Genomic DNA, 57,671 nt, shown 5'->3' on the forward strand with positions numbered 1-57,671 from the left:
GGTTGCCGACCATTTTTTCTTGTAAAGCGAGTAACTGCCACTTTTGATCACTTCCTGGGCGGCTGAATAAGCTTCGCGGAAGTACCTTATGGAGGCTGCCCGCCATGAATCCTCGGCAAAACCAATTACACGTACGCCTGTTTTGGCTCCCAGTCCTGTTAGTCGACCGGGCACAGTTTCGTTGTATTTGGCAACACTACCGGCGTACAGCATGGCTTCCGATTTGAATGCCAGGGCAACAAATTTATTTGAATAGCCTATTTCGGGGCTGGTTGGCTGCAACAGCTCTATGGCCTGATTAAAGTCTGCCAGCACCTGATTCCATGTCTCTTCCTCAGAAGCACGTGGTACTTCCGATTCCTCCTGTTCAGCAGGATAGCGAATAACTTTCGTTACCAGTGGCACACCTCCAAAACGCCGGGCCATAGCAGAATACACCATAGCACGTATAAAATAGGCTTCACCCAGATAATGATTGTACGTAATCTCGGGAAACTCACTTTGATATTGCGGCAGTGTTTCGATCAGGTAGTTGGCATCGCGCAGCAAAGTATAGGCGTTTGCCCAGTAAGGTGTTCTTTCACCGGTAAAAGCTGAGGATATTCCATCGCGGTTCACAGCCTCGCCGGTGCCTTCAATGCCCATTGCCCCCAGCCATGAGTTGAATTCGATGCCCCACTGGGCCATGTATTTAAAATCCTCAAATGGCATCCTGCTGTACATCCGGGCCATGTATACTTTCATACCGGATTCACTCGTCAACAGCGTTTCGTCTCCAACCACATTTGGCGGTGGAATATCCAGCTCTGCACAACCGAAGAAAGTAAATAAGCCGATCAGGAATAATGTATATATCCTTTTCATATTATCATTCAATTAATATCTCGAAAATGATGAACAGAAATGTTCAAAACTGGGCCGAAAATCCAACTGTATAAGTTTTATTGAGCGGATATAACCTTCCTAAATCATCGTCAGGATGTTCCGGATCAACAAACTTCACTCCCGTCAGGGTGAACACATTATAGGCATTGGCAAACAGGCGCAAGTTCATCGACGACAGGGCCCTGATTTTTTTCGGTATTGTATACCCCAGTTCAATGCTCTTGAGACGGAGATATGCGGTACTCACCCGGTTAAATTCCGAGGATTCAATGGGGTATCTTCCGGTAAAACCATAGTAGCCACTCACCCACTCTGTTTCAGGATTGTAAGGATCTGCCAGCGGATCTACCGGATGCCAGCGGTCCAGATATTGCTCCAGGGTACCGCCGCCATTGGTGCCCCAAATGGAGTACAAAGGTTCTCTGTACTGCATGGATCCCATTGCCGTTCCCTGGAAGAGAAAGCTCAGATCAATATTCTTGTACGAAGCGTCATAGCCCAGGCTGAAGTTCATCCATGGCGTTTGATCATAGGCAAATGGGTGCTCATCCAGGCCGCTTATTTCTCCATCCCCGTTCCAGTCCAGGTATTTATAGTCCCCGGGCAGTATGTCCCGCTCTTTGTAGATAGGGTATGACCAGATGTCTTCCCAGTTTTCATAACGACCTGCGCTTTCGTAACCGAACTGCACCCCCTGATAGCGGTTGTTCAGATTGTCGTTGCGCCAGCGGTCATAGGAGTTTCCATAGGGTCCGTTTTGCGCTGCATCTAAGTGCTTTCTACGGGTAATGGTACCAATGGCTGTTACCCTGTATGAAAGTTCGCCGATTGTGTTACGGTGTGAGAGTTCGAGGTCGATACCAAATTGACGGTCGCTGTTCAGGTTTTCTCTCGGCGCGCCAGTACCCACTACGGTAGGAACCTCTCCCGTTCTGTTGGCAAACAGCCCTTCGCGGCGCCGGTCAAAGTAGTCGATGGCAAAGCCAAACAACCCGTTCCAACCTTCAAAATCTGCACCGATGTTGAACGTATGGGCCGTCCACCACGTAATCCGTTCGTTGGGAACTATGAGCGATACCCCATTCACAAACTCACCACCGAACATGTAACCGGGAGCGTACTGGTTGTAATAGCCATTTTCTGCATTGCCGCTTGTTGCGGGATAGAGGTAGCCTGGGTACCAGTCGTAGTTCAGCGCACCATCATCTGCCATTACACCATAGCTGGCACGCAGTTTCAGCTGATCGACAAACGACAGGGCCGAAGCTGAGTTAAAGAATGGTTCTTCTGATAAACGCCAACCGATTGATCCCGATGGGAAGAAACCCCACTGGTTGTTCTGAACAAATTTAGAGGATCCGTCATAGCGAAACTGAAATTCGGCAATATAACGATCGGCAAAGGTATAATTTGCTCTTCCAAACACTGCGGAGTTAGCAACCTCATAGAGATCGTCTATGCCTGGCTGCATACCGCTTACCTGGTTTTCATTTACGCCTCCCACAAGATAATCCATGGCAAAAGCAAGGTCCCGCTGCGCATAGAAGTTGTCACCCCTCCTGTTTTGGCTTTCCCAGCCCAGGAGGCCGGTTACGTTATGATTCCTGCCAAAAAGGTGGTTATAATTAAGTAAAAACTGCCCCAGCACCTGCTGCCTGGCAAACAATTCGCGTCGTAACTGGCTCGGTGAGCTTGAGTTGTACAATTTCGAATCGTACGAATCAGTCAATGAATTATACGCGTACTGGTAGTACTCTCTGCGGAAAATATTATTATCGTCGTTACGGTAATCGTAGCTGATCAGGGCTTTTGCAGATAAGCCATCCAGTAAATTCGATACACTGCTGAAATCGAAATTAAGGGCTGCTGAAGACTGGAAGTACTTTTGCCTGTATTTCCGGTAACCCGATACATCAGCGGTCATCTTTGCTACCGTATTTTCTTCCAGATCCAGGCCTTCGTAATTCAGCATAGTATTTTCAGGATCGGCATAGGCGGGGAATAATACACCCTGCCTCCAGTAGTTTCTGATAATATCAACTGAGCTTGAGTACGGGGTATTGCGCTGGTCAACAACACCGCTCAGGTTGAGGTTAAAAGATAATCCCCGCGTGAGCTCTGTGGTTATGTTGCTACGCAGGTTAATTTTGTTGTAGTTCAAATCACCTGATTTGAAGATGCCCTCTTGGAAAAGATAACCACCCCCTATATAATACTGCGTTTTGTCGTTCCCTCCGGTAATGCTCAGATCGTGTTGTGTTTGTGGAGAATAGTCGGCTATCAGCAATGAGTTCCAGTCTGTAGCGCGGCGCTCACCGCTTCGGAACGCTTCAAAATCTTCTTCCTGGTAGATGATGCTCCCCCCGTTGATGTTGTTCATGGATCTTTCATTGTAGAGCGTCATGGTTTGGAAGGGATCGGCAAGCCTCGGCATTCCCGTAGGTCTCTGCAGGGTGTAGGAGCCGGTATAAGAAACTATCGTTTTTCCTTTTGTACCTGTTTTTGTAGTTACAAGCACTACACCGTTAGCAGCGCGTACTCCATAAATTGCTGCCGAAGCATCTTTCAACACGGAGACTTCTTCGATATCATACGGATTCAAACGCTGAAAATCAGCCATCGAACGCGGAATACCGTCGATTACGACTAACGGTGCACCTAACCCACGTATATCCATGTTGTTATTGAATGTTCCCGGCTCAGCACTTCTTTGCCATACGCGCACACCTGCAACCCTGCCTGTAAGCATGTTTTGCGGGTTTTCGTTTTTGGTCTGAAGCAATTCACTGCCTCTAATGTTGGCCACAGCACCCGTTATTGTAACTTTCTCCTGTGTACCATACCCCACCACAACAACTTCTTTAAGCTGTTCATCATCCGGAGCCAGGACAACATCAATCGCTGATCTCGAATCAACAGCAACCTCCTGTGTTAAATAGCCTATAAATGAATAAATCAGCACAACATCCCCGCCAGGGACCTTTAACGTATACTTTCCGTCGTAGTCTGTTGTGGTTCCCTGGCTTGTGCCTTTGATTATTATGTTTACACCGGGTAAGGCAGATCCGTCATCAGAGGATGTTACCCTACCCGATACCGTAAATTCCTGGCGCTGTGTGGCAGCGCTGCCGGATTGATCTTCAGAAGCATAAACGGCGGCAAAAAAAACGCACTGAATAAGCATTCCATAGATGGAATACTTGGTCAGCTTTTTTAAAAATTGCTTGTATCTATTTTGCATATGCTAAATAATAATTTGAACCACTGTTATTACATCAAGGCTTATTGAATGGGCTTCCAGAACAACATTTGCCGCTGGTTTCATGTGTGCTACCGCTTCCCGGCGAATCAATCCTTCTTCGATCAATTCGCCGGAGCAGCAGCAGGGCTATGTTATTACCAAAGCTATTTGTTAAACTTGCACGAATACCCTTTCAGGAACCCGCAGGAAGTAGGTCCGGGTGACGGACAGAACTATCCATTTTTCCCAGATCGATGTTTTAGCTCGCTAATGCTTTTCCATTTCATATCGTGCCAGCACAGCATATTGGGCGGCGTACGCAAAGCTGAACATTCCTTCTGTTCTGTTATTGCTGTTATCCCTGCTCCAGCCTACCAATAAATTGGTTGGAAGAAAACCATTGTACAGAAAGTTGTCGTAACCGTGATCAAGGTTTTGTTGGAAAGAACTGATATAGTCAGCAGCAGGCTCATATGCAGGATATACATCTACATAGCCGCGCATCAGTACACCATTAAACCAGTTTCTGAAGCCACTGATATCATAAGTATAATAGCCCGGTTTGGTCTCCCCTAGCTTTGCAAAATATTGAAAGCTGTCATCTGACAAAGTTTTGGCGTCTTCCAGGTATGTATTCTCCTGTGTTGCACGGTATAGATCTGCTCCGCCGGAAAGCATGGTACCGCTGTTATAAGTGATCGCCGGGCCTACACGATCCACACAAGTAGTGCCTTTACGGTAAACTGTGCCATCCACAGTATGCAACTCAGGGCTGCCGGGTGAACATCCACCCCTCATGTCATCGTATACGCCGTCGGAGCGCAGTAAGTGGCTCTTCTGCCATGCGTAAATTTTCCTGGCAAAATCCAGATAATAATCGCTCTTCTTCACCTGGGTTGCTATGCGGGTCTGTTTATCTGTAGCATCTATGTAGCGATAGGTTACCTCATCGCTTTTGTCTTTGTACAGCTCATGCAGCCACACCAGCGGACTCACCATCGGCCCGTTGCTGCATGCATGCTTGGTAACATATCCCGGTCCCCATGGAATGCCACCACGCTCTTCTCCACTGCCATCACGTGTGCAATCCCAGCCGTCAAGTACATATGCGGTCAGATATTCCGCTTTTTCCAGGTATTCGGCATTATCAGTCAGTTTATAGGATTCGAGTAATTCGCGTATAAGCCACATTTGATCATCATATACGTTTTCGATTCCCTCAACTTTGGCCGAACCTTTGGAACCACCGCGATTTACCCCATAGACCGACCATTCTTTGGTTTGGGTGTAAGACACGAGCCGGAAGGTTCCCAGGTAGTAATCCGCATTGTCGTACAACTTGTGCAGTAATTCCGAATACCTGTTGAAATGCTCATTGTAAAGAGCGGGGTCACCCTGCTCTTTCTGCACCTTGAGTGCGTGAAGAATAGCATTCACCGCTTCAATAGCACTGGTATACATCCATACACTGCCTTTCTCTTCGGAACGGACTTCGGTAAAAGGGTTGTAATACCTGGCCATAGCCATACCATCTCCTGTAAAATGGGAAGAGACGGCCTTGTCGGCAAGTTCCATTGCACGCAGCAGGTTTTGTTCTGAAAGATTTACCTCTTCCTGCGGAATATTAGGACCATTATCGGAGGCGCTATCTTTACAGGCAGATATTAACATGAGTAAAACAAAGCTCCAGGTAGTGATCATCGAAGTAATCCTGCGAAATTTTAACATTGTATAAATCATCTCTTTAGTTCAAATTGATCGTGTGGAAAACAAGCTTGTTTTCTCCTGTATTAGGTTCGCCATTGTAAACCCCAAAAGCAAGCGTTACATTTTTACCATCAAATTGTGATAAGTCGTACACGAACGAGGCATAACCTTCAGGGTTGCCCGCTCCTCCATCCCCATGTTTAAACTTCCAGGTGCCATCTTCGGCCTCGATAGCTTCCTGTGCCGTATTAGATGTTGGGGATACGTGGGTAACTGTACCGTCGTCCTCAATAACGGTGAGTTTGAAGTAGGTAAAGCTATCACCGAAATTGCGCGTGGTCAGCGTGAGCTGGTTGCTGCCTGCTCCTATGGCAAATTTTGAGTACAGGTAGGCTTCGGGCACCTTTGTATTCACCTCTGGTGTATTACGTGTTTTGATAAGGAAGCCTTCAGAAGGAAACACTTCAGGATCTTTCTTTAAAGGAACAAGAGACCACGATGATGCTACATGGTCCACCTCACGCCATGCACGATAAGCATCCACATATTCATCGCGGTTGCCACTTACCGGACTGATACCCGTAAAGGAATTTTTAGTATGAATCATGGTAGAGCGTACAGTTTCCTGGCTCAGTTTCCATCCTTCAACAACTTCGGTACCGGGCAGCCAGTCCCAGTTTTCTACCTTTCTGTCGGCAAAGCGGATAGCCCGGAGCACAAGTTGTTTCCAATAGTCGCCAGTAGACTGACGGTATATACCTATAGCAATAATAACCTCTTTGCCTACATATTCGCTCAGATCAAAATCAAAGTCGGCATAGTCACCAGAACCGTATGTTCTTGTCTCCCCTACTTTTACTGCAACAGGCTGGGCCGCAGAAAGGTCAATCACTTGTACACCAAAATATGCAGGGCTCGCCTCATCCGCATTATGGGTTCGTAACCTAAGCGACAGGATTTTGTTGTCTTCAGTGATTAACTTGCTTCCATATACGTATGAATCGAATACATCAAGATCTGCCGGATTATCACGCTGGTCTTCGTTGTTGCGGATTTGCAGGGTTGTACCTTCATTTTGTTCCTGCCATGCACCCTGGAAATCAAGCGTTGACATGTAATTGGTAGACCAGTCCCAATGTGGATAGGCATCTGCATTACGTCCACCCCGATATTCGTTGTAGTACCACTTGTCGGCATTTAAGAGATTATCAGCCGTTAAACCACGTAGCAGTTCTTCACTCCCCATGCTAATATTCAAAGTAGCGACACCATTAACAAAGTCTGCTTCACTTACCTCCTTGGTTATTGTTACATAATTGTCTTTGGTAAATGTTACATTATAGTTGGCACTCATCAGGTTATCTATGGTATAGGTACCGTCGCCCCCGCTTACAGCCGTACCGGCAACCCCCACACTAATTGTTACATCAGAGAGCGGAGCATTTCCATTTTTAGCATCTGTAATGGTACCCGTGATTTTCGCCGAAGCATTTACCAGTGTGGCGTTTGCTGTAGCCACTTTATTTGCATCAAATTCGTCGGCTGTAACAGTAACACTGGTTGTTAGCCATCCCGTTTTAGAGAATGTGAGGGCATGGGTTTTTAACGAAACGTTTTCAAGGGTATATCTTCCATCTTGCCCGCTGGTTACTGTAACATCTTCTTCATTAACCCCGGATAGGGTGACATTAACATCTGAAACGGCCTGACCGTTGGCATCTGAAACAATACCAGTTATTGTTCCTACACTAATGACCGGTGCATCTTCTTTTTCGCAGGAACTAAGAGATACAAAGAATGCTCCCAGCAAAGCAACATAACTAAAGATTCGTAAAATTTTACTCATTATTTTATGCTTTTTAAGTTGAAACGTGTTCAGGTTTGTGCGCTTGAGCTTTGATGGCTAAATGCCGAATATAGGCTAAAATAACGTTTGCGCTGGTTAAAATGAGGGTTAAAATTGGGTTAATAGAAAGAATAATTTATTAATCTTTAGCATTCAGAACATCTAACTCTGTTTGCCTTACCGAAAAAGGGAAAGGGTGCTGACAGACCACAAAGCAAACCCGTTTTACCAGCCGCAAATTTGTTCGCTGATGTCGAATCCAGGAATCGAAAAGAACAAATGGAGAAGGTCTAAGAAGTATTAGTTTTAGCCCATATTAGGATACCAGCAAGGGTCTGGCAGAAATCTGATTTTTTACCCCGGTAGTTGTGCGTTTGAGGAATGCCCTGCGCGTACTGTCAGGAACTGGCGAATAATATTTGCAACAGCAAAGCTTACCACCACGAAGCGGTGCGTATCAACCTGCTTGGGCACTAGATTGCAAGTTTGATCTTATCCAGTGGCTGCACCAGTTCACCTAAGACGGGATACCAGCGACCCCTAAGGGCGCCTGGCTGTTTTTAGTGGCTACCCTGTAACTGATAAAATTGGAAATTACAGCAGGAGATAGGCATTACAACAGCTGCTGCCGAAGTGCTGAAATCTGCAGGAATCATTGCGAGCTAGCCTCACAATGATTCCCCTCCCAATTACATCAATTATGCGATCAATGAAATAAAGAGAATGATGTGTAGCAGCATGTGCTACTGCCTGACTTAAGAAGGTTACAAGATGATCAGTTGGATGAGGGATGATTAACCTTTCTCTTATTCAATCCACACAAATTGGGTAAAGGCACCATTAGCCGCCACATCCCATACTTCCACTCTAACCCACTTCCTTGCCTGCAGATCAGAAGTAAAGACAAACTTTTGCTTACCAAAAGCCTGGGTGTGATCCAGATTGATCCTTTGCCGGAAAACCTGCTCTCCATCACCAGAAATAATCTCTGCATAGCTTAGCGGGAAGGTCCAGTCAACCTCCAGGACCACTTCAGCTTTTTTGTTCTTATTTAACTTTGTAGTTTCACCAGATTTTTTGCCGTTCACACTAAAAGCAGGCAAAAGTACTTCTCCTGTGGACACAAAAAATTTTCCATTTTCCATCGCATCCAATACCGGCTGCCATCCTTCTTCAAATTTAGGAAGTTCATTCAGCTGCAAGTAGTTGATGTTAAGGTTTGCATAGAGTTCATAATCTGGCTCGATCTTGAATAAATCTGCCTCAGCAATCACATACTTCTTCAGGCCCCAGTTGGCCATATCATCCATCACATCCAATACTCGTTTGCCTAACCTGTCTTGCGACAGATCTGCCGGCATGGCTTTCCAGGCGGCGCCTAAAAACCGGTCAGATTTAAAAAACACTTCCTCTCTGTATCCATCTGGAAATCCTGTTGATCCTTTGATTCTGGCATGAGCCGTCCAGGCTAATCCATTTTCTACTTCCAGCAGCTTTAACATTTCTTCCCTATTCCCTACCCGGTATACCTTTCCATACTCCGGGACTTCTTCAACGAAAGGCTCATCAGCATCTCTGGACATGACCCAGTAAACAGGTTTGGGAAACAGGTTCATCCAGTGGCCTCCAAAGTGGCTATTTGGTTCTTCACCCGGAAGCATCAGAAAATCACCCCCAGATAGCCTGGCACACTCCTCAAACATTTTTCTAAACTCCAAAAGCCTTCTCGGGCCCCGATCATGAGGATTGCCCGCCAGATGAAACTCTCCCAAATGCATAATATTTACTCCGGCTTTGCGCAATGCTTTTACATGACCTGGTATTTGCGGTAGGGGCTTATGCGTGAGTACGTCCATGACATGTTCTGTATGAAAGTGGCTTGCCATGGTATAGTACTCTGGCAGGGGCTTATAAGCATCCCCATGGGTAAACTGCTTTACCTCTTCAAGCACTTTGCCATCTTTTTTGGTACTTATTAAAATAAAGTAGTTTAGTCGTTGTCTGGTATTTGGAGGGGCATTGAACCATGGTACATGCCGCTGGTCTCCTAAAAGCTCATGCCTGATGCCAAGCCCAAATTCAGGAATCAACTGCCTATAGTTGCTGCCGTACCAGGTATATTTTAAGTTATAGGCATTATCAAGCGGATAAAAATACTGGTGGGGAGGTGGAAAAATAGCAATGCTACCTTTATCAGTTTCTCCCATGATGGTTCGGTATTTTACGGCTATATTTTGGCTTTCTGTGTTAACATCAACGCTAGAACTTTGCAGGTAATCCTCTGTGTCAGCCCAAAAGATCTCTTCCCAGCTCGTTTCGTTACCAATCAATCCGGCATCATAAATAATGGCTACAGAGTCTTTATTGGTGGCAACTACAGCAGCCATGTTCAATAAGGGACTCCCGTTGTACAAGGTTATTTCCAGAGATCCTGTAAAATGGCCAGCCTTGACTTCAGAAATAATAATGTTGGTTCTGGAGCCCTGGCTCCTTACGCTCGCCTTCCGTTTATCCAGGTCTACGGTATATGACTTGTAAGGCTTATAAGCTGTTTCATCAAAGAAGATGTTCCACCCCCCTCTCTTTTTAAGATCTCGCTCTCCTATGGTAAGTATGAATGCGGGGTCTAAACCTGCTGCAATTTCCTCAAATCCTTCTCCCTGGCTAAGCTGAATACTTTCAAAAAGTGGTTGTCCCTGTTCCAGGTTTATCAGCAGTTTTGCTTTCTCAGTTTGGCCGGCAGGCCAGCTAATGGTTAAGATGTTGTCGTTGAGTATAGCACTTACAGCACCCTTCTTATTAAATCCTTTGAACTCCACAGGAATTTGCGCCATTATGGAGACATGAAGCAACATCAGAAAGCAAATCAGTAAGGCACTCCTAATGAACTGAGCTGTTGAAATGGGTGCCAGATAACAAGGGGTAAAAAACACATTTTTCATATTGCGAAGTTGATGGGTATAGGATGATCTGCTGCCTTTCTAGAATCCATAATTTTTCATCTGAAAAAGCCTCTGATTAGATTCCGATGGCTAAACTGATGCTGTGTTTACTTACTGCCATCCGAACTATGGGAAGTGGTATACCATCATATAAACACTGAATGAATAGGATGTATCAATCTTACCTCCGTGGACCTCAGGAGATAAGAGTGTCTGTTAAGGGAATCTAAAAGCTTTACCGAACTTAAATATGAACCTATTGCTTCCCAAGAGTATGCGCTCTAACTCCTTCAAATGTTATTTTCACAGGTTTGATTTCTCCTTTACTGTTAAATTCCATTTTGTCTATGCATGTTACCCTGTGGTTGCCATCGGTTTCAGACAAGGGTCTCCTGTGGTAAACTATATACCAGAGATCTTTCACGGGATTATGTATCACAGAATGATGCCCAGCTCCGGTGGCGACAGTTTTATCCTGCTGCAGAATGGTATTTAAGCGTTTGAACGGGCCAAATGGTGAATCCGCTATAGCGTAGGCAACACGATAATCCGGTCCTGTCCAGCCCCCCTCCGACCACATAAAGTAGTACTTGCCATTGCGCTTAAACATGAAAGGCCCTTCAACATATCCTTCGGGCGTAACTTCCTTATAAAGGGAGCCATCCTCAAAGGGAACAATACCAGTGAAATCGTCATTGAGCTTAACAATGTTACAGTGCCCCCAGCCACCATAATACATGTAGTAGGTACCATCACTGTCCTTAAACACATACTGGTCAATTGGCTGTGCCCCATTTACTATTTCATTGATGAGTGGCTTACCCAGTAAATCCCTGAACGGTCCTTCCGGCTTATCTGAAATTGCCACGCCAATGCCCCCCACTTCACCTTCATGCACATCGTTTGCTGCAAAAAACAAATAATAAGTATCATCTTTATGAAGCACCCCTGGTGCCCACATAGCGCGCCTGGCCCATTTTACGGATGATGTATCAATGATCCTTTCATGTTTAGTCCAGTTCACCAGGTCCGGAGATGAAAAAGCATCCATGAACACCTGCTGATCAAAAGGAGCTGAATAGGTAGGATAGATCCAGTACCTATCACCATAGATGATACCTTCAGGATCAGCATACCAGCCGGGAAATACAGGATTTCCTGATTTTTCAGCCTCTGCTTCTTTTTGTTGTGCTGTACTGCTTTGCCAAAGCATCGCCAGCAACATAGCACAAATACAAACTTTATGCATGACAGGGGGGTGTTTAAAGTTATTGGTTAAACCGGTGTTTTCAGCAAAGGTAAAATGATGGCAGTAGATTACTCACCGGCACCAAAGCCACTGATTAGCTTACCGGAAGTGGAATAATTATTATCCCAACAGCTGGCGGCTCCTACTAGAGCGGCTTTCTCTCCCAGCCCTGTTAGTCTGATGCACTTTTTCACAACCTCCGCATCTAATTTCTTTTCCAGGCTGGAGACATATAAATCATATGCTCTGGCAATGTTGCCTCCCAAAACCACTATCTCCGGATCTTCCTCCATCAGAAGTGGCTGCAGAAATTCAGCCAGATTATCTCCGAACTCCTCGAAAACCTGCCTGACTACGCTATTCTTCTGTGCCAAATGCACTAAATCTTTCACTCCTTTTACCCAATCACCAGTCAACGCATGAAAGCGCTGGATGAACCATCGTGCAGATAGGTAATCTTCTGCAATTCCTGCTTTGAATGGTGATCGCCATAAATCTGCATCTTCTGCTTCACCATTCCGGAAACGGGCACTGCCGAGACCAGTTCCAAGTGTTAAACCAATTGCCCGGGTACATCCCCTTGCCGCACCACCATATACCTCACCTTGCATAAAGGACCTGGCATCGTTCATCATCCTGATGTTTTCTACCTCTTTTCGGAGCCCTTCTGCCAAAAGTTGTTTTACATTAAGTCCATAGAGGGCATCGTATTTATCCTGGTCTTTGATTAGCGAAATGCCCCTTTTATAGTCAAAGGGACCGGGCATGGCTATTCCAATTTTTCCGGAGAAGCGGGAATCCTTCCTGATTGCGGCCTGTATGGCTGCAATCCAGCTGGCAATGATTTCAGGAGAGCTGGCCTTTGAATCAACCCTTCTGCGCAACAGTGAATCTGCCAACAATAGGCGTGTTTCAAGATTTACCAGACCAACAGTAATATGTGATCCGCCAATATCAATACCAAGTACTATTTTATCTTTCATACCAACCTTAAGACTTAGATGCCCGCCCTTTCATTACCGCCTTTCTTTTTTTATCTCGTTAGAGAGTGAATAGGGGAAATCTTCCTCCCCGGTGCCTCTTTGCTTGTTGGGAGTGTCAGACATTTCGAAATGAATGGTAGCACCATTCATCAGGTCCGAATGACTTATCCAGTTTTTTGAATAAGGCTTGCCATTTAGTTTCATAGATTCGACATACCTGTTCCCGGAGCTGTTAGCGGGGGCTTCAATAACCACTTCTTTTCCGTTCTCCAGCTGTACTATAACTTTTTTGAAGAGTGGTGCACCCAATACATACTGATCGGTAGCGGGTGTTACCGGGTAAAAACCCATGGCAGAAAACACATACCAGGCAGAGGTCTGGCCGTTATCCTCATCACCCACATAACCGTCGGGGGTTGCCATGTACATGCGGTCCATGGTTTCGCGCACCCAATATTGAGCTTTCCAGGGTGCCCCTGCATAATTGTACAGATAGATCATATGCTGGATGGGTTGGTTGCCATGGGCGTATTGTCCCATATTGGCTATCTGCATTTCCCGGATCTCGTGTATTACACTGCCGTAATAGCTTTCATCGTACACTGGGGGGAGTGTAAAGACAGAGTCAAGTTTTGCTACAAAATTCTGCTTACCTCCCATGAGGTCAATAAGGCCCTGTACATCATGAAAAACAGACCAGGTGTAGTGCCAGCTATTACCTTCGGTAAACGCATCGCCCCATTTAAACGGGTTAAAGGGCGACTGGAAGGAACCATCCTTGTTTTTACCCCGCATCAGGCCTGTTTGTGGATCAAATAGGTTTTTGTAATTCAGCGCCCGCTTTTCATAAAGCTTTATTTCTTTTTTAGGTCTGTTCAGGGCTTTGGCCAACTGGTAAATGGCAAAATCGTCATAAGCATACTCCAGTGTACGGGCTGCATTTTCGTTAATACCTACATCGTATGGCACATAACCCAGCTTGTTGTAATAATCAACACCTGCGCGACCAACAGCCGTAATAGGGCCTGCATTGTTGGCACCTTGCAGCAGGGCTTCGTAAAGTGTATTGATATCGTAATCACGCATCCCCTTGATGTAGGCATCAGAAACCACTGAAGCAGAATTGTTCCCGATCATGATGTTGGCATAACCCGGACTGGACCATTCGGGCAGCCAGCCCCCCTCCCTGTAATCATTTGCCAGTCCCTGCTGCATTTCTTTGTTAATGGCTGGGTAAACCATGTTCAGGAAGGGATACAGTGCTCTGAATGTATCCCAAAAGCCTGTGCCTGCAAACATATAGCCAGGGTGTGTTTCTCCTGTATAGGGGCTGTAATGAACAATTTCTTCATTTGCGTTTACCTCATACATTTTATGCGGAAAGAAGAGGGTGCGGTACAGGCAGGAGTAAAAAGTACGGACCTGGTCTACTGTTCCGCCTTCTACCTTAATTCGCCCCAGGGTCTGGTTCCATCTTTCTCTTGCATTTTTACGGGTTTGCTCAAAACTATCGCCGGCCAATTCTCTTTTCAGGTTTAGCTCGGCCTGATCCAGGCTTATGAAAGATGAGGCTACTTTTAGATGCACCTGTTCTCCTTTTTCTGTTTTAAAGCCCACAACAGCACCGGAATGGTCGGCATTCATTTCCAGGGCATCCTTTACCAAGGTGCTGTCATGCCAGGTGTACGACAGGCTAAAGGGCTTATCGATGTAGATTACAAAGTAATTTTTGAAGTTCTTGGGATCACTGCGGGCATATTTGGTGGAATAGCCTACAATTTTGTTCTCTTCCGGGATTACCTTCACCCAGGAACCTTTGTCAAGTGCATCGATTACAATAAATGAGCTGTCGGATTTCGGGAAAGTAAAGCGAAACTGTGCAGCACGTTCTGTGGGGGTAATTTCTGTCGTAACATCATGATCTGCCAGGTACACACTGTAGTAGTGCGGTTTGGATACCTCTGCTTTGTGCGAGAACCAGCTGGCGCGCTGATCCTCGTGAAACCTAAGCCTGCCGGTTACAGGCATGAGGGCAAACTGTCCGTAATCATTCATCCAGGGCGAAGGCTGATGTGTTTGCTTGAACCCCCTTATTTTGTCAGCATCATAGGTATATGCCCAGCCATGCCCCATTTTACCGGTTTGTGGAGTCCAGAAGTTCATTCCCCAGGGTACTGCTATGGCAGGGTATGTATTACCATTAGATAAGCTGATCTTGGAATCTGTGCCCATCAGGGGGTTTACCCACTCAACCGGGTCCGTTACTTCTTTTACTACTACAGATTGTGCCTGCGCTCCTACGGATATAAACAGCAGGAGTGCCATTGCTAACTTTCTCATTTAATATATCTTTTTGCTTGATCAGACAGTCTCGTTTCTAATCTTTTATAGTCCTAAAGGATTAAATTCCAGGGAGGAGGGTGGAGCGTCGGCTTCGGCACTTCCCCAAGCCTTGTTTGGCATTTTACCCATCGTTAACTCCAGGGTGCCTCCATTCATTAAATCTTCATGCTCAAACCAGGGCTTATTCCAGCTTTTCCCATTTAGCGTAGCGCTTTGAATGTATTTATTTTCCGCTGAATTATGATGGGCAACTACCGTAAAGGTTTTACCATTATGCAGCTTAATGCTCATCTTATTGAAAAACGGGCTGCCAATATTATAAATAGGTATACCAGGCGTAACCGGGTTAAAGCCCATCATGGAGAACACAACAAAAGCACTCATACCGCCGCCATCCTCATCACCGGGAATACCGAACAGGTTATCGGGGTACCAGGTGTTGATCAGCATGCGGATGCGTTTCTGGGTTTTCCACGGTGCACCCACATAATTATAGAGATAGGGAATATGAAAAGTAGGTTCATTGCCCATAGAATACTGCCCCACCAGGGCTGTGGCATCCGGAAACTCGGCCCACAGCTGGTATTTGCTTCTCCCCAGGCTCTCGCGGAACAGGTTATCGAGCTTTGCTTCTGCCGCGGTTCTCCCTCCCATAAGCTCAAAAAGCCCCTTTAGATCGTGCTTTACATCCCAGTTATAGATGTAAGCATTGTTTTCTGTAAAATAGGCCCTGCCGCCCGGCCCCCCGGAGAATTTAGGGTCGAAAGGTTCTATCCAGTTGCCCTGTGCATCTTTAGGCCACATAAAACCTTTTTCTGCCCTGAACACATTTTTATAGTTCTGTGCTTTGCCCAGCAGCAGCTGTACATCTTTTTCCTTATTCAGGTAACGGCCCAGCTGCGCCAGGGCCCAGTCGCCGTAGCTGTGCTGCAATGTTACTGCCACTGCCTGTCGTCTTTCAAAATTGTGCACCTGGGGTACTGTTTCTTCTTCGCCTGGTCTAAGGGCAGGATAGTAACCCCGTTCATGGTAAAAGGTATCTAAACTGCACATGGGCCCGTAGCGCCAGGGAAGCAGGGTGCCCTGAAGGGCATTTTTCTTCAGTCCTTCATAGGCCGCAGGCAAATCATAATTCCGGACGCCCTTCATCCAGGCATCTGCTATCCAGACTGCGGCATGGTTGCCCGTCATGCAGGCATGCTCTCCCCAAAGTACAGCAAAAGAAGGCATCCAGCCCGATTGCTGGTACATCCGGATGTAAGAGGAAATTTTATCAGACTCCATTTCCGGATTCAGGATCATCTGGAGCGGCTCCAGGGAGAGATAGGTATCCCAGATCCAGTTGTCTACATAGAAAGGGCGATCTGCCTTGTGTACCTTGTGGTCGTATGCACTATAATACTGGCCCTGCTCGGTAATGTCAATCATTCGCTCATAGCTGCGGTACAACGCTGTGTAAAAGGTACGCTTTTGTGCTTCGGTCCCCCCTTCTACCTGTACCTGGTTAAGTACCCGATCCCAGCTTTGCCTGGCTTTTGCCAGCACCTCTGCTTTTCCCCAGCCAGGTATGGCTTCTTTTAAATTCTTTTTAGCCTGTTCCTTGCTGATAAAGGAGATGGCATAGCGGAAATCGAGCTCGGAATGGCTGGTGCTCACAGAAGCAAACTGCTTTTCGCCCTCTTTGCCCCCCTTTTTTACAAAATTAACCGGCTTGCTAAACTCCCCATAGAACCAGGCACGCATGCCGTTAAAATCCTCACGCCCGCTTATAGCATTATTTTCTTCCTGGCTAAGTTGCCCGCCATGGCGCAGCATCAATAACACCTGATTCTCCTTACCGTTGGGGTATTTGAAGTGGAAATATCCCCCTTTTCCTGCCGGGATAAATTCTATATTAATGTTGCTCTCCTCCAAAAACACCTGGTAGTGATGGGGAGCAGCTTTTTCAAAATCAAAACTATATTTTTGCTCAAATGCCTGTTGTGTAGGACTGCCGCTAAATGGCATGATACCAAACAATTCTCCCAGGCGGTGAGAGATAATTGTGAGCGGGAAAAAGCCCAGCTGATCATCCAGCTGATCCCTTTTGCTTGGATAAACCCGCACCATGCTATTTGGCAAATGTGCCGTTGGCCTGGTAGGTTCCAGTATGTGCCCAACACCGCCAATGGTAGGATCTACATATTCAAGATTAGAGGGACTATGCTGAGCATACAGCAACGTATGCATTCCCAACAGTGCTACAAGTACTTTGAATGATAATTTCATGAAATCATGTTCTTTGGCCGGGCAGATGAAATTCTTTAGCAAGAATAGTGAGACTGCCCTTAATACGGGCAGTCTCACATCAACCAACCAACCAACCGTTACAAAGAAAAACTCATATGAATAAAGCTTCTGTTCGTTACCGCACGTCATCCTTTATGTTAAAGGGCTGATTCTTAATCATAACCAGGATTCTGTGGCAACAAGCTTGGGTTACGCTGTATTTCAGTTTCAGGGATAGGGAAGAGTAAGTTCTTTTCCTGTATGGTCTGCCCCCATTTATTTGAATAGCCTAATACATCCACAAAATTGATCTCGCCCATGCCGTTCTCCGATGTTACAGGAAATTTCCTGGTTCTCTGAATATCATGCCATAAGCTAAATTCAAACACCAGCTCGCGGTACCTTTCTTCCCATACCTCTTCCACAAATTCATCCACAGACAAAGCCATCAGCTCACTTTCTATCTCGGCTATATCTTTTTTCCAGTAAGCCCTGCTCCTAACCCTGGCTAAATAACCAGCCGCTTCACTGGTTACACCCTGGCTGCGGGCAATGGCTTCTGCGGCAATCAGCAGCACATCGGAATAAGTATAAACGGCCAGATCTTTTCCCGAGCTTGCAGTTTCAAAAACAGCCTGATCATCATGCCAGATGTAGGGCGTTGGCGGAAAAGTTTTGATAGTGCCGTCCTCGGCCTCAAATGTGGTATGGTAGTACTGCTTATTCTGCACCCTTAAGTCTTCCTCGGGATTATACCCCCACAAGAACCCGTTTGCCGGCTGGTATGCTCCATTGGTGATAGAATAGGCTACATCTGAGGCTAAAGCCACCGGGTAGGTTATGGCAGGATAAGAGGTTTGGGCGATCCCTACAGCATATTCCAGGAAATAGATGTATTCATTGGCTGAGGCATCTGATTTCCTGATTTTGTTGTAAGCACTGTTTTCGGGTATAACATTCCCCTCGCTATCCACATCATGCTGTGTTAAGCTGTAATTGCCACTATTGATGACTATTCTGGCTGCATTGGCGGCATCCTCATAATGGTTTTCCTGCAGGGGATAACCGCTCATGGTCAGGTACACTTCTGACAGTAAAGTAGCAGCAGTCCCCCTGGAGACCCTGTTCTCATTGCTGGCCATTGAGGTTTCAGGAAGCCTGCCTTCTGCAGCAGCATACTGTAAGTCTTCCACGATAAGGTCATAAATCTCCTTGATCGTATTTCGCTCAACGTACAGGTTTTCCAGAGATTCGTATGGCTCTGTAATCAAGGGTACCTCTCCGAACATTCTAACCAGGTGGTAGTACGCAAATGCCCTGAAGAACCTTGCTTCGGCAGTGAGCTGCCCAGCCTCCTCTTCCGATAAGCCGGGGGTGGTAGGAATGTATTTGATTGCATTGTTAGCCCTGGATATACCACGGTACAAATCACCCCAGATACCTCCCAGATAATCCGACAGGTTGTTGGCACTGATGGTGAGCTGCTGTGCATTTTGCACATGAGGCTCCTGGCCTTTGTACTCATTATCGAAATAACCTGTCATGTAATTACCCAACATGGCCCTGGATCCCTGGTAGGTACCTGTTCCATACATTTGGGGGGCACCATTTCTGTACAGGGAGTTAACAGCGTTATAGGCATGAGATGGTTCGGAAAAAAACTGGCCGGATGACATCTCATCTTTTGGCTCTTCTTCCAGAAAATCCTCACAGGAAGTAGAAGCAAGCAGGCCTATGAATATGGCTATATATAGTTTTTTCATATTATTTAATTGCATGAATTAGAATTGCAGACTAGCGCCAAAAGTAAAGGTTCTGGGTCTTGGATACTGGAAGAAGAAGATGTTCTGGCCCCACTGGTTACCACCCCAGGAAGTTGCTTCAGGATCGTATCCTTTGAACTCATCGGAATGGATCAGGAAGGCATTTTGCACACTTCCGTATACCCTGAAGTTGCGGAAGTTTTTAAAGAGATTCTGGTTAAATGTGTAGCCAAGAGAAATCAGGCTGCCCCTGATATAGGAACCATCTGCTACCCAGTGGTCATCAATCTGGCTGTTCTGGCCTGAATAGGCCTGGTTCCGGATTTGCTGTACCATTGTATTCTGGTTCTGCTCTGTCCAGGCATCATGCAGGATAGAAGTGAGTCCGTTTGCAATACCAGATCTGTCTTCTACAGAATGGAAGAACTGTTGCAGAATATCAACGCCATATACAAACTGCAGGTTCACATTCAAATCGAAATTCTTATACCTGAAATTGTTGATAAAACTTCCCTGCCAGTCTGGCAAACCATTACCGATGATCGACAACTCTTGAGAGCGTTTTGCCTCACCTGGTACTGCACCTACCTGAGCTGCCTCTTCTTTTTCATCAGTTCCCCAGGTACCCAGCCTGCGGTATCCCCAGAATGAACTTAAAGGCTCTCCTACACGCAAAATGGTCTGGCTGCCGGAAACCCACCACGGCCCGGGGAAGATATCTTCGTCATTTTCTCCCAGAGACTCAATCCTGTTTTTATTGTAGCTGAAGTTTAAGTTGGTTTCCCAGCTAAAGTTATTTCCATTAATTGGGTAGCCTGTCAGTAATACTTCTATACCCTTATTCGATACGGAACCAATGTTATCCATTACGCCGGAGAAACCGGTTGATAAAGGCACAGGTCTTGAAAGCAGGAGGTCGGTAGTTAACCTGTGGTAGTAGTCGAAGCCTATGGTAACACTGCGTTTAAACAGCGACAGGTCAAAGCCTACATCAAACTGGTTTGTTTTTTCCCATTCCAGGTCAGGGTTTGGCAGCCTGTTGATGTAGCTTTCGGTTTCGCGGGTTCCGTTCAGCAAAACAGTTCCGGAAGATACTGTTCCCAAAGATCCGTAAGCAGCAATCTCAGTATTACCTGTAATGCCATAGCTAGACCTAAGCTTGAATTCGTCTATTTTGCTCAGACCACTCATGAAGGGTTCGTTGCTTACCACCCAGCCTACTCCTATAGAGGGAAAAACACCATACTTATTATTGGCACCGAAGCGGGAAGATCCGTCAATCCTGCCTGTTAGTGTAAGCAGGTATTTATCATTGTAGGTATAGCCGCCTCTTAAGAAATAGGAGTTCATGGTCCATTCGTCATAGTCAGATCCGGGTGCTCCTGGCTGACTGGCAGCTCCTATGCGGTTATAGCGGAAAAAGTTATCAGAGAATCCTTCTGCAGACATCCAGTTCGACTCATAAGTGCGCTGCTGCCAGCTCAAACCCAGTACAGAGTTTATCCTGTGTTTACCTATCTCATTGTTATAAGAAAGGTATGTTTCTTCCTGCCAGTAATTTACACGGGCATCTGCTACATAAGCATAACCTCTTGGTGATGATATATTGACCAGATCAGTGGGGCTGTAGTCCTGAAAGTTTCTGTCATGAAAGTCAAAACCGAACTGGGTTCTAAGATCCAGACCTGGCAGAAGATGAAATGTCAGATAAGTATTGCCAAACAACTGGGTGCGCTTTCTAAGCCTTTCCTGGGTTTCCAGCACGTGCACCGGGTTTGCCATTGGCTCTATATTATAGGCATCCGTAATCATCTGGCTGTTGCTCCAGGTTCCGTCGGGGAATCTCACAGGAAAAATTGGAGGCATTTCAAGCATGGTACGGCGTGGCACCTGGCCTCCACCACCTTCTTCCACTTCATTTTCATGTGTGTAGTTAACAAGCAGGTTAAGGCCCAACGACAACCATTTTTTCGGATTAGCATCATAGGCAATTTTACCATTTACCCTGTTCAGCCAGCTGTTAAGCATAATACCTTCCATTCTGGAGTAGTTCAGGAAAGCGCCTATGGAAGACTTTTCCCCGCCCTGCTGAATAGATAGCTGGTGGTTATAGGAGATGGCCGTACGGGTCACTTCATCCTGCCAGTCTGTATCATACAAAGGGTTGCCGTTTACATCAAACAAACGAGGATCGTCCTTTGTAAATACAGGAGGGTTACCATTATTAGGATATTTTGAGTAATTGGCAAAGCCGGTTTCCACTACCTGCAGGTATTCCTCGGAGTTCATGATGTCTATCTTTTTAGGCAGCACACCTGCACTGATAAATCCATCATATCCTATCGTGATGCCATCGGCATTGCCTCCTCTTTTTGTTGTAATTAAAATTACACCGTTTGCACCACGCGCACCATAAATTGCAGTAGAGGAAGCATCCTTCAGCACCTCCATGCTTTTAATATCATTGGGGTTTAGGAATTGAATATCTTCCATGGCCACGCCATCTACCACATAAAGCGGAGAAGAAGATGAATTGATAGTTCCCAACCCGCGAATCAGCACCCGCGGGCTGCTGGTAGGAGATCCTGAATTTAAAAATACGTTAACACCGGCTACCCTTCCCTTCAATCCTTCCAGTGCATTATTTACAGGAGCCTGTAACAGGTCTTCGGCATCCACCACGCCAACAGAACCGGTTAAATCAGATTTTTTCTGTGTACCATAACCAACCACTACCACTTCTTCCAGCGCCTCTGCATCTGTCTTCAGCTGAACATTTATCGTGGTCTGATCCCCTACTACCCTTTCAAGGGTTTGCATGCCCACAAAACTAAATACGAGCACAGATTCAGCAGAGGGTACTTCAAGGCTAAAGTTGCCATCTACATCAGTAACAGTACCATTACTGGTTCCTTTTATGATAATGTACACCCCTGGCAGGGGTTCTCCGGTTTCATCTGTTACACGGCCTTTTACCTGAAGAGCAGCTTCCGCTACCTCTTCCACCCTACTGTTTTCTGCGGCTACACCTGAAAAAGAGTAGGTAGCCGGCTTGTCAAAATCTGGCCCTGCATGTGCTAAGCCAGGAATCAAAGTCAAAGAGAGAAAGCCGATCCTCAATAACCAGCCTCTCTTTTTCTCATGCCTGCAATAGTGCAAGGGAGGAAAAAGTAATTGTACCTTCATAAAATTGGGGTTTGATGGTTTATAAAAATTATATAATCGCTATGCTAAATCGTTTTAGCAAAACAACAAATTATAGTAATTCAAAAGTTTCTATAGAGAGAACAGAACAAAACCAATTATGAGATATTTCAGGTTGTACTACAAGGCGACTCAAGCCAATAATATATACTTTTATGCAAAAGAAGATATATATAGTCTTAAAAAATGTTCAGAGGAAAATGAACAAAAAAAACGGAACGGTTTTTATACAGTTTTCACAGCCATGCTACTCCAGCAGTATATGGATATGGCAATACTAAACCGTTTTAGCAATTAGTTTCAAAATATACATATAAAGCTAATATTAACAAAAATTAGATACTGTTTTTTATTACTAACAGAGAAAAAAAGCCTCGGGCCTTGTTCTGTACCTCACAATCATGCTAAGGCAGGCTTCGGATGCTAGACTTCCTGTTCATTAAAACACATGGTAACACAACTGTCTGCGGATGCTCCACACCCTCGCTCTCATCCAGCTGATTCAAAATATTGCTAATCAACTGCCTGGCAATCTCTTCAATAGGCTGGCTCACGGCAGTCACTGACGGATTGTGTAACTGAAAAACATCGTGATCATCAAAAGTAATAACGCCAATCTGATCCGGCATAACCAAACCCTCTCTTCTAATAGCCTCCAGCCCCCTCACACCAAGGTAATTTGTGGCAAAAAACAGTGCATCTACAGTGTCTGTTGTTCTAATAAACTCTACTATTTTCTGAACAATCGTTTCTGTAGCATCATGGAACTTAACTTTTAGAATATTCGGCAACATCTCATGTTCCCTCAGCGCCTGTTCATAACCCTGAAGCCGATCCATCATCTGCGATTGGTCTGACTCCACAGTAACAAAAGCAATGTTTTTATATCCCTGCTCAATTAAGCTTTTAATTGCGTTATATGTACCCTTCTTATTCTCTACAACCACAGCAGGTACATTGATTTCGGGAAAATAGCGGTCGAACAAAACAACCGGCAGCTTGTCCAACAGCAGGGCTTTTATATCCTCTTCCACGCCACAGGGTGGCGTGATAATATAGCCATCCACATGCCTTTCCCGGAACATGCTTATGAGTTCCTGTGTTTTCTCCCTATCATTTTCAGTACTGCAGTATAAAATCTTGTAACCTTCACGATAGGCCTGTTCTTCTATATACCTGGCAATATTTGCAAAAAAAGGGTTTGATATATCCTCTACCATAAAGCCTAGAATCCTGGTTTTGCCAGTGCGGAGACTTTGAGCGAGCCGGTTAGGTTTATAATTCACCTCTTTCACCAGCTTTTCCACTTTCTCTTTCAGATGATCACTTATTCTTTTTTCCTTGGCTCTTCCATTGAGAATAAAGGATACGGTTGTAACTGATATGTTCAACTGCTTTGCAATATCACGAATTGATATTTTTTTCTTTTCTTCCTTCATTGTGTACTTAACCAGCCAGATCCTTTTACTTACCAATCCCTGATTGAAACAGACTTCAGATTTTACTCATAAATATCTACTTAGTTTTTATATATGATAAGGATATGATGAATTTAATTAAATAGTTTAATCATTATCCTGCATTTATGGACATCAGTTGCAGCCAAATGCGTGTTCTTATACTAAAAGCTGCGGCTTTTCCTGATAGGTTTTCCACAGTAATTCCCCAAAAAGGGTATTTGCCCAGGCAAACCAGGCACGGGTAAATTTTTTAGGATCATCCTTATGGAATGATTCGTGCATAAACCCGGTGCCTCCATGAGTATTTTTCAGCAGGTTTATACACGCCTTGATTTCCTGGTCATCATCGCTGGTCAGGGCTCTCATGGTAATGCTCATGGGCCACACCATATCATGGCCAACATGAGGCCCTCCAATGCCTTCAGCTGCGCTTCCTTTGAAAAAGAAAGGATTATTTTCAGACAGCACATACTTCCTGGTGTTTCTGTACACCGGATCTGCTGCCTCCACTGCTCCCAGGTAGGGAAGCGAGAGCAAACTAGGTACATTGGCATCATCCATCAGGTTGAAGCTACCGAAACCATCTACTTCATAGGCATAAATTTTTCCATGTTTGGGGTGGTCAATAATGGCGTGCTCCTTTAGTGCCTGCTCCACTTCCCGGGCCAAAGCACGAAGTTCCTGGGCAGTCTGCTGGTCTCCCGCAAGTTTTTCCATCATGCCGGCCGCCTGCCGCAGGCTTACTACCGCAAAAAAGTTTGAGGGTACCAGAAAGGAATACAGGGTGGCATCGTCGCTTGGCCGGAAGGAGGAACAGATCAATCCAACAGCCTTTACCGGGTAGCCGTAGCCGCTCATGGGTAGGGTATCGGTAGCATGCGGGGTATCTCTTTGAAAGCGATACGGGCCAAGACCGGTTTTCCGCTGTTGTTCCTTAAAAGTCCGTAATGTGTTTTTTACAGCCTGCTGCCACTGAGCATCAAAAGGTGCTGCATCGCCGGTAGCCTGCCAGTAATGGTAGGCAAGTCTGATAGGGTAACACAGGGAATCTATCTCCCACTTCCGTTCATGTACACCAGGCTGCATATCGGTACGATCGGTGCTCCACTCTCCCTTTTTCGTACTGTCGTCATAGAAAGCGTTGGCATATGGATCCTTCAGAACGTACTGCGTTTGCCGGTTGATAACACCTGCAACGAGCTTACGCAGGGGTTCATCCTGCTTCAGAAATTTAAGGTATGGCCACACCTGTGCAGAGCTGTCACGCAGCCACATCGCATCAATATCGCCGGTGATCACATAGGTATCCGGCTTATTGCCCGCCATCTTAAAAGTTACGGTGGTATCTAAAGTACTCGGAAAGCAATTCTCAAATAACCAGGCAAGTTCCCGGTCTTTAACCTTCTTTTTGAATTCAGTAATCGCCAGCTCTACTGCCTGGCTCTGAAAATTCCGTTTTGCTGCAGGCACTCTAACCAGCGGAAAATCTGCAGGAGCAGCAAATGCAAGCGGTGGAGAAAGAAAAGCACCAGCGCTAAAAAGGGCTGAACTTTGCAGGAAGGTTCTTCTGTCCATGGAGGAATTTTTTTAACGTAACCTTTTTATATGTATATCCTTAAAACCAGCATTTAATAAGTTACCTGCACCAGTACCGGAAAATGGTCAGACGGAAACTTCCCCTGGTAGCTGTCGGTGAGGATACCATACTTCTGAACCTTGAAGTGTGGGGTCAGAAATATATGGTCAATTCTACTATCTGATTTACTGTTGATATCGAAAGCGTTAAAGGTACCATTAGGTGCATATACCAGAGCGGCCTGATCGTATGCTGACTTTATAGTTTTGGAGGAGTTCAGGATCCTATAGCTTTCGTTCATTTGATCTATGTTAAAATCTCCGCTTAGTATAACAGGTGAGCTTCCGGCAATTTTTCGAATCTGCTCCAGTATTAATTTACTGCTTTCCCGGCGTGCTTCCACCCCTTTATGGTCAAAATGTACATTGAAGAAGTAAAACCTGAATCCGGAATCTTTTACCTGAAACTGACCCCAGGAACAGATCCGTGGCAAGGCAGCATCCCAGCCCTTGTTGGGTTTGCTGGTATCGGTCGATAACCAGAAGTTGCCATTCTGAAGAAGTGTAAACTTATCATTCTTATAGAAAATTGCAGAAAACTCCCCTGCTTCCTTACCATCGTCCCTACCTACACCTGTGTAGGCATAAGCGCCCAGGCCCCGGGCAAGATCATCCAGTTGATGATGTAGTCCTTCCTGTGAACCGAAAATATCAAAGTCATGAAACTTGATGAGCTTAACAATAACTGGTAATCGCTCTTTCCAGGGATTTTGCACATCACCGGGGTTATCATAGCGGATGTTGTAACTTGCTATTTGCAAAGACTGGGCCTGCACAACCTGACTGCCAGGGTAAAGGCAAAACAAAATGACAACAAAGCTGAATATTTTTCCCATTTGATAAGTTCTAGAGATTACAGACTGAATATTAGCAGGGAGAGCAACATCTTCATCCAGACCTACAAGCCCGAACCTGATCGTTTATTCTCATGCTATTGAGCCCTTATTGCTACCTGTTCTGTATTGGGCTTAGCACCCATATAGAAGGTAATGGTGCCTCCTGACATGATTTCGGGGTGGGTCAGGTAGCTGCGATTCAATGGTTTTCCGTTTAGCTCCATCTTCTGGACATACACATTCTTATCGCTCTGCTTTTTCACTACTACATGAAAGGTTTTACCGTTCTCAAGCTTAATAGAGGCCGATTTTACTGCCGGGCTACCAATGGCATATTGCTCCGAACCTGGTGCCACCGGGTAAAAACCAAGAGAACTGAACAGGTACCAGGCACTCATTTGCCCGAAGTCATCATTTCCCCCCAGCCCATCCACGGTTGGTTTATACATGGCTTTCAACACCATTCTTACTTTATCCTGTGTTTTCCAGGGCTGATCAGTCCAGTTATAGAGGTACGCCACATGATGCGATGGCTCATTGCCATGCACATAGTTACCAATGATCCCTTCGCGAGATATATCTTCTGTGTTGGCAAAGTATTTATCGGGCAGCTCCATCGTAAAAAGGGAATCCAGATGGCTGGCAAAGCGGGTTTTTCCGCCCATCATGCTGATCATCTCTGCCGGATCGTGCGGCACATACAGGCTGTAATTCCAGGAGTTGCCTTCGATAAAGCCCTGTCCGTGGGTATCCAGCGGGTCAAACTCCTTCTTCCAGCTGCCATCGTTTAATTTAGGGCGCATATAGCCAGAGGCTGCATCGTACACATTTTTGTAATTGGCCGCACGCTTGCTAAACTCTTCGTAAATATCCATCCGGTTGAGTTTTTTTGCCATCTGGGCAATGCACCAGTCATCGTAGGCATACTCCAGCGTTTTGGAAACCGAAGAGCCGTTCCTGTCTTCAGGCACATACCCCAACTGCATATAATACCCCAGGCCATCGTAATACGTGGTTCTGGCGGTGGCTACGCAGGCGTCCAGTGCTTTATTCACGTCAAACCCGGCATTTCCCTTGATCACGGCATCGGCAATTACAGGAACGCTGTGGTAACCGATCATACACCAGTTTTCATTGGCATGGTGCGACCAGACAGGCAGCATTTTATGAACGCTCTGATCATAATGTGCCAGCATGGATTTGATCATATCTGCGTTACGCTTTGGCTGCACAATATTAAAAAAAGGATGCAGGGTGCGGTAAGTGTCCCACAGTGAAAAGCTGGTGTAATTGGTAAACCCTTCAGCCTTATGAATATTCATATCGATGCCCCTGAAAGAACCATCTACATCCATATAGGTGGTGGGGCCAAGAAAGGCATGGTACATGGCGGTATAGAAGTTTACCATCTCTGCATGGCTCCCGGCATCTACCACTATCTTACTTAGTTCATTATTCCACAGGGCCTGTCCTTCCTTTTTAACACGTTCAAAATCCCAGTGCGGTATTTCGGCCTGCATGTTTGCCAGTGCCCCCTGTGTACTTACCGGCGAAAGGGCAAATTTTATCTTTATCTTCTCCCTTTCTGCTGTTTTAAAGTCAAAGTACATCCTGACCTTTTCTCCGGCTATTTCCGGAAAATTGTGTTCCTGATCAAACTTGCGCCAAAAGCCTTTGTAAACTGCATTATCGTACTTTTTGCTGCCATACTGATAGAAAGGCTTATTGAAAGACATGGCAAAGTATACTGTGCGGGTTCTGGCCCAGCCATTTGTTTGCCGATAACCGGTAATGAGGGTATCATTTTCCACCCGCACAAAAGTCCAGACATTTTTCTCATCATAGTTGTAAATACCCGAGATCAGGTCCAGGATAATATGGGCGCTGTCGGCTTCCGGAAAAGTATACTGATGCATACCTACCCTGTTGCTGGCGGTCAGCTCCGCCAGAATATCATGATCGTCGAGTTTCACTTGATAATAAGCAGGTTCTGCCACTTCATTTTCATGTGAAAAAGCAGACCTGTAGCCACTTTCCGGCTTTTCTTCCGTACCTGGATTAAGCTGAAGTTTACCCGTGGTGGGCATGATTAAAAAATCGCCCAGGTCTGAATGTCCGGTACCACTAAAATGGGTATGACTGAAACCTACTATGGTAGGATCATCGTACTGGTAGCCTGCACAATATTTGTATACATCCGGATTATATTTCCCATTCACCGCGTAGGGAATGGTATCGGTATCGGGGCTTAGTTGCACCATGCCAAAGGGTACAGTAGCTCCAGGATAGGTGTGGCCCATTTTAGCCGTACCAATCAAAGGATTTACATACTGCACCAGATCCGCTGATGGGTTCTTTTGCCCGAAAGCAGGCAGGAACAAAGAAATCAACACCGCCGATAATAGGCTTTTCCGCATAGAATTAATGTTAAGAGTTCTGCGCTGTCTCCATATAAACAGCAGGTTTGAATAGTAAAAAAATTGCTATTCCAGGGGTCTGATCTTAATGTTCTTGAACCAGACCTTATCTCCATGATCCTGCAAAGCAATCCGGCCACTTTTGTAGCGGCCATAATCAGGCATGCTGGCAAACTTACTCCCCTTCACCAGGTTTTCCCATTCGGGGCTCCAAAGGGTATACTCCACCACTTTTGTTCCGTTTAGGTACTGTTCTACATGCCCGTCATTTACCACCAGGCGAGAGGTATTGTACTCCCCCACAGGCTTAACGGCAGCTGTTGAGAGCGGGTGCAGATCATAGTTAGATCCGGCCTGCCGGTTACCATCTTTTCCCTGTTTGGCATCAGGGTGTTTCTCATCGTCGATAATCTGCATTTCTGGGCCTGTTTGCCAGGTATAATCAAACCTCGGATCTTCCGAAACATTGAAAAAGATTCCGCTATTGCCGCCTTCGGAGATCTTCCAGTCGAGGACCAGCTCAAAATCCTGGTATTCGTTTCTGGTAACGATGTCGCCTCCCCCTTCACCGCTAAGCACAATGGCGCCATCTTCTACCTGCCAGGCATCCGGAACTTCTTCTTTTTTAAAGCCTCTCCAGTGCTCCATATTTTCTCCGTCGAACAACAGCACCCAGCCTTCCTGCTGCTCCTGCTGGCTTAGGGCATTTTCAGAACTTTCTGCAACGCCAGCTGTATTTGCATTTCCTAAAGCATTCCCGGTACCAGCATCAGCTGCTGCACTTTCTGACTTAGAGGTACAGGAAAAAGTAAAACAGGCAGCCACAAAAAGAGCTGGGAAAAATCGGAATCTGTTCATATGGGTGTACAATAAGGTTAAAGAAATTAAGAATTATTTAAGACAATGTTCAGCAGCTGCACAACATTTGCCCCATCTGCAGGCCGGGCCGGCTAAACTATTTATCATCCAGTGAATTGATCCAGGCTGCTATTTTCAGTGCTTCATCTTTTGGCACCTGTGGCATGGGCGGCATTGGTGTTGCATAGCCGGGCCAGTTCTGCGGCTCCGGCTGATGGATCAGCTCCACAATTCTTTCGTTGGTATAGTTGCGCTTGGCCACCTCTCTGTAGGCAGGCCCTACCTGCTTCTGATCGGTATTGTGGCAGGCCAGGCAGGTGTTCTTTGCCAGAAGGCCTTTTACCTCTTCGTAAGTAGGGGCTTTTGGCTTTTGGCTGGCCTGTGCCGCAGCCTGGTTAGGGGCATCCGGATTACGGGCAGGGGCAGCTTTAGGTGTGGAGGCAGTTGTACCTGCTTTTTTAGTGCCTGCAGCGCTACCTTTTTTAGTCTTGGCTACCGCTGCAGCAGAGTTCCTGGTACTTAGTTCGCTTACCTGTAGTTTTGGTCCGTCGGGTATGTTATTCAGGGTATAGTAAGCGGTAGGATGCACCAGCGAATAGGAGTTATCGCGCGCCCGCACACCATCCAGGGCTATTTCATGTACATGATAGCGGCGCATATCGTCCAGCACAATGCGTGCCCTCATGCCGTCATCTGATACTTTCACCCCTTTTATGGGGTTTACCACCCTGTCTACCGGAGGACTGCCATACACGGGTGTATACTTGTAGGTGTAATTCGATACCGCGTAAGAGGCAATGTCTTCAGCCGACTGCCTGTCGACCGGGAGCGTAAATTCTATTTCGAAACCATCTGGCATAGCCCGTACGGCGCGCATTTCAAAAGGCACTCTATTGTTCCACACCAGGCGCTGCAGGCCCTGGTTTGCCTCCCCGGCCGATCCCCAGCCCCGGTTGGTTTCTCCAACAAACAGGGATCCATCCTGGGCCCAGGCCATGCGCAGCACACCAGAGCGGAAACCGCTCCTGAACATAAAGGATGCTCCCTGGTATTCACCCTTTACCTTTTCCAGGTATACGCGGGCCAGCATGCTTTGCCCCTGGTCTCCTACCAGTACCTGCCCGCCAAAAGGACCAAAGTTGCCTTCAGGAATAGGCAGCGGCTCAGAAGTAGAAACGCCCAGAATACCATAGGGAAGCCAAACCGCAGGCAGCTGCAGTTCAGGAATTTTTTCTTTAACCTGGAAAAGGGTCGCATAATCTTCGTTCACCACATTCTCTGGTTTGATGTAGCGGCCCTCTTCGTTCTTAACCTGGCGGGGATCCACCTGTGCATACAGTTCCTGAACTGTTAAATCGAGTGGTACATTGGCTTTATCAGTCCAGCGCAAGCCGGCGGGATGTCCGGTAAAAGCACCCTTAGGTACATGCCAGAGAGCGCCAGACCCCATCCAGTCGCCCTGGTTATCGGTGTAGAACAGTTCTCCATCAATAATGCCCAGACCTGCCGGTGAGCGCATTCCGGTTGCCCAGGGTTCCATGCGGCCATCTTCTGAAATCTTCATGGTCCAGCCGCGCCAGGGCACCCGGCTTTCGCCCCGCCACCATTCCTCGTCGCCGAAGGCTACATTGCCGGTTACAAAAAAGCTGCCGTCGGGCGCAATCTTGGGCCCGAAGCTGTACTCATGGTAGTGGCCGGAAAGTGGCCAGGCATACACAGTTTCAAGTACATCTGCCTTACCATCCCCATCAGTATCCTGCAACTTTGTTAGTTCTCCACGCTGGGCAGCATACAGCGCACCGCTTTTATAAGCCAGCCCTAATATTTCATGCAAGCCAGAAGCGAACTTTCTAAAATAGGGCCTGGCGCTGGTGGGATTTTCAACGATAAAAACATCTCCTCTCCGGGTTGAGATGCCCAGGTCACCATTTGGCAATACCGCCAGGCCTCCAACCTCCAGCAGCACTCCCTCTGGTGCGCTTACCTTCATGATCTTGAAAAAATCTTCCTCCTTGGGCGATTCCTGTGCCTCCGCCACGGTACCGATACCTGTAAGGCTGGCGGCGGTTACCAAAAAGGACAACGCGGCCCTGGTCAAAAAGCTATTATTTTTAGACATTAAATTTGTAGTTTCAGGGTTAGTAAAGGATTGAATAGGCAAGCTTTTGCTGAAGCGGTACGATCAGTTCCTGGCCAGCGCCACTGGTACGAATGATAGGTTTGGCTCCCCCGGCATCATCCAGCCGCAGGTAGTAGGACTTATCATCGATCAGGTACATCCCTTTTGAAAGTTCCTGTATACTCGCTCCTTCTGCCAGACGCATATATAAATTACCTGATGGATTTTGCACACTAAGCTCGCGCCGCAGCACGCGCCCCCCTTCCATTACCCGAATGGCATCCTGCACATCGGCTCCCCACACCTGGTAGCGGAAGGTGGGCTGATCTGCTGCACTCAAGGTGTAACCTTTAGATTTATAAGCACTACCCGTTGTATCTGCAACCCAGGGAGCCTGGGGGGAAGAAAGGCGTGCCACTGCCAGCCGTGACTGTTTTGTCAGGTGGTGTACCGTACCGGTAGGACGGGATGATCCGTCACCTCTCTGGTGCCACATGGGCGTGGCATCCAGGAACCCGCCCCGCCAAAGCTGCACCAGCGCGCCATGATCCAGGTCATAGGTATAATGCAGCTGTTCATTGCTGCCAACCGAAACTGCATGTGTTACGCGGGGGCCATCGGGAATATCCATAAAGCTGCGCAGGATAGGTTGATCACCGGCATCCACCAGAATAGGATCCACAACATTGCCTACGGCAGCACCTCTGTCGCTGATCAGGTAGTCTCTTAAACCGGTACCAGATACGGCCAGCCCCAGCCCGGGTTGTACCCAGTCGGAGTACTTGGCGTAAAACAGCTCGAATGGCATGTTACCAGCCGGTAGTGTAACCGTTCCTTTTCCGGTGTTTTCACTAAGCGGCACTACCTCCTGCTTGTTAATACGCATCAGCCCTGAACCACCGGGCACATTTAAATCAAAAGTGTATTCCCCTGCCTCTTTCACCTCCAGGTTGCCGGTATAGCGGATCAGGAACTGCTTTGATTTATTACCAAGATCAGAGGTTAAAATAACAGAACTACCTTCTGCCTCAGGCGGAATACTATCGTAGTTATCCAGTTCATCGAAGCGACCTTCATAAACAGCATACTGCAGGTTTGTAAGTTCCGGGCGTGGCTTTTCGTAGCGGGTAATCTCCATATTGCGGAAAGCCACCGCTCCGTGATCGCCCTGGATGCGCAGAGGCCCTGTAGCCGATTCCTTGCTGCTGAGGGCACCTCTGGTAGGGCCTGTCAGCTGCACATCTTCGTGTATGGTTACACCGTTCAGCTCAACGCGCAGCAGCTTCGCATTTTCGGTTTTGTTGCCACTGGCATCAAAACGTGGTGCCTGAAAGGAAACTTTAAGGTGCTGCCAGGTACCTGGAGCCCGGCTCACCTGCTGACGGGGCGCATAACCTTCATAGGCTTCGCTGCCTTTAGGCTTGCTGTCATCCCAGCGCGGATAAATGCCTCCATTGTTTACTGGCATTGCCTTCTGCAAACCCCAGCTGTCTTCCAGCTGCAGTTCGTATAAACCCTGCAGGTAAATGCCGGAGTTGGCCCCTTTCGCCATCATATAATCCAGTTCAAGGTCTATGTCTCCATGTTCAAATGTTGTTAGGAGATCTTTTCCCTTTTTTCGTTTATCCGGAAGGTTCACCAGCACTCCGCTACCTTCAGTAGTATTGAACTTATTCTCTTTTTCGAGATCAGCAGTTACACCACCAACAATCTGCCAGCTTGGGGAAGGGTTCTGAAAGAGAGATAGATCATTAAGCTGAATCTGAGTAGTCTGCCCCATCAGCAGTGGCACAGTGAGCAAATTCACTAGCGCCAGCGAAAGCACACTGGTAAAAAACTGCTTCGGAGATGAAAATAGATGGTTTTGTATCATGTAGTTCTAAAAATTTAGAAAACCTATTTTTAAAATTATCTTAAACGCAAACTATCGATCTGAAATAGAAGACGCTTTGAATGCGCTGGTTCAAAAGACGCTCCTCTATAAAACCTGATTTAAAAAATCCCTGCCAAGCCTTTTGCTGCTCTGGTCATCAAATCATTTTCGGTCTCAAAAATTTATTTTTTACCAGCAACAGATGCTCCCGCTCCTTCCACTTCCACGATGATAATTGTTCTAAAAGCCCTACAGCAACTAAAAAGAACGAGATGAATATTAGGCCTAAGCTAAATCGTTTTAGCAAATATGGAAATGGGTTACCCACCATTCTTAGAATTCTAATCTATGAAAATTATTTAAATGAATCAAACGTATAAAGGGGTTTAAAATAAAAAAACGGAAACGTTTGCATAACCTGGACTTATTTCTTCTTTAGCTGCGGTTTATAAAGCATTGTTGGCTTCTTCGCCCAGCCGGTAACTTTGATCTTTGCATGCTTTGCAGAGCCTGGCAATTAGCGCTGCATCTGCTATCATATTTTCATATTCTGACAGCTGTTGGGTTGCTGCCATGGCAAGCCCGTGGTTCCGGAAGTGCATCTGACTGCTTGTCCTGCTTCTGGCAGAGGCATGGTAAGCAGTTGCTCCAGTGCTGATGAGCAGTTCCTGGATGTTCTCTGCGCTGATCCCTCCTCCTGGCATCACGATCAGCCTGTTTGCAGCCCGTTGGACCAGTTTTGCCAGCAGGCTGGCTCCCGCCAGGGCCGATGGCTGCTGACCTGAAGTGAGCAGGCGATCAGCCTTTAAGCCAATCACATCCTCCAGGGCCTTGAAGGGATCCGGCGTCATATCAAAGGCCCGGTGAAAGGTAATGCTTAAGGGTGCCGCAATTGCTATTAGTTCAGCTGTTCGTACTACATCCACCTGACCGTCAGGCTTCAGCACGCCCAGCACTATGCCGGCTACGCCCAACGCTTTCGCTGTTTTGATATCCCGCTTCATAACGTCAAATTCATGTGCTGAATACAGAAAGTCGCCTCTGCGGGGACGAATCAGCACATGTACCGGGATATGGATACTTTTGCTGGTTATTTCAATCAGGCCGGCACTGGGTGTGAGTCCTCCCTCCGACAGGCCTGCACACAGCTCCACCCGCGTAGCACCCCCTGCCTGTGCCTGCAGGGCAGATTCCACAGAATCTACACAAATCTCAATCTCTGGCTCACGCATGTTACTAATACTTGCTTTTACCATCCAGCAAACTGGCACCTACCTTGTCCCGAACTGCATAATCAAAGCCGGAATGAATACAATAGCCACCATATTCCCCCTGTTTGTTCAGTGCAATAAAGCCAACCTGCAGATTGGAAACATCCTTATGCTTTTTGATGATCCTTTCCACAGCCAGTCTGCAGGCTTTCTCCGGAGCATTTCCCTGCCGCATCAGCTCCACCACCAGGTGACTTCCCACAGTACGGATTACCGCCTCGCCTAAACCTGTAGCCGTTGCAGCGCCTACTTCATTATCAACATACAAACCTGCTCCAATGATGGGAGAATCTCCCACACGCCCATGCATTTTGTAGGATGCACCGCTGGTTGTGCAGGCGCCGGCCAGATTGCCTTCCTCATCCAGCGCCAGCATACCAATCGTATCATGATTTTCAATGTTGATCACAGGCTGGTATTTAGATTCAATCAACCAGTTTTTCCAATCCTGTTCAGATTCAGGCGTCAGCAGGTTTTCTTTTTCAAACCCCTGCGAAAGCGCAAAGGCCAGGGCACCCTCTCCCACCAGCATTACGTGAGGTGTTTCTTCCATTACTTTTCTGGCAACCGCTATCGGATGCTTGATATGCTCCAGAAATGCCACCGCACCACAATTACTATCCTTATCCATAATACAGGCATCCAGCGTTACTTTTCCTTCACGATCGGGGTAACCGCCATACCCAACAGTGCGCACCTGCGGATCTGCCTCAGGCACCATTACGCCGGCCTCCACGGCATCTAAAGCACTGCCTCCCTTTGATAGAATGGCCCAGGCGGCCTCATTTGCCGGCAAGCCATGATTCCAGGTAGAGATGACCAGTGGCTTGTTGATACGGCTCTTTTTTAAAGTAGTGGCAAAGGCACGCTCAACCGGATAAAGGCCAGTTGCCAGCAAGGTGCCCAGGGCTGTAAACTTCAGAAAGTTTCTTCTGTTGCTCATGCTTGTTTCTTTATAAAAGCTTTTATCTCTGCATGTATTCATGGAGCAGAACAAAGCTGCACCTGCTACAAATACTGTTCATAATCACTGACTGCAGAACCTCACTTCAATATTTCCTGGAGGGGGATTATGTTCTTGTGTTTTATCTCAAAAAGTGCTGCAGCACCTAATAAGGCTGCATTGTCTACTTTAGAGCATGCTATGACCAACCGATCGAGCACGCGTTTGAAAGGAAACGTTTGCACACTTTCTTCCATGGCCTCTTTAAAATAAGGGTAGCAGGCACTCACAGAGCCTCCCAGAAAAACTGCTTCCGGAGAGAGAGCATACAATATTAGTTTGATAGCCTCTCCAATATGATGTCCCAGCTGTTTTAAGATTTCAAGCGCATGTCTATCTCCTTGCTGTGCCATCGAATGTACCTCTGCGCCGGATATACCAAACTTGTCAAGAAAGAATTTTCCGCTGCAATAGGCTTCGATGGTTTGATCGAGATATTGAATACTGCCAAATTCTCCGGCGCTTGATAGTGTGCCGGAATACAGTGCCTCATCAATAATAATTCCTACTCCAAACCCAGTACCAAGTGTAATGCCTACTACATTTTTACAGCCTTTTGCCCTGCCGAACATTTTTTCACCTAAGATAAACGTATTGGCATCATTGGTTAAATAAACAGGCTTTTTAAAGTAATCTTCGAGAATCTTTTTCAGAGGCACCTCTTTCCAGGATGGAATGTTTGTTATATCATACACGATCCCCTGTTCCTCATCCACCAGGCCGGGTATTCCAATACCAATACCAGCTATCTCTGGCTCCATCAGTTGCTCAATGCCCATGATAATGCTGTTGATGATCTTTTTCCTGGGCGCGTGTGCAGCAGTAGCCAGCTTCATTTCTTCCACAATCCTTCCCTGATGGAACACCCCCATATGTATTTTGGTACCTCCTATGTCAACTGCTAAAACCTTTTGCGTATGCATGCCAAATTTCATTTAACTGTAAAACAGATGGGCATCGTATTTTTTATATCCGGGTCTTGAAGGTGAGCCATCTTCCGAACTAGCAGATCCAGACCTTCTTCAGCGCATGTTTTTCTTTTTCTAAATCCAGTACCAGCACTTCTCCTGCAGTCTTAAAAAGCCATCATAACCATACCTATTGTAGGCTTTAAACTTCAATTCTATACAGGGATTGCTATACATATAGAGGGCTTCCCGGTTGGAATGTACAGAAATATCTGTAAGTTAATTTTCCCTGCATGCTCCAGCTTTCTTCCCCTGCGTTACTACTGAAAGTAACAGAGAGAAAAGTTATGTGCGCGGGCACACAGCCCAAATATGCACTATTTTTGTGAAGATCGAAATTTATTTCTCCTATCTTCATTTTAACAATCAAAGTTTTATGTTCTGTACCAGTCAGGCAATTCCAACGGCAATTAATTGCTGATGGTGTAAAAAACCAGAAAGCTTTTCGAAGGCTTTCTGGTTAGTAACAATCAAACCAACCTACACTTTAAAGTATCATCAGCGCTTTTCAGGTGCTTTCTTTGAAACCTATACCAGCCCTACTAGCCTGGCACTTCATTATTTCTAATAAACAGCCACCTGAGAAATAAGCGGGCTTGCCTTGGCGTCTTTTATCCTGATCCTGATTTTATCTGTCTCTACCGGCTCATTCAGTTTAAGAATACGTTTATAACCCAGGGTGCTTGCTGCTGCTACCGGTACCCAGGCCTGATTTTTCCATGCCTCTACAGAGAAGGATTTAACACGCTGGCCAAGCCGGATGTATTCCTGGAGCACTACATATTTTACAGTTTGTACCTTACCTAATTGTATTTCTATACTGCCGGACTTAACACCATCGTCTGTGGTCCAATAAGTATCCTCATCACCGTCTGTAAGCTGCGAAGGTGCGTAGGCTGCTGAATTTCCCCGGTAAGAATCTGCTGTAGCCACAGCATTTTCGGCCAGGTTTGTTTTGAAGGCTTCATCAAGCATGCTTCTCCAGGCTTTAAGTGTGGCTATATCAGCTTCATGAATAAGCCCCCTGCGGTCTGGCGGTATGTTCAAAAGCAAGCTAGACCCCCGACCCACTGAGGCCAGGTAGATCTCAAACAGCTTTTCAGGAGATTTTACCAGGGAATCTTCCCGGGCATGGTAAAACCAGCCCGGACGAATGGAAGTATTTACTTCTGCAGGGATCCATTGTGCTCCATTTTCTGATCCTGTGTTCAGCAACTTTTCTATACCTGCTTTGCCGGCATACAGGGTATCACTGCTAATGGTATTCCAGTTTGTTTCGCCACCTACACCGGCTTCATTGCCACACCAGCGTATGTCAGGACCGGCGTCGCTAAAAAAGAGCACTGCAGGTTGTGGCTGCGTTGCCCGCACCAGATCGAGGGTAACTGGCCAGCCATAGTAGCTGGAACGGTCAATTTTTCTTTCTTCCCGGGCACCACCATAATACCCGTCTCCTCCATTGGCCCCATCGAACCACATTTCAAACACCGGTCCATAGGTGGAGAACAGCTCTTTAAGCTGGTTACGGTAGTATGCTACATAAGAAGCCTGGCCATAATCTGCCCGGTTACGGTCCCAGGGCGACAGGTAGATGCCAAACTTCAGTCCATGCTGCCTACAGGCTTCCGCTACTTCCTTTACCACATCTCCCTGCCCGTTTTTGTAAGGACTGTTTTTAACGGAATGCTCTGTATACTTGCTGGGCCAGAGGCAAAAGCCATCATGGTGCTTTACAGTCAGGATGACCCCCTTAAAACCAGCTTCTTTTAGTGTTGTAACCCACTGATCGGCATCCAGCTGCGAGGGGTTAAAAATGTCGGGACTTTCATCGCCATACCCCCACTCCAGATCAGTGAATGTATTGGTGGTAAAATGGATGAAAGCGTTCATCTCCATTTCGTGCCAGTCTAGCTGTGCTTCTGAAGGAACAGGAAAAACAGGTTCGGGTGCAGGCGGAGTGTTCTCTACTTGTTTATTAGGAGAACAGGAGAAAACACTCCAAAGAAAAAGGATGGTGGGTAAAAGTGTCTGTTTTTTCAGTTCCATTATACGTAATCCTTAAGAATTTTGGGCTCTTACTCCACCTCTTTGCTGTAAGTAGGTGCTGTTACCTTCCCCCTTAGGTAAATTGATCGGTAAACCTGTAAATCAGTAACAGCATGAGCATTATAAGCGTATCACTAATTTTTGTCAGCAACAAAAGAAAAAGCCAAAGCCGGATAGCTTGCGTTCTTTATTAGAGATGCAGGCAGGTATACTTTTACCTTATCTCCCTCCTGTACCCACTTCACAGTTTTGCCGTTCTGCAGCAGCTTTATTTTACTTCCTTTTTTTGGTCTATTCCCGCTCCATTCAATGCTTGGGGGCAAGGGTTCATTTTCTGCCAGGCAGGCAATTGCATAATGATATCCGCTTTTATCCCTGGTGAAAAATACTGCACCATCCTGATAGTGATCTATAGTTCGGGTATTGTAGATTGCCTCTCCATTCACTTCTAACCAGTCTCCGATCTCCCCGAGACGGTTTTCCACTATCTCTGGTAAGGTGCCATCCGGTTTTGGGCCGATGCCCAGTAGCAGACTCCCCCCTTTGGCTACTACCTCCACCAGGGAATGAATAATTGTGGCTGAAGATTTAAACTCATCTTTGGGTACATAGCCCCAGTTATTGGCCAGGGGTATGCAGCTTTCCCAGGGATGGTCTATTTTCCTGTCGGGGATGCTGCGCTCTGGGGTCTGGTAGTTTTCATAGGGGCCATGCACAGTACGGTCTACCATCAGCAGGCCAGGCTGTGCTTCTCGTGCCATTGCAGCAATGCGTGGCATGTCTATGTCCTGACTCCAGTCGGGAATGGGCGCTCCCCATGACAGTACTTCCTTATTAACAGTTTCCTTTGGCCGCACCCAGCCACCATCCAGCCACAGTATATCCATGGTACCGTAATTGTGCATTAATTCGCTTATCTGGTTATAGGTGAATTGCTTGTACTGGTTCCAGCGCCAGGCATACTTACGGATATCGTAATTGTTGTTCCGGTTTGCAGTGGCATATTTGGGCCACCAATAGTATTCAGAGTGCCAGTCAGGTTTAGAAAAGTAGGCACCGATCATGAATCCCTCCTGCCGGAAGGCATTAAACACGTATTTCGCCACATCCGCACGTGGGTTCCCGGCGAAAGGGCCGCTGGTTATTTTAAAATCCGTCTGCTGGGTATCAAACATGTTGAAACCATCATGGTGCTTGGTGGTGAAAACCAGGTAACGCATGCCGGCACTTTTCGCTACTTCTGCCCAATGTTCAGGATTAAAATTTACTGGATTAAACTCTTTGTGCAGTCCCCAGTACCATTGTTTAAAGTCGTGGTAGGAAACAGTGCTGTCGCGTTCAATCCAGTCTTCCGAGCACAGCGCCCAGGATTCGATAATTCCCGGAACTGCATACAGGCCCCAGTGGATGATAACGCCAAACTTCTGATCACGCCACTTTTCCAGCTTTGCCAATACCTGGGGATCTTCCGGGTACTCATAAGTAGCTGACTGGTGGTGAATATTATCTACCTGAGCCTGCACCGGGGTTATACACAGCATCAGCAGGAGAAGACATACTATCACCAACACAAGCTTGTTTAATCGATTCATCATACCTTTTACCTTTTGCTGCCTCACCACCCGGGGGACCAATCTATAGACAATCTATACCCATGGAGGCCAGGCATGCCCTGATTCCTTATTGAACTACTGATTCTCCCTTCTCCAGGCTCCAGTCGTTTCCATAAAAGCCTGCCACTTTCACTTCACTATGACCTTTTTCCAGCATCTTACTTGAAAATATCATATAATCTGGAAATCCGCTGCCTCCGGAAAAATACTGATTGGCATCTGCAGCTTTCATCCCTTCCAACCCAGTTCCGCTCACCACAGCCACCGAGGCGATAGGGCTGTCTTTACGGGGCCACATAAAATAGGCACCCAGATTATTACCACTGTACTTTTTACCGCCTACCTGCACAGCGCCTCTTTGCACCTGGATAGGACAGTCCCTTAAAAGTTTATTCCAGGCTTTGTTTGTACTGGCATTACCATACAGTACAACTCCCCGGTCGGGATAATCCGCAGGCCGGAAATCTTTATCCGCTACAATATCTACGGCCCCATTGCCTCTGTAGTACCATACCTCGGCGTCGTAGCGGGCTTTGTGGTACGACCAGTCATTTTCTTCCCGACTGCCGCCTGTGCTATAAACAAAGAGCATGCGGTGATTGAAAGGTTCTTTAAAGGTGCCGTTCCGCTGGGTGCCTTTCAGTGCCGGAGATGGCTTTTGACCAATCCGCCATTGCAGATCCTTTTGCAGGTACAGCACCCGTTCAGCTCCATTTAGCACATAGCGGATAGCTTCCTGCTCATCCAGCAAAAGCTGAAGGGTATCCCCGGCAGTAAAATCATCCAGCTCGATCCCCAGCACCGACACATTCTCAGTCTTGCCTGAAATAGTCTTTTTCTTTTTATTCCTCACAAGCTGAACCCGGCTGTATTTCAGGGGAGTTTGCTGCTGCTGTACAGATACCCAATGATAACTGGCGGAAACGGCTGGGTTGGCGGTAGTAAAGTTGATGTTGTTAACAGCACTGTCTGCCTGAATGCTGTGCCATTTAAAATAGTCAAAAATGGGAGGCCAATCTACACTTTCATTGCCGAACCAGTGCGATCCGCCTGGATATTCATAATAGCTGAAATCTTTGTGATAGGAAGAAAGTAATTCACGCATCTGGCGGGCGTACTCTACAGAAACCACTTTGTCGCTATCGCCGTGGTGAATGTAGATACCACCTGCACTATAATTGGGGGCCAGTTCGAATACATTGCTGGGATTGCTGGCCTGGAGCAGTATGTCTTCTATATGTGATTTTCCCTTTTCCGGAATTTTACCATCGGCAGAGCCATAGGCTGCCAGGGATGGATAACCTGCACAGGGGGCAATTGCGGCCCATTTACCAGGAAAAGTTGCTCCCAGATACCAGGTACCGTGCCCTCCCATTGAGTGGCCTGTTAAATAGATTTGTTGAGGATCAGGCTTAAACTTTTCCGAGGCAATTTCCAGTACTTCAAGTGCATCCAGCCTGCCCCAGTCTTCCCAGTTAAAGCCGCGTGGCCGCCTGTTTGTGGGTGCCACCAGCACGCCCCAGTCTTTTGGCTGGTAGGCCCTTGCCTGCCCGATGGCCTCCACTCCGGCACCATGCACTGAAAGGAATAAAGCACCTGGCCCGCCACTTTGCTTTTGCCGGGGAGCCACACCATAATACTGTACACTACCATCAATGTCGCTGATGAAGGTATTGCTGTAATGCTCAAGTGCTTCTACCGCATCAAGTTTTATTTCCTTTTCATCCAGCACTTTCCCTTTTTGTATCAGGCTAACTTTGCCGGTATAGTGTCCTTTTTTTTGAACATTGCCTGCATCGATCCGGAATCCTACTTTACGGATGGTCATCGGGGGTACCTCCGGCAGGCTGGTAACCAGTTCCTTACCCTCCAACCGATGCCTGATCTGCAGATTTTTTGCTGGCAGCTGTGAAGCATTGATCACGACCATTGCGCCCCATAAGGCTTCCTTGTTTTCTCCTACAACAATATGGGGAAGTGTGGGATCTTCGGTATTTAGCTTAACACCTTCTCCGGATAGTATCAGCGCTGCCTCAATTCCCTGCCAGGCCGAAAATCTGGAACCTCGTACATACAGCTCATTGATCCCTTTCTTTAGCTGTACCGGCAGGTATAACCAGTTGTCTCCATAGATATCTCCCGAACGCGGCTCACCATTAAAGTACAGCATGCTGTGGCCTGACACATGCAGCAGGGCAATTGCATCCTGCGCTGCCTCATAAGTTAAGTAGATATACCCATTGGCCAGCGACCTTTCTTTAAACTTTTGTTCTTCATTAACTTTGATGGATTTCCAGCTAACAGCTTCATGATCTGCCGGGCTAAATACCTGTTGCCCTTCAGCAGGGGTTTTCAAAGCTCCTTTGTTCAATTCATAGGCCAGCTGATCTGTGTACAAGGCCTCTCTGCCGTAATGATGACTGTTTTCCGCCACTAATCCTTCAGTAAACTGATGTACCTGCTGAGCCTGCAGCTGGAGTGACAGAATCAAAAGCACCGGCACAAGAAGGCATTTATCCAATTTCATTTGTATTTGATTCTTTAATGTACCTTAATTTTATACAGGAATGGATATCAGAATGCGTAACTGCACACGCTTTAAAGAAATAGCAGGAAAAAAGAGATCACCATGCTTTCAGGTAATCTCTTTTAACATTATATCATCTTATTGAACATCCCAGAAGATTTCGGTATCGCGCAAATCCTTTGCCCGCACCTGCTCGTAGTTGTCAGCATTGAATGCTTTCTCACTATCGGGATATACCAGGCGCAGTGGAGGCAACTCGTAGCCAGGCATTGTGGCTGGCGTAAAGGTAAGGTCAGGATAGCCTGTTCGCCTTAGTTCAGACCAGCTTTGCACGGATTGCAGAAAACCAAAATGCACCCACTTTTGTGTCCATATCTTCTCCAACTTTTCCTCCTGGGTACCGGCATAAGCAACTGCGGGTTCAGCCAAAAAGCTATTCATCTCTTCTGCTGTTGGTGGTGTTAAAGGTGCTTTAGGATTTGCGTTAAGGCTATTCAGATAGTAGTAAAACCTTACCGACTGCTCCAGGGCTTGCTCATAAGCAGCCTGTGCATCTCCTCCACCCCAGCGTTCAAAAGCTTCAGCTTTTAGTAGATTAACTTCGGCGGCCGTTATTACAATGCCTGGCAGCTTTGAGTTCAGCAGGAAAGTAGAAGAATCGATCACTGCATACATGCCAATGTTCTGCTGCTGTTGTTCTGATCCCAAATTCTGCGGCAAGCCTCTGTACTCTGTGTTTCCGGTATTTTTGTCGAACAGAACAGGGATGCGAGGATCATTGGCAGGCTTCAGCACCTCCTCCAACATAAATTCCGGAGCGGAATAATTTGTCAGCTCAGTCATGGCATTTCTAAGGTCATTTGTATTGTTAGTGAGCGGACTTAACAGCACATTGTATTCAGGCTCATCTACCAATGGATACTGCCCCGGATTATTCAGCATTTCCATCACTTGCTGTTTTGCTCCTGCCTCATCCACAAAGGAGGTACGCATAAGCAAGCGCAGGCGGAGGGAGTTTGCATACCTTCTCCACTGATCAACATTTCCCTGCAACAGGATATCCTGTCTTTGAAAAGAAGCATTGGTTGAGGCGGTAGCCATGTAATCGGAGGCTTCTTTTAAGCCACTCAATATTGCGGCATATACATCTTCGGCCCTATCAAACTTCGGGCGCACTACTTTGCCAGTTAGGTTAAGGCTTCCGGCCTCGCTGAATGGAATATCGCCCCATAGATCTACCATTTGTGAGGCCTGGTCCAGCATCACCACTTTAGCTGCTTCCAGAAATATCCTGTTTGCATTTTTTTCCTCTTCAGACAAAGATTCATATGCATTTTGTATAGCCCTGTAATGAGCCATTACACCACCGCCATTGCCGCCTGGTCTGTAAAAATCCTGCCACCTGTCCTGGGTGTAGCTTCCATTTTGCTGGAAAACGCTATTTCCATTTAAATAAGCAACAGACTGGGTGTAGATGCCTGGATGCATAACAATAAAAGTACGGAGTTCCCAATAATTGGGACGTACCCGGTCGTTGTCCAGCATTTCAGTGAAAAACCCGCCAATGGACTGTGATGTAGTCTGATCGGGATTATAAAACTTATCTTCCAGTTCATCCTTACAGGCACTTAAACTTACTACAGCAGCCAGGGCACCAATGATATAAAGAGATATTTTTTTCATACTGAATGTTCTTTAAGATGATCTACCACTACTGTTCACTTAGAAACTAGCATTAATTTGGATACCATAACTTCTGGTAGCGGCACTGGAGCCTTCGTCGATTCCCTGCCTGTACCAGCTGCTTCCGATGGGCGCTTCAGGATCGAGGTTTTCCAGTGTTCTCCAGATATAGAACAGGTTACGTCCTACCAGCGAAAGCCGCACATTCTGGAATTTCAGCCGTTCGGTTAGGTTATTTGGCAATGTGTAGCCCAGCACCATTTCGCGCATTTTAACAAAGCTGTTATCATACACAGAACCCTTGCCGTTCCAGGCATCGGCACCCCAGTAAAAGGTGTTGATGTAATAATATGCAGCATCTACCAGGGTGGTATTTACTGCACCTTCTGCTGTTACACCTTCAAGCAGTACCCCATCGTGGTAAACAGTGCCTCCGTTGGGGGCAGTACTGGAATGATCTGGCAGCAGCACCTTTGTATTAGTATCATCGATGTAGTAGGGTAAACCGCCATGTTCCTGATCGCGGTACTGCAGAGTATTTTCATACATACCTGCTCCGGTAGCATATTTCATAGGGGTAGAAACAATCTGACCGCCTAAACGATAATCCACCAGCGCATCGAATGAAAATCCCTTATAGGAAATGGTATTGGAGATACCACCTGTTATTTTAGGTAAAATGTTTCCTGCTTTTTCATAGCGGGTTTTATCAATTACATATAATCCATTTTCACCTATGATGTAGTTGCCACTTTCGTCTGTAGCACGCGGAAAAACATAGATATTCCCCAGGGGTTCGCCTACCTCTGCCACTACACGAACGGCACTCTGCTCTGCATCATAGAATATGATTTGATCAAGGCCATCATATAGGCTGTGCACCCTGCTCCTGTTTATGGCAAAGTTTAATCGGGTGTCCCATATAACTTGCCTGGAAACAGGTGTGGCATTGAGTGCCAGTTCCCAACCTTCGCTCCTGATCTCACCTATATTGGATAGTATGGAACTGGCTCCGGTGGTAGATGGAAGGGCTAGTTCCAGAATCTGATCTTCTACCCTGCTGTTATAATAAGCCAAATCAAAGCCAAGTCGGTTGTTAAACAACCTGGCATCAAGGCCAAATTCCATCTCATACTTATTCTCTGACCTTAGGTCTTCGTTACCATAACTTGATTTGGCACTCAGGGAGGGCACCGGCCCATTTACTGTTTGCAGAGGCGTTTGTGAATAGGAAATGTTGGCCTGGTAGTATGGCGGTGCATTTCCTACTATTCCATAGGATGCTCTTACTTTACCAAAACTAAAAAACGAAGGCAAAGCAAATGCATCAGTAAAAACAAAGCCTGCATTAACAGATGGGTAAAAATATCCATTATTGGAAGGTGGCAGCGTTGAGGTGTATTCCTGCCTTCCTGTACCTTCCAGGAACAACATGTTTTTGTAGCTTAAGCTTAGGATTCCCAAGTATGCATACTTCAGCACCTCTGCACGGGTGGCAGATGTATTTGGCAAAGCAAACGAGTTATTCAAGCTAAACCAGTTTTCTGTAATCAGGCCACCATTTGTTCCTGACGACTGATCCCTGTAGTTTTCACTCCTGATCTGATAGCCTGCGTTTGCACTAACTTCAAAGTCACTCGTTATCTGATTGGCATAAGATAGTAATCCTTCACCATAGAGAATCGAATAGTTGCCTTTGGCAGTGCCATAATAACCAGTACTGTTGCTTCCGTTGAAGGCGATTGGATATTCGTTATGCTGCATTGTTTCAATAGCCCTGCTGGTGAAGTCATTTCCAACCCTTCCCCTGAACCTTAGATTTTTGATTATCTCATAATTCAGCGTTGCACTGGTAATGATGCGGTTTTGATATTCCTCTTCACTATTGCGAAGCTGGCTCCACAGGAAGTTTAGCACTTCTGGCCTGATGTTGTATGTAAGGGCTTCCTCAGGATTTCTGATGGCCTGATCAAAAGGCACAAACTTATAACCACTTGAAGTCTGGTACCTATCAAGCATCACAGACATATCTTCCGCCCGACTAAAAAAGCCATCGTAAGATGCAGTCAGTCTGTTGATTTGCATAGGCCTGTTTTTAGTGTAGCTGTTAACATAGTTAACCACCACATCAGTGCTTACCTTATTGCTAAGCTTCACCGTACTGTTCAAATTGAATGTATTACGTGAGAGTTTACCACCCCTTTGTATGCCTTCATAATCATTCCGTGTGTACGAAAGCCGGTAAGCTACCTTATCGTTCTGGTTTGATAGAGCGAGGTTCAGTACTGAATTAAAGCCTGTTTGGTAAAAGTCCTTGTAATTATCTGGTTGGGGAGAGTAAGCGCGCATGGTACCATCCCACCAGGGCACTAACCGGCCATCCATCCTGGGGCCAAACTGGGCGAAAGACCTAAAGTTAGGCCGTACTCCTTCAGCGGTTCCATCGCCATCGGCATCTACCGGTATCCATCCCTGTTCATCTGCTCCTACCAGAAGGTTTGTTTCCCTGTCGTAACCCGGCCCATACACATTCTGGTAGTTGGGTGTAAAGGCAACCTCTTCAACATTGTAGTTATAGTTAAGATCTACACCCAGGCCACGTGATTTTGTTCCCTTTTTAGTAGTAATAACGATTACACCACTTGCAGCATCAGATCCGTAAAGAGCCGTGGCACTGGCCCCTTTTAACACCGTCAGGCTTTCTATGTCTGTTGGGCTGATATCCAGAATACCATTTCCCCTGATTCTTTGGTCATCCCAAAAGCCACCGTTATTGAAGCCTGCTCTTCCTCTTTCTCCACTATCACGAATGAGAACCCCATCTACTACATACAAGGGCTGTGTGTTAAAATTAAGGGAGTTGATACCCCGGATTTGAACATTTACTCCACTGGTTGCCCCCCCCGGTGCTGTGGTTATCTTTACACCAGCGGCCTTTCCATAAAGCGCCGATGCAAAATTCGTATTACCTGTCTGGGTCAATTCTTCTGCACTAACCGTGCTGGTAGCATATCCTAAGGCTCTTTGCTCTCTCTCGATTCCCAATGCCGTTACCACCACCTCTTCCAGTGCCTTTACATCAGGCTCCATTGCAATATCAACAACAGACCGATTATGAATGGGCACTTCTTTTCTAACATACCCGATAAATGAAACAATCAGGGTATCTTTTCCCTGGGGCACCTGAAGTGAAAAGGTTCCATCCACACCCGTTGCAACGCCTGTGTTAGTCCCTTTGATCATTACAGCAACACCTGGCAGCGGCTGGCTTACCTCATCCGTTACTTTTCCTTTAATCATTCGCTGTGCCCAGGCAAGCTGACAGCAAAACATAAGAAAAGTAGTAATACTCCAAAAAATGTAACTTTTCTTCATACTGGTTTGGGTTAGTGAAATTTTAAGACAAGCTGGGAGTATGCTCTGCCACAGGAATTGGCAGATACCCTTTACACCCAGAAAAAGTTAAATTCTACTAATGGTACGGCACCAGAGGTAATGCTTTGCCAATCATGTTCCAGGGCACTTTTCTATTCACCAACAGAAAAGCTGATCAAGCTTTCCTTTTTCCCCACCCAGGTACTCCCGCCCTGCTTCTTTTTTAGATCATTCCTAAGGCCTCTTTCAGCCTCCTTTGCACTTGCTCAACTTCGTGGTTTTGGTACAATGTGCGTTGGTTAATGAGTACCTAAATCCAGGCCCTAAGTGAACAAGCCTTTCACCCTAAATACCGCAATGAGAGTTGACACCTAACAGCACATATTTCAGCGCTCTGTTTAGATGTAATGAATATGATAGATCAGGTAGTTATATGATCGAATATAAATGAGTGAAATTTAAAATACAAGAAAAATACAGGAAATGTGTGCGCACACACCGAATGTGTTTCCGCACACATGCATTGTAAGCTTTTTATGATGATTTTCCGCGTTTTGTTTGAGCTTGCCAATAATGCCTGTAATATTTATACCAAAGGAAAGGCAGCAGCGGCGTGAAGGCAACGTACTTCTATTTGGAACCTATGCCAGTTCTATCCTATATTTAATATTCATTCACCTTTGATGGGTCAGAAAAAGAACAGAATAAAAGACATTGCCTTCCATGCCGGTGTGTCGGTAGGCACTGTAGACCGTGTGCTCCATAACAGGGGGAGAGTTTCGGAGGAAGCCTTAAAAAAAGTGCAGGAGGCAATTATTAAAGTAGATTATAAACCCAACCTGATTGCCCGCACGCTTGGCTCGAGGAAGCGGCACTACATTGCTGCCATAATTCCTGATCCTTCCCTGGATGAATACTGGACACAATCCAGCCTGGGCATCAAACAATCTATCGCAGAGTGGGCGCCATACGATTTTCAGATCGATACTTATCACTTTAATTTGTACGATAAGAACTCGTTCAAAAGCATTAGCGAGGAGGTCTATCTTACAAAACCAGATGGTATTTTACTAGCTCCTATATTCTATAAGGAGACACTTCCCTTTTTAATGCTCTGCAAAACAGCTGGCATTCCTTATGTTCTCTTCAACTCAAACATCCCCGAGGCCTCTTCCCTGAGCTTTATCGGACAGAATTTATTGGAGAGTGGAAAAGTGGGAGGAGAACTTTGCCATATCGGTCATCACGGTCCTGGTACTTTCGCTATTCTTCATATTAATGAGAACATTCAGAACGCGGTACACTTACTGGAAAAGGAGAAAGGATTTCGAAAGTTTTTCGAAGAAAACCAGTCCGGAGGCGTCCAGGTGGTGTCATTAGACCTTGAGAGCTCCGAAGCTGCAAAAATTAACCAGGAAATTGAGTTGCTGGTAGCTGATCCGCAGTTAAAAGGAATTTTGGTAACCACCTCCAAAGGTCTTTCCATTGTTTCTGCATTTCTGGAAAGAAATGGAAAAAAAGGTATTCGCCTTGTCGGATATGATCTCCTGGAGGAAAATATTCGCTATCTGAAAGCTGGCATCATCGACTTTCTGATCAACCAGAACCCTAAACGCCAGGCTTTCCTGGGGATCCATCACCTGTCAAATTACCTCTTACTTAAGAAGGAACCACCTGCAATGGATCTTTTCCCCCTGGAGATTATCACGCCTCAAAACCTGGACTCATACCTGAACGCCAGGCTCCATTCATACTAAGCTGTTACACTTCTTAACTCAGTTATCTCTATTGTAACATTCGTTAAGGATTTAGGCTACTGATAGTCTACCTGTTATCATCTTCTACAGCTAAAGACAAGTCGTCATTCCCCTGAAGAGGGAGATCTGTCTGCTTTTACAGCTGAAATCACCATTCCTGTTTTGAGCTGACAGATCCCCGCCTGCGCGGGGATGACGATTAAGGAGCAACTGACACTGATGCTAACCCATAACTCACGTTATAATAGTACAGAATGCCATTTTCATATGGAGCGATGGGGCCTCCCTTGCTCAGCTCCGGAGAGCACAACTGGGATTACCTTGGCTAATGATTGATTAGCTACAGCAACAAGCACAGTAAAAACTGAAAATATTCTCATCAAGAGTTTTCATGAAGGCCGATACCTATGCATAAGAGACCAAAACTCCTGACGCAGTTCTACCTGCATTGACACACTGCAAGACTTTGTAACTGTTCCTTCAACCGATTCTTATGTTCCAGACAACAGAATGAGAGTATTCTGCAACAACCCTCGTAATCTATACCGATTATCGTGTCTTTGTCACATTTGGGGCAGCTCAATCCTTCCAGCATAGGTTTTAATATGAAATCTCTAATTTGCCTCTGCCTAAGGATATCTCCGGGATGTTCCAGAATATATTTGTTCATGACCTAAGTAACCTAAGCGGAAAGTTACGAACAGAAAAGCAATATAACAAAACGCAACATAACCCCTGCAGCCCCCTCATTTTCACGCAAAGCATTGCAGAACACCACCAGCCCGGTTCAGGAGGGCACGTACCGCTTCAAAAAGGTTTTCTGGCAGTGCAAAAAACTTTCTTAGACTCCAGCCTTAAACCTTTTTTTGGCTGTAGTAGCTGCCTGACCCGGGCCTGGCTCACAAGATTGATTGTATTCCATGAATGATGATCACCAGGATACCTGGCTCCCGTTCCAGACTGTTTTTTCCAGATGTTGGGCTTGAGCCCTGGCTTTGATCAACAGCACCCTATAAAGTCATTTATTTTATTGGAATAGCAATTGGTCGCATAGGAGATCCGCTGGCTCCTTTTAGTTTTAGGGAGGCTGCAATAAATGCAAACTTATACACCTTATCTGCCGCTAAGGATTCCAGTTGCATCTGCTCAATAAACATAACTCCCTTCTCTGCTAACAGGTAGGTATGCACAGGCACCCAGTTGTCTGATCGTTCTGGCGGAAAGGCCTCAAAACTTAAATTATCAGCCCCTAACAGCATTATTTTTTGGTCCTCCACCAGCCATTTTACTGCCTCTAGATTAATACCGGGATACTTATGCAGGTACTTGTCAGCATCGTGGTAGTGCTTTGCCTGGCCGGTTCGAATCAATACTACATCTCCGGCCTGTAGTTGTACATGTTGCTTTAGCAAAGCGCCTTTTAGATCACTGACACTGATGCGGTAATCTTCAGGCAGCCCTTCCATTCCCTTATAATCCGGAATATCAATTAAAACCCCACGTGCAATAACAGGTGGAATGGTTTCAGCCCCTGTTTTCAACCATCCTTTATCACCCAGGTGCTCCTCGGGACTAAAATTGTTCCAGATCCTGCCATTGAGCCCAAAGTGATTCAGGGCATCAATATGGGTACCCATGTGCGTGTACATGGAAATTGCGTCTCCGGTGTAACTTACCTTACTGTTCATGGCGATCCCAAGTCCATTGGGGTTATCTACAACAGTGCCTTTTGGGGTGTGGGTGAGCCAATACTGATAGCCAGGATCACCCAGTGCATGAAAGCTGGGCATTCCCACAAAGTAGTCGACACTAAGATCATAAACCTGCCCTGAGCTGATAGAAGCTAAAGCTGCTAGTCTCGAGGCAGGCGTCATCATATTTAGGGTGCCAATTTCATCCTCAGGTCCCCAGGGACTTTTCCCTGCCTGATCTGTTTGGGCATTGGCAGCCTGAAAGCCCAGTGCACTGATTGCTAAACTTAGCATGAGTTTGTTTTTCATTTGTACTTCATTTTGGTGACAGTACAAAATTCATGATCCTCAAAGCCTAAAAAATTAAGATGTCTTAAGAAAGCGGATCAATCCATTTTTTTCTCAGTGCACTTAAATGCTCAGGTGTTATATCCAGGTAAGAAGCAACCATGTACTGAGGTACCCGTTGCTCTAATTGCCTGTACTGCTGCCTGAAATCCTGATACCGCTCTTCGGCTGTTTGGCTCATTCTCCTGAAGGTGCGGTCCTGCAATGCTACATAAGCTTTTTGTATTTTTAACCTGAAGAATCGCTCCAGCATCGGCACCCGATCAAAAAGTTCATCTAGTGCATCCCGGTGAATCTGATAGAGCCTGCAGGGTTCCAGGGCCTGAATAAACTGAGTAGCTGGTGTTTGAGTGATATAACTGCTTAAGTCATTAATCCACCAGCCTTCAATACCGAACTGAAGTATATATTCAGTGGTAGCATCGCTGAGGTGATACGCGCGCAAACAACCTTCTGATATAAAGCGCATATGGTTAGACACATCCCCTTTTTGAAGCAGAAACTCCTTCTTCTTCAGATGTTTTGTTTTGAATGCTTCGGCAATTAATTCTGCCTCTGCATCTGTGAGCGGTACTGCCTGTCTGAAATGATCGATGAGATCGTTCATAAAACCAAATCTGCCTAATATCTAATTAAAGAAATTTGAAGCAAAAAACTTAGAAACAAAAGTCCATCTTCCTACCCTCTCAAAAAGCCTTTAGATAAAGCAGGCAAGTAAAAAAAAATACAGAACCTAGTCTGATCCACAGATCATCATAACCAAAAGGAGCAGATTTGAATGTTTAAGCACTAATTGATCGAGCCGGCAATTATGCGGGAACCAAAGCAGGGCAAGAGCGAAGACCTGACCTAATCCTTATTACTCTCCTGTAATGATCATAGATAGAGGCGATTTTTAAATTAAAATTTTGGAAATTGAATTTATTTACATAAACTAGCCGAATCAAATAAAAAATGAGAACACTTATCAGCGCAATATATTCATTTACCTTCTGGCTCTCAACGGAGCGAGGTAAGTTGTGTATTGTCTGAAAAGATCATAAATACCACCTACTAAGCTCCGAAGAATTCGGGGCTTTTTTTTTGTCCATACAGCAACTTTAAAATTGCCAGATACATGAAAAGCGAGCAAACAACCTCAAACAAATCCAGCCTGTTAAGCAGTGAGCCCGGATCTCCGCTTATTATAGCCGGTCCCTGTAGTGCAGAAACCGAAGAACAGGTACTGGAAACAGCCAGAAGAATCAAAAGCCGGAACATAGCCCATGTATACAGAGCCGGAATATGGAAGCCCCGTACAAGACCAAACAGTTTTGAAGGGGTAGGCAAAGAAGGTCTTGGCTGGCTGCAAAAAGTAAAGCAGGAAACCGGCATGCTGGTTGCCACCGAAGTGGCCAATGCCAGACATGTTGCCGAGGCGCTTGCCTATGGAATAGATATCCTCTGGATTGGTGCCAGAACAAGTGTGAACCCTTTTTCAGTACAGGAGATTGCCGATTCCCTGGCAGGAACCAATGTAACGGTATTGGTTAAGAATCCTATCAATCCTGATTTTGCGCTCTGGATCGGTGCCATTGAACGGCTGGCCCAGGCAGGGATCAAAGACCTGGGTGCTATCCATCGCGGGTTTTCCACCGATACAACCATTGCTTATCGGAATACTCCTAAATGGAACCTGGCGCTTAATTTTAAAAAGGAAATGCCAGAAATTCCCCTGCTGTGTGATCCAAGTCACATTGGCGGACGCAGGGATGTGCTGAAGCAGCTTTCACAGAAAGCCCTGGACCTGGGCATGGATGGCTTGATGATCGAATCACATATTGATCCCGATAAGGCCTGGAGTGATGCCAAACAGCAGATTACCCCCGAAGTTTTGGGCGATATGCTACATCAGCTCTACATGAGGGAACGTAAAGATCTGAAAGAGGAACAGGAGCTACTGGATGATCTTAGCCAGGAGATCAGTTCTCTTGATCATGAACTTTTCAATCTGCTGTCTCAAAGAGCGAGAGTTTTCGGTAAACTGGGGTTCAGCAATCTGAGTGATACGCATAAAACGGCCCACACTCAACAATTACAGGAATCATTAGGTAGTCTGATTCAAAAAGCAAAGACCGAAGGATTAGAAGAAAGTTATATTCAGTCGGTCTTTGCCCAGGTGCATGCCTATGCCAGCAGGGTGTAGAGAGCACCGACAGGCTCCAAAAGCTGACCATCCGTGGCTTTACAGCTTATACCCTTACTTCTGCGGGTTGTGGAATCCGGAGAGCGATGCGGCTCCTCCGGATTCCACTTAATAGCTGGAAAAGGTTCCTGATTGGGAGGAAACACAGCAGCCGCCTGGCTATCGCCGCAGGTGCGATTCATTTCCCCTTACTGCAGGCCTCTGATATTTTTACCACGACACGGCCCTGGCACCACTATACAGATTAGCACTCCATCGCCGGCTTATAAGCAGCATTTTTAGTAGTTAACATGAGTTATGGATTAAAGCAACTGCTAATCTACCTGTTATCATCTTCTAGAGTCAAATACAAGCCGTCATTCCCCTGAAGAGGGAGACCTGTTGCTTTTACAGGTGAAATCACCATTCCTGCCTATCTGACAGATTCCCGCCTGCGCGGGGATGACGATTAAGGAGCAACTTACGTAGATGCTAATCCATAACTCACGTTAATTGAATAACGTGGGTTATGGATTAATTTACTGATAATCAGGGTTTATAAATAGCAAAAGGCTACAGGATTTAAGATATTAGAGGTACGACCAACTAACCATCTTAAGCACCAGTAGCCCATGCTTAGTGAAGATACAGTTCCACTGCGGAAGCAAATAAGTTAATAGAGCTATTCATCTGCCTGGACGATTTTTGTGTAGCTCTTGAGGAATGGAAAAAACATCAGCCACAATTCCAATATTCTGTTACCAATCATCCATCAATGAGTGACAGTGAGATGTTGGCCATACTAGATTTTTATCAGTTTTCTGGTTTTAAATGCTTTCACCGGGTCGCCGGGCGATACTACTATGGGCACTATGTGAGCATAAGCCTTAGGAGCTACTTTCCACAGTTGGTCAGCTATGAACGATTTGTAGCTTTGATTCCCCGTCTACTACCTGGCCTGTATGTCTTCCTCAAATGGAGAACTCTGCTTTCCCAGCGCACGGGCTGGTATGTTGTAGATTCTAAACCACTGCCAGTGTGCCACAACAGAAGAATTCACAGTAACAGAGTCTTTGGGGCACAGGCTAAAAGAGGTAAAAGCTCTATGGGCTACGCTCCCCGGGCAGGTTTTATGGATTCAAAGCATACTTGATCATTAATCAGGTGGGGAAAATCATCAACCCCGGCGGCGGACCGCTTTGTCTTCACTCCAGGTAATCTGGCAGATAATAATCAGGGTATGCTCAATTATTTATTTGCTGGCCTGAAGGGCAAGTGCTTTGGAGACAAAGGCTACATGACAGCCCTCTTTGAAGAGTTTTACCAAAAAGGTCTGCAACTCATCACCAAAGACAGAGCCACTATGAAAAACAAGCTGCTATTGCTAGAGGACAAGCTCAAGCTTAGAAAAAGAGCTTTTGTTGAATCAGTCAATGATATCTTAACCTCTGTCTTTGATCTGGAGCACACCCGTCATAGAAGTTCAGTCAATGCAATGGCCCATATGCTGGCAGCTTTAACTGCTTATTGCTTCTATGACAGCAAAGCTTCTGTTTTCTTGCCTGAAAACCAGCACCTAATCAAGAAAAAAAACGTTTTACTCATCGCATAATCCATAATTCACGTTACCTTATACTGCTGTATGTTGTTCAAGGCCCAGTAGCTTTTCCAATGTGTCATTTGCTTTCCAAGTCCTGAAATAGTAGTAAATACTCTGCCAGGGTGGTAAGACATTAGGCATATTGCGCCACTGATTGCCTATGCGAAGTCCCCTGAAAATTCCATCCACCACATCCCGAAGATCATATGAACGTTTACGTTGTGTAGGAAGATATTCTTTTATAATTTCCCACTGCGAGCGGCAGCCACGCTGTCAGTAAGTCTCTGATATTGAGTCTGCATAAGTAAAAAAGTTTGGTCACTTTTCTTACGCAACTGACTCGCTTTTTTTATGCCCTACTCAAAATTTAAACATGCTCTAAAAGTGTTCCTTTCCAGCTAGAGATATCATTTTTTTGTGCTGACATATTTTCACAAGTTCCGTTACATACTACAGTAACTAACCTACCGCTGTAACTGAACCACAAACATGCGTGTACTTTGGAATTACCTGAAGCCACATCGTGGACTGGTATTTTTTTCTTTGCTGCTGGCAGGCATCAGCCAGGTGCTAGCCCTTTACGATCCCGTTATCTTTGGAAAAATCATAGACCGCTACGCCACTCCGCCATTTACCATGCCTGCAGAAGCAAGGGTTAAAGGTGCACTTTGGCTTATGCTGCTTGCCATTGTCATTGCCTTACTTTCACGGCTGGCAAAAGCCTTTCAGGAGTACCTGACTAATCTGATTGTACAAAAATTTGGCGTGCAAATATTTAATGACGGATTAAAGCAAACACTGCGCTTGTCCTACCAGGAGTTTGCGGATCAGAACAGCGGTGAAACCCTCTCTATTCTGCAGCGGGTGAGGCGCGATACAGAACGCTTCATCACTGCTTTTATTAATATACTTTTTTCTTCAGTGGTGGGTATTGGTTTTCTTGTGTGGTATGCAGTAACCAAACACTGGGCGCTGGTGCCGGTATTTTTTGTAGGCATGGTGGTATTGGGCGGGCTTACCAGTTTACTAAGCGCTAAAATCAAAACCATGCAGCGCTCAATCAACAGGGCTACCAACAAAATGTCAGGAGTGATTACAGAGTCGCTTCGTAATATAGAGCTTGTAAAGAGCCTGGGGCTAACCTTCCAGGAAGTGCGAAGACTACGGGCATATACCGAGCAAATTTTTGAACTGGAAATGGTTAAGGTAAAGCGGGTGCGCACCTTGTCTTTTCTACAGGGCACAGCCCTGAATCTACTGAAGCAATCAATCCTGTTTACGCTACTGTGGCTGATTTTCAGAGATGTATTAACCACAGGAGAACTTATATCGATGCAATTTATTTCAGTAAGCATCTTTGGACCACTACAGGACTTAGGCACCATCATACTGGCATACAGGGAGGCAGAAGCGGCGCTGATCAATTTTGATGAACTCATGCATAAAACGATAGAGAAGCGCCCGGAGTCTGCCATTGACATTGGACCGCTGAAGCAGTTACGTTTTCAGCATGTATGCTTCAAACACAGAGGAGCAGCACAAAATGCTATTGATGGCATTTCCTTTGAAGCCAACACTGGAGACACCATTGCATTTGTAGGGCCTTCGGGTTCCGGAAAATCTACTTTAGTGAAGCTCTTGGTAGGATTATATGTTCCACAACAGGGAGAGGTATTTTATAATAACTACGCTGGCAGAGAAATCTGGTTGAACGAAGCACGTCGGCAGCTGGGATTTGTAACACAGGAAACAAACCTGTTTTCAGGCACCATCAAAGATAACCTGCAGTTTGTTAAGCCTGATGCTACCGATGAAGAAATGTATGCAGCCATGCAAAAAGCCTCCTGTACTAAACTACTATTGCGCTCAACAGAAGGCCTGAATACTCAGATTGGTGAGGGCGGGCTTAAGATGTCGGGTGGCGAAAAACAGCGCTTATCCATTGCCCGTGCCCTGCTGCGAAACCCGCGTTTACTCATCTTTGATGAGGCAACCT

At 46.1% G+C, this 57,671-nt stretch carries 32 protein-coding genes and 1 pseudogene (2 of these 33 running past the window's edge); 4 read left to right on the forward strand and 29 right to left on the reverse strand.

Annotated features, from left to right (window positions below):
• The 26 genes from KWJ01_RS09905 to KWJ01_RS10030 form a co-directional block, all read right to left on the reverse strand.
• A protein-coding gene (locus KWJ01_RS09905) for a RagB/SusD family nutrient uptake outer membrane protein (RefSeq protein ID WP_224996275.1) crosses the window boundary here: on the reverse strand, positions 1-864 show its 5' end (the start). 1,194 nt of this gene lie to the left of the window's left edge; the window shows 864 of its 2,058 coding nt (coding positions 1-864); the start codon lies at positions 862-864; its stop codon lies off the left edge, out of view.
• A 43-nt stretch (positions 865-907) separates the two neighbouring features.
• On the reverse strand, positions 908-4,126 hold the full coding sequence (locus KWJ01_RS09910) for a TonB-dependent receptor (protein WP_224996276.1): 3,219 nt from the start codon (positions 4,124-4,126) through the stop codon (positions 908-910).
• Positions 4,127-4,393: 267 nt separating this feature from the next.
• On the reverse strand, positions 4,394-5,854 hold the full coding sequence (locus KWJ01_RS09915) for a glycoside hydrolase family 76 protein (protein WP_224996277.1): 1,461 nt from the start codon (positions 5,852-5,854) through the stop codon (positions 4,394-4,396).
• A 16-nt stretch (positions 5,855-5,870) separates the two neighbouring features.
• Positions 5,871-7,679: a carboxypeptidase-like regulatory domain-containing protein gene (locus KWJ01_RS09920; RefSeq protein ID WP_224996278.1), complete on the reverse strand. Its 1,809-nt coding sequence runs from the start codon at positions 7,677-7,679 to the stop codon at positions 5,871-5,873.
• Positions 7,680-8,485: 806 nt separating this feature from the next.
• Positions 8,486-10,513: a hypothetical protein gene (locus KWJ01_RS09925; RefSeq protein ID WP_224996279.1), complete on the reverse strand. Its 2,028-nt coding sequence runs from the start codon at positions 10,511-10,513 to the stop codon at positions 8,486-8,488.
• Between the two features lie 364 nt (positions 10,514-10,877).
• Positions 10,878-11,870 (reverse strand): glycoside hydrolase family 43 protein, encoded by a 993-nt coding sequence (locus KWJ01_RS09930; protein ID WP_370634700.1) that lies wholly within the window; start codon positions 11,868-11,870, stop codon positions 10,878-10,880.
• A gap of 68 nt (positions 11,871-11,938) precedes the next feature.
• The gene (locus KWJ01_RS09935) at positions 11,939-12,853 is read right to left on the reverse strand and encodes an ROK family protein (protein ID WP_224996280.1); all 915 of its coding nucleotides are present in this window, start codon (positions 12,851-12,853) and stop codon (positions 11,939-11,941) included.
• Positions 12,854-12,886: 33 nt separating this feature from the next.
• Positions 12,887-15,193, reverse strand: a complete 2,307-nt coding sequence (locus KWJ01_RS09940) for a GH92 family glycosyl hydrolase (RefSeq protein WP_224996281.1) — start codon at positions 15,191-15,193, stop codon at positions 12,887-12,889.
• A gap of 45 nt (positions 15,194-15,238) precedes the next feature.
• Positions 15,239-17,464: a GH92 family glycosyl hydrolase gene (locus KWJ01_RS09945; protein WP_224996282.1), complete on the reverse strand. Its 2,226-nt coding sequence runs from the start codon at positions 17,462-17,464 to the stop codon at positions 15,239-15,241.
• Between the two features lie 173 nt (positions 17,465-17,637).
• Complete coding sequence (locus tag KWJ01_RS09950; protein ID WP_224996283.1) at positions 17,638-19,227, reverse strand: RagB/SusD family nutrient uptake outer membrane protein; 1,590 nt, start codon at positions 19,225-19,227, stop codon at positions 17,638-17,640.
• Positions 19,228-19,245: 18 nt separating this feature from the next.
• A complete protein-coding gene (locus KWJ01_RS09955; protein ID WP_224996284.1) occupies positions 19,246-22,413 on the reverse strand; it encodes a TonB-dependent receptor in 3,168 nt (1,055 codons plus the stop codon).
• A 422-nt stretch (positions 22,414-22,835) separates the two neighbouring features.
• A complete protein-coding gene (locus KWJ01_RS09960; protein ID WP_224996285.1) occupies positions 22,836-23,870 on the reverse strand; it encodes a LacI family DNA-binding transcriptional regulator in 1,035 nt (344 codons plus the stop codon).
• A gap of 177 nt (positions 23,871-24,047) precedes the next feature.
• A complete protein-coding gene (locus KWJ01_RS09965; RefSeq protein WP_224996286.1) occupies positions 24,048-25,466 on the reverse strand; it encodes a glycoside hydrolase family 125 protein in 1,419 nt (472 codons plus the stop codon).
• A 53-nt stretch (positions 25,467-25,519) separates the two neighbouring features.
• Positions 25,520-26,362, reverse strand: a complete 843-nt coding sequence (locus tag KWJ01_RS09970) for an endonuclease/exonuclease/phosphatase family protein (RefSeq protein ID WP_224996287.1) — start codon at positions 26,360-26,362, stop codon at positions 25,520-25,522.
• A gap of 95 nt (positions 26,363-26,457) precedes the next feature.
• A complete protein-coding gene (locus KWJ01_RS09975; protein WP_224996288.1) occupies positions 26,458-28,779 on the reverse strand; it encodes a GH92 family glycosyl hydrolase in 2,322 nt (773 codons plus the stop codon).
• A 66-nt stretch (positions 28,780-28,845) separates the two neighbouring features.
• Positions 28,846-29,637: a DUF1080 domain-containing protein gene (locus KWJ01_RS09980; protein ID WP_224996289.1), complete on the reverse strand. Its 792-nt coding sequence runs from the start codon at positions 29,635-29,637 to the stop codon at positions 28,846-28,848.
• A 97-nt stretch (positions 29,638-29,734) separates the two neighbouring features.
• On the reverse strand, positions 29,735-31,756 hold the full coding sequence (locus KWJ01_RS09985) for a c-type cytochrome (RefSeq protein WP_224996290.1): 2,022 nt from the start codon (positions 31,754-31,756) through the stop codon (positions 29,735-29,737).
• Between the two features lie 19 nt (positions 31,757-31,775).
• Positions 31,776-33,629, reverse strand: a complete 1,854-nt coding sequence (locus tag KWJ01_RS09990) for a family 16 glycoside hydrolase (RefSeq protein ID WP_224996291.1) — start codon at positions 33,627-33,629, stop codon at positions 31,776-31,778.
• 446 nt (positions 33,630-34,075) lie between these two features.
• Positions 34,076-34,861 carry a copper homeostasis protein CutC gene (locus KWJ01_RS09995; RefSeq protein WP_224996292.1) on the reverse strand — a complete coding sequence of 262 codons (786 nt, stop codon included), beginning with the start codon at positions 34,859-34,861 and terminating at the stop codon, positions 34,076-34,078.
• A gap of 4 nt (positions 34,862-34,865) precedes the next feature.
• On the reverse strand, positions 34,866-35,843 hold the full coding sequence (locus KWJ01_RS10000) for an isoaspartyl peptidase/L-asparaginase family protein (RefSeq protein ID WP_224996293.1): 978 nt from the start codon (positions 35,841-35,843) through the stop codon (positions 34,866-34,868).
• 101 nt (positions 35,844-35,944) lie between these two features.
• A complete protein-coding gene (locus KWJ01_RS10005; RefSeq protein WP_224996294.1) occupies positions 35,945-36,826 on the reverse strand; it encodes an ROK family protein in 882 nt (293 codons plus the stop codon).
• A 609-nt stretch (positions 36,827-37,435) separates the two neighbouring features.
• Positions 37,436-38,917 carry an alpha-L-fucosidase gene (locus KWJ01_RS10010; RefSeq protein WP_224996295.1) on the reverse strand — a complete coding sequence of 494 codons (1,482 nt, stop codon included), beginning with the start codon at positions 38,915-38,917 and terminating at the stop codon, positions 37,436-37,438.
• Between the two features lie 134 nt (positions 38,918-39,051).
• Entirely contained in the window at positions 39,052-40,512 is a 1,461-nt protein-coding gene (locus KWJ01_RS10015; RefSeq protein WP_224996296.1) for an alpha-L-fucosidase, read from the reverse strand.
• An 85-nt stretch (positions 40,513-40,597) separates the two neighbouring features.
• Positions 40,598-43,057 (reverse strand): alpha/beta hydrolase-fold protein, encoded by a 2,460-nt coding sequence (locus KWJ01_RS10020; RefSeq protein ID WP_224996297.1) that lies wholly within the window; start codon positions 43,055-43,057, stop codon positions 40,598-40,600.
• 138 nt (positions 43,058-43,195) lie between these two features.
• Positions 43,196-44,740, reverse strand: a complete 1,545-nt coding sequence (locus tag KWJ01_RS10025; protein WP_224996298.1) for a SusD/RagB family nutrient-binding outer membrane lipoprotein — start codon at positions 44,738-44,740, stop codon at positions 43,196-43,198.
• 39 nt (positions 44,741-44,779) lie between these two features.
• On the reverse strand, positions 44,780-48,115 hold the full coding sequence (locus KWJ01_RS10030; protein ID WP_224996299.1) for a SusC/RagA family TonB-linked outer membrane protein: 3,336 nt from the start codon (positions 48,113-48,115) through the stop codon (positions 44,780-44,782).
• A 683-nt stretch (positions 48,116-48,798) separates the two neighbouring features.
• Here KWJ01_RS10030 and KWJ01_RS10035 point away from each other — a divergent pair.
• Positions 48,799-49,872 (forward strand): substrate-binding domain-containing protein, encoded by a 1,074-nt coding sequence (locus tag KWJ01_RS10035; protein WP_224996300.1) that lies wholly within the window; start codon positions 48,799-48,801, stop codon positions 49,870-49,872.
• Between the two features lie 1,022 nt (positions 49,873-50,894).
• On the opposite strand, the gene KWJ01_RS10040 is transcribed toward KWJ01_RS10035, so the two are convergent.
• Both KWJ01_RS10040 and KWJ01_RS10045 read right to left on the reverse strand, forming a co-directional pair.
• Positions 50,895-51,872, reverse strand: coding sequence for a cyclase family protein (locus KWJ01_RS10040; protein WP_224996301.1), 978 nt, complete (start codon positions 51,870-51,872; stop codon positions 50,895-50,897).
• Between the two features lie 64 nt (positions 51,873-51,936).
• Entirely contained in the window at positions 51,937-52,518 is a 582-nt protein-coding gene (locus KWJ01_RS10045) for a Crp/Fnr family transcriptional regulator (protein WP_224996302.1), read from the reverse strand.
• A 510-nt stretch (positions 52,519-53,028) separates the two neighbouring features.
• On the opposite strand from KWJ01_RS10045, the gene KWJ01_RS10050 reads away from it, so the two are divergent.
• The gene (locus tag KWJ01_RS10050) at positions 53,029-54,096 is read left to right on the forward strand and encodes a bifunctional 3-deoxy-7-phosphoheptulonate synthase/chorismate mutase type II (protein WP_224996303.1); all 1,068 of its coding nucleotides are present in this window, start codon (positions 53,029-53,031) and stop codon (positions 54,094-54,096) included.
• Positions 54,097-55,111: 1,015 nt separating this feature from the next.
• A pseudogene (locus KWJ01_RS27970) lies at positions 55,112-55,687 on the forward strand (transposase).
• Between the two features lie 18 nt (positions 55,688-55,705).
• Here the strand turns inward: KWJ01_RS27970 and KWJ01_RS28300 are convergent.
• Positions 55,706-55,921 (reverse strand): transposase, encoded by a 216-nt coding sequence (locus KWJ01_RS28300; RefSeq protein ID WP_224996318.1) that lies wholly within the window; start codon positions 55,919-55,921, stop codon positions 55,706-55,708.
• A gap of 243 nt (positions 55,922-56,164) precedes the next feature.
• Between KWJ01_RS28300 and KWJ01_RS10070 the strand changes: the two genes are divergently transcribed.
• Positions 56,165-57,671: the 5' portion of an ABC transporter ATP-binding protein gene (locus tag KWJ01_RS10070; protein WP_224996304.1), read on the forward strand. It continues 251 nt past the right edge of the window; 1,507 of the gene's 1,758 nt are visible here — the first part of the coding sequence; its start codon is at positions 56,165-56,167; the stop codon falls past the right edge of the window.

The organism is Cesiribacter sp. SM1 (assembly GCF_020178975.1).
Lineage (GTDB): Bacteria > Bacteroidota > Bacteroidia > Cytophagales > Cyclobacteriaceae > Cesiribacter.

Bases quoted from the DNA above. Each gene is read 5' to 3' on its own strand.
- KWJ01_RS09985 (WP_224996290.1), bottom strand. From the start codon at position 31,756: ATGTCTAAAAATAATAGCTTTTTGACCAGGGCCGCGTTGTCCTTTTTG.
- KWJ01_RS09980 (WP_224996289.1), bottom strand. From the start codon at position 29,637: ATGAACAGATTCCGATTTTTCCCAGCTCTTTTTGTGGCTGCCTGTTTT.
- KWJ01_RS10005 (WP_224996294.1), bottom strand. From the start codon at position 36,826: ATGCATACGCAAAAGGTTTTAGCAGTTGACATAGGAGGTACCAAAATA.
- KWJ01_RS09960 (WP_224996285.1), bottom strand. From the start codon at position 23,870: ATGAAGGAAGAAAAGAAAAAAATATCAATTCGTGATATTGCAAAGCAG.
- KWJ01_RS09965 (WP_224996286.1), bottom strand. From the start codon at position 25,466: ATGGACAGAAGAACCTTCCTGCAAAGTTCAGCCCTTTTTAGCGCTGGT.
- KWJ01_RS10020 (WP_224996297.1), bottom strand. From the start codon at position 43,057: ATGAAATTGGATAAATGCCTTCTTGTGCCGGTGCTTTTGATTCTGTCA.
- KWJ01_RS09990 (WP_224996291.1), bottom strand. From the start codon at position 33,629: ATGATACAAAACCATCTATTTTCATCTCCGAAGCAGTTTTTTACCAGT.
- KWJ01_RS09930 (WP_370634700.1), bottom strand. From the start codon at position 11,870: ATGCATAAAGTTTGTATTTGTGCTATGTTGCTGGCGATGCTTTGGCAA.
- KWJ01_RS09925 (WP_224996279.1), bottom strand. From the start codon at position 10,513: ATGGCGCAAATTCCTGTGGAGTTCAAAGGATTTAATAAGAAGGGTGCT.
- KWJ01_RS09950 (WP_224996283.1), bottom strand. From the start codon at position 19,227: ATGAAAAAACTATATATAGCCATATTCATAGGCCTGCTTGCTTCTACT.
- KWJ01_RS10035 (WP_224996300.1), top strand. From the start codon at position 48,799: ATGGGTCAGAAAAAGAACAGAATAAAAGACATTGCCTTCCATGCCGGT.
- KWJ01_RS10050 (WP_224996303.1), top strand. From the start codon at position 53,029: ATGAAAAGCGAGCAAACAACCTCAAACAAATCCAGCCTGTTAAGCAGT.
- KWJ01_RS10025 (WP_224996298.1), bottom strand. From the start codon at position 44,740: ATGAAAAAAATATCTCTTTATATCATTGGTGCCCTGGCTGCTGTAGTA.
- KWJ01_RS09935 (WP_224996280.1), bottom strand. From the start codon at position 12,853: ATGAAAGATAAAATAGTACTTGGTATTGATATTGGCGGATCACATATT.
- KWJ01_RS10040 (WP_224996301.1), bottom strand. From the start codon at position 51,872: ATGAAAAACAAACTCATGCTAAGTTTAGCAATCAGTGCACTGGGCTTT.
- KWJ01_RS09975 (WP_224996288.1), bottom strand. From the start codon at position 28,779: ATGCGGAAAAGCCTATTATCGGCGGTGTTGATTTCTTTGTTCCTGCCT.
- KWJ01_RS09940 (WP_224996281.1), bottom strand. From the start codon at position 15,193: ATGAGAAAGTTAGCAATGGCACTCCTGCTGTTTATATCCGTAGGAGCG.
- KWJ01_RS09915 (WP_224996277.1), bottom strand. From the start codon at position 5,854: ATGTTAAAATTTCGCAGGATTACTTCGATGATCACTACCTGGAGCTTT.
- KWJ01_RS09920 (WP_224996278.1), bottom strand. From the start codon at position 7,679: ATGAGTAAAATTTTACGAATCTTTAGTTATGTTGCTTTGCTGGGAGCA.
- KWJ01_RS10045 (WP_224996302.1), bottom strand. From the start codon at position 52,518: ATGAACGATCTCATCGATCATTTCAGACAGGCAGTACCGCTCACAGAT.
- KWJ01_RS09995 (WP_224996292.1), bottom strand. From the start codon at position 34,861: ATGCGTGAGCCAGAGATTGAGATTTGTGTAGATTCTGTGGAATCTGCC.
- KWJ01_RS09910 (WP_224996276.1), bottom strand. From the start codon at position 4,126: ATGCAAAATAGATACAAGCAATTTTTAAAAAAGCTGACCAAGTATTCC.
- KWJ01_RS09945 (WP_224996282.1), bottom strand. From the start codon at position 17,464: ATGAAATTATCATTCAAAGTACTTGTAGCACTGTTGGGAATGCATACG.
- KWJ01_RS10010 (WP_224996295.1), bottom strand. From the start codon at position 38,917: ATGGAACTGAAAAAACAGACACTTTTACCCACCATCCTTTTTCTTTGG.
- KWJ01_RS10030 (WP_224996299.1), bottom strand. From the start codon at position 48,115: ATGAAGAAAAGTTACATTTTTTGGAGTATTACTACTTTTCTTATGTTT.
- KWJ01_RS09955 (WP_224996284.1), bottom strand. From the start codon at position 22,413: ATGAAGGTACAATTACTTTTTCCTCCCTTGCACTATTGCAGGCATGAG.
- KWJ01_RS09970 (WP_224996287.1), bottom strand. From the start codon at position 26,362: ATGGGAAAAATATTCAGCTTTGTTGTCATTTTGTTTTGCCTTTACCCT.
- KWJ01_RS10000 (WP_224996293.1), bottom strand. From the start codon at position 35,843: ATGAGCAACAGAAGAAACTTTCTGAAGTTTACAGCCCTGGGCACCTTG.
- KWJ01_RS10015 (WP_224996296.1), bottom strand. From the start codon at position 40,512: ATGATGAATCGATTAAACAAGCTTGTGTTGGTGATAGTATGTCTTCTC.